Below are 47,088 nucleotides of genomic sequence, written 5' to 3'. Positions count from 1 at the left end.
CGCACCGAGGCAACGAGGTGTGAGCCCGCGAGCACTAACAGTCCGAGCCACCACTCATCAGGCGATCCGACTGATCGCCCCGAATCGATCGGAGAGAGTGTGACACGAGACTCGCAACTGTGACAGTATATTGCAGTCCCGGTCTACTGTCGTGGTTGACGGGGATCGAGACGGCCAGGATGTCGCGGTAATGACGGGTTCAGGCGGAAGCTGGATTGCGCGCGTTCAATGGTTTGGAACCACGCAGTCGTCACCACCGACGAGTCGGTCGCTCTCTTCGTGAGAAGAGAGAGGCGGTTCGAGTCCGCCAGTCGGCGTTGGGGCGGCCAAAGCGGCAGGGAGACACCCGTACCCATCCCGAACACGGAAGTTAAGTCTGCCAGCGTAGGGGGAAGTACTGGAGTGCGCGAGCCTCTGGGAACGCTCCGTCGCCGCCCATCCACTCGTACTGAACGCTCACGGGACAACAGGTCCCGTGGGCGGTTTTCATTTCGAACGCGCACTCGCCAGCGGCAGCGCCGTCGTACGGTGGGCGGGGGATACGAAGCCGACGCGGTCCGGGTTATCGCCGATAGACGGTTAATCGGGTTAAATCGGGCTAAATCGACCGGAAGACGGGCTGAGGGAGTTCCCGGTTTATGAGGGTGACCTCGCAACGGGGGAGTGTAATGAACCGCAGCAGAACGCTCACGGTCGCCGTGGTCGTCGCGCTCGTCGGGATGCTGGCGATCCCGATGGCCGCGACCGCAGCGACCGACCTCGCGGTCGACGTGGAACAGGATCCCGACACGGGCGAGGCAGTGGTCACAGTCGTAGACAACGGGACCGCAGTCGAGAACGCGACGGTGACGGTTGCCTCGGCATCTAACTACACCGGAAACGGGACCTACGGGACCGACGCAAACGGGACCGTCGTCCTCCCCGAACCGACGGAGACGGTATCGGTGACGGTGAACGCGAGTGGCGACAACGTCACCGCGAGCACGCAGACGGAGCTCGTCCCGCGTGAGGACTCGCTGGACGTCACAGCCAACCAGTCGGCCGACGGGTCGACGACGGTGACCGTCACCCGGTACGACGAGCCGGTCGAGAACGCCTCGGTTGCGGTCGACGCGGACGACGCGATCGGCGGGAACTACACGACCGACGGGAACGGCACCGTCACCCTCGAACAGCCCGCGGACGACCTGGACGCCACCATCGTGGCGACCGAGGGCAACCGTTCGGCGGAGACCGTGGTGGCGCTGTCAGGGGCGGATCTGGACGTGACCGCCGACCAGCGTGACGACGGTGTCGTCGTGACGGCCACCGACGGCGGCGAGGCCGTCGAGAACGCGACCGTCGAGGTGGAGAGCAACGACAGTTACGCGGGGACGGGAACGTACGCGACCGATGGCGACGGCGAGGTCGCGCTCCCGCTCCCGACCGCGAACGTCACGATCGAAGTGACTGCGACCGACGGCAACGAGTCCGCAACGACCACCGCCGACCTGACAGTCGACTTCGTCAACCCGCAGGAGCCGTTCGGGCTGGCGGTGTCGCAGTTCGTGAGCGCGCTCCAGAACGTCGCGGTCGACGGGCCGCCGGGACAGGTCATCTCCGAGTTCGTGACGAGCAACAACCCCGGGAACGCCGACGAGGCGCCCGGTCAGTCGGGTGAGGCACCTGGTCAGTCCGACGAGGCTCCGGGTAACTCCGGCGACGCGCCCGGCCAGTCGGGTGGGGCTCCGGGCAACTCCGGCGACGCTCCCGGGCAGTCCGACGACGCGGACGACGAGGACGATGACGGTCCCGGCGCGGCGAACGGCAACGCCCCCGACGACGCGGGCCCCGACTCCGAGGCGGAAAGTGAAGACGACGAAGAGAGCGACGACGAAACCGAAACGGAAGCCACCGAAGCCGACGACGAGGACGACGCCGACGATGACGACGAGGATGCGGACGACAATGGCGACAGCGGCTCCGACGACGCGCCCGGCAACTCCGGGAACGCGCCCGGTCGGAGCTGACGGCCGAGCCGTCGCGGAAGCGTCCGAGGTCCGATCGAGACGGTTCTCATTTTTCTGATCCGGGAGTCACATTCTCCCGATACCGGGCGAGTCGCTCGGGCGAGACCCCGGAGCGCGCGGCGACGGTTTCGGGCTCGACGTCGAACCGCCGGCAGGCGGCGACCGCCCCGACGGCAACCAACTCGGTCCGTGCCCCGACGTCCCGGCCGCCGGGCGACCACGCGCCTGGGTCGATGTCCGTGGTCCGAACCGACCCGAGCGCGTCGACCGCGACGGTGCTGAGGAGGGCTGCACCGAGCACGTGAGTCGGTCGGTCCCGCTCCGTCGGTCGCTCGCGGTCCGGATCGTCGTGCTCGGGTGGTCCGACCGCGTCGCTTCGGGCAGCCGATCGACCACGGTCCAGCGCCCCCGCGAGCGCGAAGTACCGGCGGGCGTCGTCGCCGCCGAGGAGGGCCCGTTCGATCGCGCCGTCGATCACGGCGTCGAGAGCGTCGGTCACGACTCCGCCGCGCCCGCCCGAAACTCAGCATCGACGACGGTCCCGTCGGGCGTGAGTGTGATCCGGCCGAGCGTCACGGTCTCGCCGACCTCAGCCGTCGCACCGAGTTCACGGAGCGTCGCCGACCGATCGAGCCGTTCCCAGACCGCCCGCTCGACCACGCGCTGGAACGCCTCCGGGTCCGTCCACCCGGAGTCGATGTCGGAGGGGACGTGGACGACGAACTGGAACTCGTCGTCGGTGACGTGGATGCCGACGCCGAAGGTGTCGCCCGCAGCCGTGCCGTCCCCGTTCGGTTCGGTGCCGTCTCCGGCGTCCGGCGGATCGGGACCCCGGTCCCCGTTCGATCCGGTCATACGGACGCTGGAGCCCCGCCGGTCAAATATCCGTCGGGAGGCCGGCCGAACGCTCTTGAGACGGGGCCTCGAACCCCGGACCGTGACCTACGACGACACGCCGATCGGGAAGTTCCTCGACGCGGTCGCCTCCGAGCGGGTGGTACCTGCGGGCGGTACTGCCGCCGCGATCACCGGCGCCACCGGTGCCGCCCTGTGTGAGATGGTGTGCGTCCACACGACGGCCGCCGCGGACGGTCCGTCGGCGGGCGGCGAGTCCGAGGCCGGTCCCGGTGAGACGTCGTTGTCGGGGCTGCGAACGGGACTCCGTCGCCGGCGGAAGAAACTGCTCGCACTCGGGGGGCAGGACGCCGCGGTGGTCGAGGAGGTGTTCGGCGACGGGGAAGCGCCGTCGACTAGACTCCGGCGTCGGGCGGCCGGGATCCCGCTTGCGGTCGCCGAGGCGGCAGTGGCGGTGCTGACCGACGCCGAGACGGCTCACCGCCGGGGCACTCCCGGGGTGGCTGCGGACGCGAAGACCGGTGCGTATCTCGCCGACGCCGCGGTCCGCGCGTCGGTTGAGACGGTCCGGATCAACGCGGCTGCGCTCCCGAACCGGCCGTTCGCGTCAGACCTCGAAGGCCGTGCGGCGACCGTCGAGGAATCGGCCGACCCGGTCCGTCGCCGGCTGCTCGGCGGGAACTGATCGCCGTCGCAGGCGTCGGCCCCGTCGCCGCCAACGGAGCCCGTTCGTCGGTGGACGGTCGCAGGGAGATCCTACGCCGGAAGGAAGGTCTTTGTACGATCGTTCCCGTGTCACAGGGCAACGACGCCGGCCTGACCGTTCGCTCCCGCTTCGCGCCGCCGTTCTGCGGTCCCCCGAACGTGACTCGGAGGGCCCGTTGCGGTTCGTTCACGACCGGGAACGACGAACTCAAATGATACGACGGTACACTGAGGACGCCGACCCACCGTGACCCGACGCCGCCGGGGAGCCCCCGGACGGGCGCTCGGGCGACCACCCCGAAGCGGGACCGACCACGAGGTGTGCGCCCGATGGACGGACGGGTCACCATCCTTGGATCACCCCCTTTGGGAGTCGCTACAGGACCAGTTGATCGACATCTGGAGCGACCTGGAGAGGACGCACCCACGACATCGAGGAGCCGCTGGTCGACTCCCGGAACTCCTCACAGAGGTCCTGTGACGTCACGCGGAGCACGACGTGGTCGGCGGCGAACACCGACGCCAGTTCGGCACCCCTTCGACAGCCCGGCTGGGTTCCGCCCCACCGCCGACGGCTGCGAGAATCGTCATACGACTCAGTCCCGTCGGCAGCTATAGTAGCGTTTGCAACTGGATGCACATCCGATCGCACGACAGCATTCGATCGAGTGAGCAGAGACTTGCAAACGCTACTATACTTACCGGCCATCGCCGGAGACGGGGTCGGCGATGACCGGCAATTGACTACAATAATCCGTATCAGGTCGCCAGTTCGGATTCGACGAGGTCGACCGCGTTCCGGACCGCGCCGACCGAACTCAGGTGGCCGGCGCCCACTGCCGCCTTCATCGCACGCGCCGCTTTACCGGTCACGACTTCGGGGCCGAGCTGGGCTACGGTCCCGTCGCCGACCGTCACGATCCACCCTGGCACGTCGAAACGGTAGGGGTCGAGTCGGGGTCGGAACCCCCGGGCCTCCTCGAGGTCGTGTTCGACGAGCCGCGAGAGGTTCGACGCCACCGTCCGGGCTTCCCGGATCGCGGCCGACGCCGACGCCGGGACAGGTTCCCCGTCCGCGTCGACCGCGCGCGCGGCGTCGCCGACCACGAACGTCCGGTCGTCGAGCCGGAGGTCGTCGCGGACCAGGGGTCGGTCGCCACCCATCGCTTCCGTGCCGGTGATCCCGCCCGTCCAGACGAACACGTCGGCCGCGATGGTCCCCTGGTCGGTCTCGACCGCATCGGCGGTGGCCCGTTCGACCGTCGTGTCGGTCGAGACCGTCACGTCCCGAGACTCCAGTTCCTCGCGGACCGCCCGTCGGAAGTGTTCCGGGAAGTTCGGGGCGACGTGGGGGAGCTGTTCGAGCAGCGTCACGTCGGCGTCGACGCCCTCTTCGCGGGCCAGCGCCGCGAGTTCGCCCGCGGTCTGGACGCCCGAGAGCCCCGCGCCGCCGACCACGACGTCGACGGATCCGGCGGACGCGTCAGCCACGCTTTCCACCCCGTCGGCGTCGACCCCGGCCGCCGACAGGAACGCCGCCCGGATGGCGAGCGCGTCGTCGACCGAGGCGAGCGGCAGGCCGAACTCGGCGACGCCCGGGATCCCGTACTCGGCGGTGACCGACCCCAGACAGACCGCGGCGTAGTCGTAGGAGAGCTCGGAGCCGTCCGCCAGGTGGACCGTTCGGGCGTCACGACCCAGCCCGGCCACCCGCTCGGTCCGGACGGTCGCGCGGTCGAACAGTTCCGGAAGCGGGACCCGAATCGCGTCGGCGACCGCAGGGCGGCGGATGACCCGGTGGACCTCGTGTTTGACAAGGTGGGTCTCGGACTCGTCGACCACTACGACTTCGACGTCGTCGGGAAGCGTCGATTCCAGCCGGCGAGCGAGCGTCACGCCGGCGTAGCCGGCGCCGAGGATTGCGATTCGCATACGTTCGATTGGAGCCGGAGGGACATATGACGACCGGACCGTGGCGACCGTGGGTCGCGTCGCCCGGGGCCGCCGCCCGGGACGCTGCCGTTCAGAACAGCGACTCGGCCTCGGGGCGGACCGCCGCGGGGCCGCCGACCTCCCAGACGTCGGTGTCGACGCCGACCGCGGCGACGGCGTCCTCGACGGCGTCGACGTGGGGTGCGGTGGTGTTGACGTAGACGCTTGCACCCGTGTCCGTCGAGAAGTACGCTGGGATCCCCTCCTCGCGGAGCTCCCGAACCGCGTTGAACACCGCGACGGTGTCGGGCTGCCAGTAGACCCACCCCGCGGGCCCGGTCATCGTCGTGGCCGCGAGCGAGAGGGAGTCGTGTTCCGCAAGCTCGAAGGCCCGCTCGAAGTCGGCGTCGTAGAGGGCGTCGCGGGCGGCGTCGATCTGGTGGTGGATGTGCGCCAGCCTGGCCCGGAACATATGGCTCTCGGCGGCCTCGCGGTGGGCCTCCTCGGTCTCCTTGTAGGCGGGCACGTGGGCGGCGACGATCCGGAGGTCGTCCTCCAGGTCGGTCTCGATCCGCTCCGACCGGCAGTCGGTGTCGTTCATCCCGGAGTGGAGATGGGAGAACGCCCCGGTGACCGCCCGTGCGGCCGACGCCGACCCACGGCGGGCGATGGTCGAGATCTCCGGACGCGAGAGGTCGAGCCCCGCAGCCGTCGACAGCGCCGTCGCGGCCGCCGCAAACCCCGACGCCGAGGATCCGAACCCGATGTTCGTCGGGAAGGAGTTCTCCGACTCCAGGCGGACCGCGTGCTCGATTTCCGCCCGTTCGCGGACGTGATCGACGACCGAATCGATGCGCTCGGCCTCGCGCCCCTCGACGCGTTCGCCGCCGATGACGTAGACGTCCTCGCCGGCGTCGGGCTGGAACTCGACGGTGGTTTTCGTCCGACTCGGGGCCGTGCAGACGCTGATACTGTCGTGGTACGGGAGCCGGAGTTCCTCGTCGTGCATCCCGTGGTACTTGACCAGCCCCTGGATCGGGTGGGCGGTCGCGGTCGCCTTCATACCTCTACGGGCACGTGGCGGCCGATTAAACGTCCCGGTCGCGCCCTGTCGGCGGCGCCCGGCGTACCCGGCCATATCGTCGACGTTCAGGAAGTGGTTGAGTCGCATAAACGCTGTAGTAGCGTTTGCAAGTCTTCGCTCGCTCGATCGCACGACGGCGTGCGATCGGATGTGCAACCAGTTGCAAACGCTACTGTAGGACCGCACCGAACAGGACGAGCCCCAAGCGGAACGCGAGCCCGGCCGCTCCGGCGTCCAACTGAGTACCGTCGTGGGGACGTTTGACATCATCCCGTCGCTCGGTCACGGGAAGTATGCAGATGACGGGTTCCGGACACCGGCGATACCCGGTAACGTCGGCATAACGGAACAGCAGGGTGTTACAACTCGGTAGGTGTTTCGGCAGGCGATCGAATACCGGATCAAAAGTCGTTTCTGCCTCATAGATCAGATCTACATCCCGTCAATTCCGGCTCGAAAACCCTGCGGTAGTTTGTTTTGGTTTACAATAGCTTATATACGGTCCGTCCGTGATTTTGCTGAGACCGAACCCACGCCGGCGGTCACTCTCCCCGCCACTCGGCCCTTCCACAACCAATGAAACGCACGCTGCTCGTCGTTCTCGTCGTCGGATCGCTTCTCGTCAGCGCCGTTCCCGCTGTCGCGCTCACTTCCAACCCGGACCTCCGGACGGTCACACCCGAACCGAACCTCGCGCCCGGCGGGATCAACGAAGTATCCTTTCAGTTATTGAACGACCCCGACGGCCCCGACGACGACACGCGCACCGCGACGAACGTCCGGATCAAACCGCGGGATACCGGCCGGATCGACGTCGAAACCGGGGAACTCTACGTTTCCGAACTTCCCGACGGGGACCCTGCTGACCTCTCGCTGAAGCTGAACGTCCCGGCGAACCTCGCAAGCGGCACCTACCGGATCCCGCTGGATCTCACCTACGAGTACGACAACGGCGCGGGGTCGGCGACCGAACGGAAGGTGACCCGCTACGTCGAGGTCAGAGTCGAGTCGGGGCCGCGGTTCACGGTCGTCGATACCAACTCCACGGCAACCGTAGACGGCAGGGGGACCTTGGAGCTCACGATGCGGAACGTCGGCGACACCGCCGCCCGCGATTCGACGCTGACGCTTTCGACGTCAAGCCCGGACGTGTCGCTGGGAGCAAGCGAGTCGAGCACCCGGTTCGTCTCCGAGTGGGAGCGCGGCGAGAACCGGACGTTCACGTTCGACGCGGCCCTGAGCGACGCGGCCACTGCGGGTAACTACTCGCTTTCCGCGCGGGTCGACTTCGAGAAGCCAAGCGGGACGGTCGGCGAGACCCCCTCGCTTTCGGTCCCGCTTGAGGCCCACCCGGAGATGACGTTCGCGGTCTCGGAGCTGCGGAGCACCCTCTCCATCGGCGGCTCCGACACGCTGTCGGGGACGATCACGAACACCGGGCCGATGACCGCGCACAACGCGGTCGTCGAGTTCAACGATACGCCGACCGCCAGCGCGGTCGGCGGGGGGTACGCCGTCGGGTCGCTCGCGCCCGGGGAGTCGGCCGAGTTCAGCTTCAGGGTGAACGTCGCCGAAAACGTCGACGCCGGGCCGAAGCAGTTCGGCATCCGAACGGCCTTCCGGAACGGGAACGGCGACCAGCTTCGTAGCGACGTCGTGGACATCCGCCTCCAGGTCGGGGCGAACGACCCCGGCTTCGAGATCCGGGGCGTCGAAAGCACGCTCCGGGTCGGCGAGGAAGGAACGCTCGAGGGCCGGATCGTGAACGCGCGCGACGACCGCGTTCGTCACGCGGTCGTCAGATTCGAGGACCCCGGCCCGACGGTCACCCCGATCGAGAACACGGTCGCGATCGGCGACCTCGACCCCGGCGAGGCCGCGAACTTCTCGTTCGACGTCGAGGTGACGAGCAGCTCCGACGCCGGGCCGCGGCAGTTCGACCTCTCGGTCTCCTATCGCGACCGGGACAACGCCGCGCGGGCGTCGGGGGCCATCCCCACGCGGGTGCCGGTCGGGCCGGGGACCGCCGAGTTCGACGTCGACCCCGTTGACGGGAACCTGAGCGCCGGCTCCGGCGGGGAGTTCCGGGTCACCGTGACCAACACCCGGGAGTACACGGTCTCGGACCTCTCGGCCAAGATCTACACCGACTCGCCGCTGTCGACCTCCGACGACGAGGCGTTCGTCGACGAACTCGAACCGGGCGAGTCGACGACGATCACCTTCCAGCTGAGCGCCGCCGGCGGCGCCACCGAGAAGACCTACCCGGTGCAGATGGACTTCCAGTACGACGACGAGGCGGGCGATACGATCATCTCCGACACCTACCAGGTGCCCGTCGACGTCACTACCGGCTCCGGGGGGCTCCCGATCACGCTGCTCCTGCTGGTGGTGCTCCTGCTCGGCGGCGCGGCCGGCGGCGTGTTCTACTACCGTCGGCGGGAGTGACCCGTGCGGTTGGACTTCCAGCGGTTCGTCGACTGGGCCGACGACAACATCGTCAACCGTCCCGGCACGGTGATCGTCGCCTTCCTCATCGTGACGCTCGTGTTCACCGCGGGCCTGGGTGGGGTCTCCACCGAGTCGGGAACCCAGCAGTTCGCCGAGGACATCCCCGCGGCGAACGCAAACGAACGCGTCGAAAACGAGTTCCTCCCGGCGTTCGACGACGACCCCGGGAGCACGTCGCTGATCCAGCGGGACCCCAACGTGCTCTCGAAGGACTCGCTGCTCGCGATGTTGCGGGCCCAGCGGGCGCTGGAGGAGCGCGACGATATGTACGTCTCGGGGACGTCGTCGGCGGCAGGTACCGTCGCGCGGACCATCGATCCCGAGGCGACCACGCTGGAGCAGCAGATCACGACGCTCGAACGCGCGACGCCTACGACCGTCCGACAGGCGGTCCGGGAGAACGCCGACAACCCGGAGTTCACCGGGACCGTGAGCAACGACTTCAACGAACGGGACGCGTCGGCGTCGGCGACGATCGGCGCGGTCCAGCACGACCTCCCCGGCGGCGTGGGCGGCGGCTCCGCCGGGCAGTCGGGTAGTAGCCCGCTCACGCCGATTCAGACGCAGGCCCAGCGGGTGATCGGCGCGGAGATCGACGCCGACATCACCGTCTTCGGCAGCGGCATCGTCGCCGACGAGTTCGGCACGGTCATCTCCGATTCGCTTTTGATCGTGACTCCCGCGGCGGTGCTTCTCATCTTCGGCTTTCTGGTCGTCGCCTACCGCGACCTCCTGGATCTGATCCTCGGCGTCGTCTCCCTGGGGATGGCGTCGGTCTGGACCTTCGGGTTCCTGGGACTGGCGGGCATCCCGTTCAACCAGATCATGATCTCGATCCCGCCGCTTCTGCTCGCGGTCGGGATCGACTTCGGGATCCACGCGGTCAATCGCTACCGCGAGGACCGCGCGACCGGCCTCGGCGTCGGCGACGCGATGCAGGTCGCGACCGACCAGCTGCTCGTCGCCTTCTTCATCGTGACCGGCACGACGGTGATCGGGTTTCTGGCGAATCTCGCCTCCGAACTCCCCCCGATCCGGGACTTCGGGATCGTCGCCGCCGTCGGGATCGTGTTCACGTTCCTGATCTTCGGTATCTTCCTGCCCGCCGCGAAGGTGTGGGTCGACCGCCGTCGGGACTCGTGGCCGATCCCGACGTTCAGCCAGCGGCCGCTCGGCGAGGAGGGATCGGCGCTGGGTGAAGCGCTCTCGATAGGGGTCGGTATCGCGAACCGGGCGCCAGTGGTGCTGCTCGTTTTCGCGTTGGTGTTCAGCGCCGGCGCCGCCGGGTACGCCACCGGCGTCGACACCTCCTTCTCCCAGGAGGACTTCCTGCCGCCGGAGGAGGTGCCGGCGCTGCTGAAGGCGCTGCCGGAGCCGTTCGCGCCGAGCGACTACGACGCGGTGGCGACGATCAACTTCCTCGACGACAAGTTCACGTCCTCGCAGGGGGGATCCGTCACGATATACTTGGAGGGGCGGATGGAGAACGACGCCGCCTTAGAACGGATCTACCGGGCGGGCGAGGACCCGCCCGAGGAGTTCGTGACCGACGGGAACCGTCGTGCGGCGTCGACGAGCATCGTGACGATCATCAAAGACCGCGCCGCGGAGGATCCCGAGTTCGCCGCTCTCGTCGAGCGGAACGACCGGAACGACAACGGGGTGCCCGACGACAACCTTCCGACGATCTACCGAGAGCTCGAGGCGTCCCCGGCGGGCGACCGCGCCTCGAAGTATCTGGCCGACGACCGGCGGAGTGCCCGGGTCGTCTACACCACCTCCGCAGACGCCTCCGATCGGGAAGTCACCGCCGCGGGCCACGAGGTCGCGGACCGATTCCGAGTCGAGGCGACCCCGACGGGCGAGACTGTCGTCTTTCAGGCGGTTTCGGACCTGATCTTCCAGTCCGCGATCACCAGCCTCGCGCTCGCGCTGAGTGCGACGGTGGTGTTTCTGGTGGTGATCTACTGGATCCTCGAAGGGTTGCCCTCGCTCGGCATCGCCAACCTCGCGCCGATCGTCGTGGCGGTCGCGTCGGTCGCGGGCACGATGCGGCTGTTGGACATCCCGTTCAACGCCTTCACCGCCACCATCCTCTCGCTCACGATCGGGCTGGGGATCGACTACTCGGTCCACGTCGTCCACCGATTCATCGACGAGCGGCGCGAGCGAGGGCTGATTCCCGCACTCAGCCGGACCGTGATCGGCACGGGCGGGGCGCTGCTCGGGAGTATGGCCACGACAGCGTTCGGGATCGGCGTCCTCGTGCTCGCGGTCCTCTCGGTGCTTGGGCAGTTCGGGATCCTGACTGCGATGTCGATCGTCTACTCCTTCCTGGCGTCGCTGCTCGTGCTTCCCTCGACGCTCGTGATCTGGGATCGGCTGGTGAACGACGATCCCGAGGCGCCGATGGGGTACCCCTCGGAGTCCGCCGAGGAGGGTGCCGATTCGGGCGGGGACGGTGCCACTGGCGCCGCGGCGTGACGTGGGAGTCTTCGCCGGCGATCCTACCACCGGACGCGGAACCCCGACTCGCCCTCGGGCTCCTCGTAGCTCACCTCGACGTCCTCGACGGTCGCCATCGCGCTCCCGATGTGGCACCACTCGATCAGCCCCTCCACTGCGGATTCGGGACCCTCGAAGACCGCCTCCACACGGCCGTCGTCGAGGTTCCGAACCCACCCGTCGACACCGCGGTTCTCGGCGGCCTCCCTCGTCGACGCGCGGTACCGGACGCCCTGGACGTTGCCGCTGACGAACACGTGTGCTCGGACTCGGTCGTCGGTCATCGTGACTGGATACGGGAGGGAGCCCCAAATAGCGTGTGCCGGCTGCGATCACACTGCTCAAGGAAGGATAACTCGCCCGATCGTTCAGGACGGACGAACGCCAGATCACATCCATTCGGTAACTATACCGGTCGTCAGAAGGTTAGATAGTTTTCCAGAGTTGAGTTTCGACGTCGAGTGTGCGAGTGTACCCCCGGCGACGAAAATGACAGATTCAGATCACTCGTTTAACCTCGTGTAAGATACACAGCGCGCATCGGTCACTCGCCTTTTTCAACGCCGGTGATTTCGAACCGGGCCCCGCCCTGTTCGCTTTCAGTCACCGTCACCTCCCACCCATGCGCGTTAGCGACCTGTTCGACGATCCGCAGGCCAAATCCGGTCCCCCCTTCGGTAGTCGAGTATCCCGCCTCGAACGCTTCCTCACGATCAGATTCAGGGATGCCTGATCCCGTGTCCGCGACATAGAACCCGTCGTCCATCTCGCCAACGGAGACTGTCACATTGTCACCACCGTGTTCGATGGCGTTCCGGTAGAGGTTCTCGAACAGCTGCCGAAGCCGGCTCCGGTCAGCTTCAACGGCACACGACGTATCGGTTTCGAGTGTTGCCCGTTCCGTCTTCACCGTTTGCCAACTGTTCGTGGCTGCGTTCGTGAGTCCAATCTGTTCGGCCTCATCGACTCGCTCACCCTCTCGTGTCAGTGTCAGCAGGTCTTCGATGAGCGCGTCCATCCGGTCAAGGGCCTGTGCAAGGTCATCGATATGGTCGCTCTTACACTCGTCCCGAAGCAGCTCCAACCGTCCGTCGGCCACTCGGAGCGGATTCCGCAAATCGTGGCTGACGATGCTTGTGAACTCCTCTAACCGCTCGTTTTGCCTCTCCAGTTCCCGCCTACGCTCAACTTGCTCCGTCACGTTCTGTGCCAGCGCGAGTCCGTAAGCAGTTCTCCCGTCACCGGTTTCAACGGGGACTGTCCGGTTCCGATAAACGCTCTCTCCGAGCGTTTGCGTAAACGTATTGCTGTTTCCATTCAGCGCCTCGGTGAAGTAGTGGGTGAGTTCTTCGGCGAGTTCGGTCGGAAAGACGTCGTGTGGCGTTGTTGATTCGACCTCGTTAGGCGAGAGGCCGACTTTACTGAGTTCCCTTCCACGAGCCCGTTCGTATCGCATATTCTCGTCGAACAGGAAGACCGCACCGTTAGGTATGTTCTCAGATAGCGTTTGGTACTGCCGTTTCAGTTCCAGTATCTCTCGGATTCGCCTTTTTCTTCCGGTAATATCCTGAATAGCCCCGCGAATCCTGACGAGTTCTCCATCCACCGTCTGTGGCTGCCCGCGTACAGATACCCACCGTGTCTCCCCGTCTGTGGGCTGAAGACGCAACTCTGAGTCGGATGTGTCGACAGTTTCGCTCGGATTCGTAAACGCTTCCCGGATTTCGTCCCGGTCATCCGGATGATACAGTTCCAAAATAGCCTCGTCGTCTATAGACGCATCTTGCGAGAGATCATAGATTTCGTAGACTTGCTCGGTCCAACTGGTTTGATTCTCTTGAACGTCGTACTCCCATGCGCCTACCTTGGCGAGTTCTTGCGCTTTGCTGAACAGGTCGTTTTGTCGTTCTAACTTCTCTCGTTGTTGCTGTGCTTCGGTATCGTCATAGAACGAGACCACCAGTTGGGTGATTTCACCGTTTAACTCGATGGGTGTGACCCTGCCCGGTCTGACGGCCTGTCCGTCCGGAAAATCGAGAGTGAGGGAGTATTTGACGGATTCACGACACTCGACACACTTCCGATATGCCCCACAGACCTTTTTGCCATTTTCCGTGCCAAGAGCCTCACTTGGGGTACTTCCGACGATTTCTTCCCGGTCTCGGCCGATGAGTTCAAGTGCTCGCGGATTACACCGTTGATACCGGAACCCATCCCGCTCGACATCAACCAGCAGGAGACCAGTCAACGCACCCTCGAATACGGTAACGTACTCTTCTTTCGTTTCGCGGAGTCGGATCTCAGACCGATACTGTGAGACAGCGTTCTCAATGCGATTGGCGAGTAGTTCGTACTGTTCGGACCCGGACTGTTTTTGAATGTAATCGGTCGCATCCGCCCTGAGCGCGTCACCGGCGACCTCCTCACTGCCCTTACCGGTGAACAGTATGAACGGTAGATCGGGGTGCTCGTCACGGAGCGCGCGAAGTAACTCAATCCCGTCTCTGCCAGGCATATTGTAATCCGAGACCACGCAATCAGGCGGCCGGTCATAGATTCGTTTTAGTCCTTCGTCGGCGTTGGTCGCCGTTTCGACAGTGAACCGATCGTCCTCGCGTTTAAGAAACGTCTTGACCAGGTCCGCGAAATCCGGGTCGTCATCAATGTGAAGAACATGAATCCCCTGTTGTGAGGTGTGTGGCATAGTATCGTATTGCGTGACCACAATGAAAAAGCACGCGACGAGATCAGGATTTGAATTTGCTCCCGCGGGTACCGGACGGTTGGCCCGGAGTTGAAGGGAACGAACACCCCTGTTGCTGACTTTACCCTCTGAACGAAACGTGAAAACGAAGCGCCGATCGGTACAGCCACTTGCTGCACCGCGAGCGAACGAAGTGAGCGAGCGGGCCGAGGAACCCTCGACGGAGCGGCGAAGCCGCGACTGAGAGGGTGACGCCGGATTTTGGCCGAGCTTTTGCAAGCGAGTGAGCGAAGCGAACGAGCGCAGCAAAAGGTCGGTGGTGTTTATGCCTCCGGGCCGGGGCAGGGGGAGTATGGAGCTGTTCGGAACCGCGGGGATCCGCGGGTCGGTACGGGAACGGCTGACGCCGGAGTTCGCGCTGTCCGTCGGGCGGGCGGTCGGCGCGGGCGTCGTCGAGGAGGCGTCCGGCGACGGGGCGAGCGACCGCCCCGCGACGGTCGTGGTCGGGCGGGACGGCCGCACCACCGGCGAAGCGCTCGCGGCCGCGGTCGAGGCAGGGGTCGAGTCCGCCGGCGCCGACGTGCGACGGGCGGGCGTCCTCCCGACGCCGGCGCTCGCGTACGCCTCTCAAGGCCGGTACGGGGTGATGCTCACCGCCTCACACAACCCGCCGACCGACAACGGGATCAAGGTCTTCGTCGACGGCCGGGAGTACGACCGCGACCGCGAGGCGGCGGTCGAGGCCCGGGTGACCGACGGGGTACCGTCTGTGGCGTGGAACGAGTGGGGGAGTTCCGAGACGGTGTCGCCGCTCGCGGGCTATCGCCGGGCCGTCGTCGAGTACGCCCGCGGCCACGGCGAGTCCGCCGACGGCCTCGACGTCGTGGTTGACTGCGGCACCGGGATGGGAGCGCTCGGGACCCCACAGGTACTCCGGGAACTCGGCGCGCGGGTGGTCACGCTCAACGGTCAGGTCGACGGCTTCTTCCCCGGCCGTGCGTCGAAGCCGACCCCCGAGACGTTGGGGGATCTCCGGGCGTTCCTTTCGGGCTCGGAGTTCGACCTCGGGATCGCCCACGACGGCGACGCCGACCGGATCGTCGTCCTGGATGGAGCGGGGGAGATACTCCACGAGGACACCGTCGTGGCGATCCTCGCGGAACACTTCGTCAGGGTCGCGACCGCGTCGGATCCGGTTGTCGTGACCACGCCGAACGCGTCGGGGCGGATCGACGAGCGGGTCGCGGCGGCGGGCGGGCGGGTCGAGCGTGTGCGACTGGGAGCGCTCCACGAGGGGATCGCCGCGGCGCGCGCCGATGGAGGCGACGTGGTCTTCGCCGCGGAACCCTGGAAGCACATCCACCCCGACCACGGCGGGTGGATCGACGGCGCGGCCTCCGCGGCGGTGCTGACCCGGCTCGTCGCTGCCGCGGGGCTCGACGGCCTCCGCGCTCCAGTTACCGAGCGCCCCTACCGGAAGGTCAGCGTCGAGTGCCCCGACGACCTGAAGAACGAGGTGATGAGGCGCCTGGAGTCGTCGCTCCCCGCGGCGTGCCCCGACGCCGAGGTCGACACCGAGTACGGCGTCCGCGTGGGGTTCCCTGACGGGTCGTGGACGCTGGTCCGCCCGTCCGGGACCGAGCCGTACGTTCGGGTGTATGCCGAGGCCGACGACGTCGACGCCCTGATCGACGAGGTGACAGACGTCGTCGCCGACGCCGTCGCCGCCGCGGGCGGGTGAGGGAACCGGCGCACCGCGAGTCCGCCATTACCCACGGTCGGACGGTGGAGCGACCGACTCGTCGGGTGTCCGTCCAGTTATCCGGATCCGGACTCCGAGGCCGTGGGACGGAAGCGACGAATTTATGCACACCTCGCTATCCATTGTTTCGTAGGTGCTCACAGCTATGGATAGGCGTACGTTCCTGAAGGCGACCGGCGTGGCGGGGATCGCCGGTCTCGCGGGGTGTAGCGGCGGGCCGTCCGGTGGATCCGACGACACGGAGACGGAGACGGAAACCGACTCCGGGGGATCCACCGACGACGGGATGGAGGAAACGACCGCGGCCGAGACCACCGAGAGCGGTCCGGCGGCCCACATCGGGATGGTCTACGCGACCGGCGGCCTCGGCGACGGGTCGTTCAACGACCAGGCCCAGAGCGGCGTGATCCAGGCCCAAGAGGACTTCAACATCGCGTACAACGAAGCACAGCCCGACGAGGTCGCGGAGTTCAGCAGCTTCCAGCAGCAGTTCGCCCAGTCGACGGATCCGAACTACGATCTAGTCTGCTGTATCGGGTTCCTCCAGGCCGACTCCCTCACGGAGAACGCCGAGTCCTACCCCGACCAGAACTTTATGATCGTCGACTCGGTGGTCGACGCACCCAACGTCGCGAGCTACACGTTCAAGGAACACGAGGGCTCGTACCTCGCGGGGCTGATGGCCAGCCTGCTCACGACGCAGGACTTCTCGGCCGGGGCGGGCTCGACCGCGGGCGACTCCACGAACGTCGGCTTCGTCGGCGGCGTCGAGTCCGACCTGATCAAGCGGTTCCAGGCCGGCTACGAGGCGGGCGTGTCCGCCGGCAGCGACGACGTCGACGTCAGCACGAGCTACACGGGGAGTTTCAACGACCCGGCCGCGGGTCGGGAGGCGGCGGCCGCGATGTACAACAGCGGCGCCGACATCGTCTATCACGCCGCGGGCAACACCGGCACGGGCGTGTTCCAGGCCGCACAGGAGGCCGGAAAGTTCGCGATCGGCGTCGACCGCGCGCAGTCGATCACGCGTCCGTCGTACAGCGACGTCATTCTCGGGAGTATGGTCAAGCGGGTCGACACGCCGGTGTACAACTCGATCGAGGCCGTACTCAACGGTAACTTCCCAGGCGGCACCGCCGTCTCGCTGGGGCTCGCCGAGGACGGCGTCGACCTCGTCTACGGCGACTCGCTCGGGTCGGAGATCCCCGACGACGTCGCAAGCGAGGTTTCGACCGCCCGCGAGGACATCATCAACGGCGACATTTCGGTCCCGACGTCGCCGTAGTCGGTCCGACGCGGTGCCGCACGCGTCGGTCGGCACCCAAACCTATTCGTTTATGACCACACCAGAGGGTAACAGACGTATGTCCAAGGCCGTCCGCCTCGAGGGAATCACGAAGCGGTTCCCGGGCGTGGTCGCGAACGACGACGTCGACTTCGAGGTCGAAGAAGGAACCGTCCACGCGCTGCTGGGGGAGAACGGCGCCGGGAAGACGACGCTGATGAACGTCCTCTACGGGCTGTACGGGCCCACCTCGGGACGGGTCGTCGTCGACGGAGAAAAGCGGGAGTTCGACTCCCCGCGGGACGCCATCGACGCCGGCATCGGGATGATCCACCAGCACTTCATGCTCGTGGATCCGATGACGGTCACCGAGAACATCACACTCGGCAACGAGCCGCGGAAGTGGGGCGGGCTGGCGGTCGACCGGAAGGGAGCCAGGGAGGCCGTCGTCGAGTTGGCGGACCGCTACGGCTTCGACGTCGACCCCGACGCCCGGATCGAGGACGTCTCCGTCGGCGAACAGCAGCGCGTCGAGATTCTCAAGGCGCTGTACCGCGGCGCCGATACCCTGATCCTCGACGAACCCACGGCGGTGTTGACCCCCCAGGAGATCGAGGAGCTGTTCGGGGTGCTCGAGGAGCTGACCGCCCAAGGCAAGACGATCATCTTCATCACCCACAAGCTGGGGGAGGCGATGGCGGCCGCAGACGAGATCTCGGTCCTCCGCGACGGTCGGAAGGTCGGGACCGTCGACGCATCGGACACCACCCGCGAGGGACTGGCGGAACTGATGGTCGGCCGGGAGGTGCTGCTCGACGTCGACCGCCCGCCCGCCGACACCGGCGACGTGGTGGCGTCGGTCTCCGATCTGGTCGTCGACGACGATCGCGGCGTCCGAGCCGTCGACGATGTCTCCTTCGAGCTCCGTGCGGGGGAGATCCTCGGGATCGCCGGGGTCGACGGCAACGGCCAATCGGAGCTCATCGAGGCCCTCACCGGACTCCGCCCGCCGGACGCCGGGACGGTCCGGCTCCTGGGCGAGGACGTGACCGACGACTCCCGCCGCCGCCGGATCGAGGCGGGGATGGCGTACATCCCGGAGGACAGACAGGAGCGCGGGGTGGTGATGGACTTCGACCTCGTGGAGAACGCGCTGTTGGGCAGCCAACACTCCCCGGAACTGGGGCCCCGAGGTCGGATCGACTGGCCGGAGACGAGGACCCACGCCGAGACGATCATCGACGAGTACGACGTACGAACCCCCGGCGCCGCGACCCCCGCGAAGTCGCTGTCGGGCGGAAACCAGCAGAAGTTCATCGTGGGCCGGGAGTTCGAGCGCGACCCCGAACTCGTGGTGGCGTCGCACCCGACCCGCGGGGTCGACGTCGGGTCGATCGAGTTCATCCACGAGCGGTTGCTGGAACTCCGGGAGGCGGGGGTTGCGGTTCTCCTGATCTCCTCGAAACTTGAGGAGGTCCAAGGGCTCTCCGACCGGCTGGCGGTGATGTACGAGGGCGATTTCGTCGACGTGGTCGATCCGCGGGCGACGACCGAATCCGAGCTCGGACTGCTGATGGCCGGCCAGCAGCCGGAGGCCGCAGACGGGGCCGACGCCGGAACTCCGACGGAAGCCGACGAGGAGGCCCCCGTCGACGCCGACGCAGCCGCGGGCGGTGAGCGGGCGTGAGCGCGGCCGACCGCGTGCGCCGGCTCCTCGAACGCCTGGTGGCGGCGTCGGCGGTCGAGCGGATTCTCATCAGCTCCGCGGCGCTCCTGCTGTCGATCCTGCTGGGTGCAGTCCTGGTGTTGGTCGCGGGTCGGATGACCACGTGCGCGCCGAGCAGCGCGGTCTACTACTTCGGGACGGGCTTCTGTTACGATCCCGTACTGGTGTTCGACCGCCTGTTCCTCGGCGCGCTCGGCGAGCCGTTCAGCGGCGGGTGGTCGCCGGCGGGACAGTTCTCGGTCACGCTCCGGGAGACCACGCTCCTGATCTTCACCGGGCTGTCGGTCGCGCTTGCGTTCCGCGCGGGCATCTTCAACATCGGGACACAAGGCCAGATGGCGGTCGGCGGGCTCGCCACCGCAGTCCTCGTGCTCCGGGGTGCGGACGTCGTCTCGGGGGTCGCCGGCACCATCGTCCTGATCCCGTTCGGGATCGTCGTCGGGGCGGTCTTCGGCGGGCTCTACGGGTCGATCCCCGGGCTTCTGAAGGCGTACGCCGACGCCAACGAGGTGATCACGACGATTATGCTCAACTTCATCGCCACGGGGGTAACGCTGTACCTCGTCGGCGGCGCGTTCAAGGACCCCGAGAGCGCGGCGAACCAGACGGTGCCGCTCCCGGAGTTCGCCCAGTTTCCCACCGTCCTCTTCGGTGGCCGCCAGGATTTCTCGCTCGTCGCGCTCGCCTGTGGGGTGCTCGCGATCGGGGGGCTCTACTACCTGCTCGAACACACGGCGTTCGGCTACGACATCCGGACCAGCGGGCTCCAGCCCGAGGCCGCGGAGTACGGCGGCGTGGACGCAAAGCGGACGGTCGTCGCGAGTCTGACACTGTCGGGAGCCTTCGGTGGCGTCGCTGGCGCGATGTACGTGATGATGGTTCTCGGGAAGTTCCAATCGGGGCTGCCCGCCTACGGGTTCGACGGCATCACCGTCTCCATTCTCGCGGGCAACAACCCGGTGGGAGTGGCGTTCGCGGCGCTGCTGTTCGGCGTTCTGAAGAGCGGCACCACGATCGTCCAGTTCGCCACCGACGTTCCACCGCAGCTCGTCGGCGTGCTTCGCGGGCTGATAATCCTGTTCGTAGCGATGCCGGAGTTCTTCCGAATCGTGGGTCGGCGCGTGATCGACCCGGGAGCTGAGCCCGTCGCAACCGACGGCGGTCACGCGGGAGGGTCCGACGATGAGTGACGCCGGCGAAACGGGGGCGAGTACCGACGCTCCGACCGCCGACGAGGGGCCGGTGGCGTCGCGATCGACCAGAGAACTGACCGCGTGGGCGGTGATCGGAACGTTGGTCGCGTTGCTTCTCGGCGGCGCAGCGTTCCCCGATTCACTCCTGGGGATCCTCGCGAACGTCATCACCGACAAGGACACCCTCGCGGCGGCGCTCCGGCTGTCGGTTCCGATCGCCTTCGCCGCCCTCGGCGGGATCTTCTCGGAGAAGGCGGGGATCATCAACATCGGCCTGGAAGGGCTGCTCATCATCTCGGCGTTCACCGCGATCTACGTGACGGACGTCACCGGCGGGATCTGGATCGGGTTCGGCGGCGGCGTGATTGCGAGTACCCTGTTGGCGCTGCTCTTTGCCGTCGTCACGATCGAGTTCCGCGCCGACCAGATCATCGCGGGGTTGGCGGTGTGGCTCATCGCCTTGGGGCTTGCGCCCTTCGTCTCGCAGGTCATCTACAACGGTCCAAACACCCCGACCGTGGCGACGACGGGATCGATCTCCGTCCCGGTGCTATCTGGGATCCCGTTCTTCGGCGCGCTGTTTTCGGCGTCGCCGTCGGTGTATCTGCTCTTCGTCGCGGTGGCGGCGTCGTGGTACGTCTTCGAGCGAACCGCCTTCGGCCGGTGGATCCGCGCGAGCGGCGAGAACCCGAAGGCGCTCGACACCGCCGGTGTCAACGTCTCGCGGGTTCGGTATGCCGGCGTCCTCATCTCGGGCGTCCTCGCCGGGATGGGCGGGTCGGCGCTGTCGCTGGATCTCGGACAGTTCACCGGCAACGGGCCGACGATGGTCAACGGGAAGGGGTTCATCGCCATCGTGGCGTACCTGTTCGGCAACTACAACCCGATCGGGGCGTTCCTGGCGACGATGCTGTTTGCGGGGCTCGACGCGATCCAGACGGTGCTCCAACTCAAGGGGATCGGCCTGCCCAGACAGCTCATCCGGATCATCCCGTTCGTCGTCGTGATCATCGTGCTCGCGCTGGTCGGCCGGACGCGACTGCCCGAGGCCGCCGGCGAGCACTACGAGTCCGGCGAGGAGTAGCGGGGTCGACGACCTCTCCCCCCCAGCCGACGGCCGTTCGGCCCGCCGAGCGGCCGCGCCGTCGGCGCTCGGTCCGAGCGACCTCCGGCCGACGTCCCCCCGGGCCGCCGGCCACAACGAATAAACCACTTAGTAATACTACTGGGTTGTATGTCGTTCAGCGGATTCAGCGACGCCACCGACGCGGAGGTAACGAACGCGATCGCGGAGTCCTGGAGCGAGGAGTTCCTCGAGTTCACCGACACGGAGGTCATCGTCGTCGGCGGGGGGCCCTCCGGGCTGGTCGCCGCGAAGGAACTGGCCGAGCGCGGGATCGAGGTGATGATCGTCGAGAAGAACAACTACCTCGGCGGAGGCTTCTGGCTCGGCGGCTTCCTGATGAACAAGGTGACGGTTCGCGAGCCCGCAGACGCGGTGCTCGACGAACTCGGGGTGCCCTACGAGGAGTCCGACACCGAGGGGCTCCACCTCGCCGACGGCCCCCACGCCTGCTCCGCGCTGATCGCCGCCGCCTGCGACGCCGGCGCGAAGGTGCAGAACATGACCGAGTTCACCGACGTCGTCGTCCGCGACGGCCACCGCGTCGCCGGGATCGTGATGAACTGGTCGCCCGTCCACGCGCTGCCGCGCGAACTCACCTGCGTCGACCCGATCGCCGTCGAGTCCGATCTCGTCGTCGACGCGACGGGACACGACGCGGTCGTGGTCTCCAAACTCCAGGAGCGCGGCGCGATCGACGCCCCCGGGATCGACCACGCCGAGACCCACGCCACGGGGATGGATTCCACCGGGGACGACGAGTACGGCGCTCCCGGCCACGACTCCCCCGGCCACGACTCGATGTGGGCGGCCGACAGCGAGGACAAGGTGGTCGAACGCACCGGCAAGGTCCACGACGGGCTGCTCACCGCCGGGCTCTCGACGGCGACGACCCACGGCCTGACCCGGATGGGGCCGACGTTCGGCGCGATGCTGCTCTCGGGCAAGCGCGCCGCGCAGGTCGCACTCGACGAGCTCGGAGCGACCGCGCCGGTCGTCGACCTCCCGGGCGACGCCCCCGCCTCCGCCGACGACTGATGGCGTTCAGCGACCGACTCCTCGAAGGGGTCGAGGCGGCGATGGCCGCACAGAAGGACCACCCGTTCGTCCGGGAACTCGCCGCCGGCACGCTCGACCCGGCGGCGTTCCGGCGGTGGCTCACCCAGGACTACCACTACCTGCTCGACTACGCCCGCACGGTCGCCACCGCGGCGGCGAAGGCGACCGACGAGGCGCGGATGCGACGGCTGCTCGGGATCGCACGGTCGGTGACGGACCACGAACTCGACCGCCACCGGGAGCTCGCCGCCGACCACGGACTCACCCCCGAGGACCTCCGCGCCGCGGAGAAGACGCCGACCTGCGTCGCCTACACCAACTTCCTGGTGCGGACGGCCTCGACGGGGTCGCTGCCGGAGATCGTCGCGGCGGTGTACCCGTGCGGCCGGGGGTACCTGGACGTCGCCGAGCGTATGGCGACACTCTCGGAGGGCGACCACCGCTACACCCCGTTCATCGAGACCTACACCGACGATACCTTCCGGGAGTCGGTGTCGTGGCTCCGGGAGCTGGTCGACCGCTGTGCCGAGGCCAACCCTGGAGCGCGCGCGTCGATGCGGGAGGCGTTCGAGACGGGCGTACGGCTGGAACACCGGTTCTGGGAGATGGCGTACGCCGGGGAGTCGTGGGGGGTGTCGCCAGGATGACCGGGGGCGACGCCGACGCGCGCCGGCGGCCCGCGCCCGTATCGCCTCCGGTCGCGCTCACGATCGCGGGCAGCGACTCCGGGGGCGGGGCCGGCGTCCAGGCCGACGTCCGGACGATGGCGGCCCACGACGCGTTCCCGACGAGCGTCGTCACGGGCGTCACGGCCCAGCACACCCGCGGCGTCGAGCGCTCGACGGTCCTCGACCCCGCCGACGTGCGCGCACAGTACGACGCCGTGACCGACGACTTCGCGGTCGGCGCCGCGAAGACCGGGATGCTCGGCACGGCCGCGGTCGTCCGAACCGTCACCGAGTGCGTCGACGGCCGGTCGTTCCCGCTGGTCGTGGATCCGGTGATGGTCGCGACCGCCGGCGACCGGCTGCTGAGCCCCGCGGGCGAACGGGCGTACACGGATCTCGTCGCCGAGGCGACGCTCGTCACGCCCAACCACGACGAGGCCGCCGTCCTCGTCGAACGCGGGACCGGCGAGGACCGGGCGCCGACCCCCCGCGAGGCCGGCCGGTGGCTGGTCGACCGGGGGGCCGAGGCGGCGCTCGTGACCGGCGGCCACGGCGACGGCGACACCGTCAGGGATCTGCTCGTCACCGACGAGGAGGTCCGGGAGTTCACGCATCCGCGGGTCGACTCCGGCGCGACACACGGGTCGGGGTGCTCGCTGTCGGCGGCGATCGCGGCCGGCCTGGCTCGCGGCGCCGGCCTGGAACCGGCGGTCGAGCGCGCGGTCGCGTTCGCCGAGCGCGCGGTCCGGTATCCGCTCGACGTCGGCGAGGGACCGGGAGCGGTCAACCCGCTCGTCGACCGGCGGAACGCGGCTCGCGAGCGGGCGACCCTCGACGCCGTCCGCGGCCTCGTCGACCGGTTCGTCGACCTTGACGTGCGCCCGCTGCTCGCGGAGGTCGGCATAAACGTCGTCGGCGCGACGCCGCACGCCGAGACGGTCGACGACGTGGCCGCGGTTGAGGGGCGGATCACCCGCACCCTGGACGGCGTGGCGCCGAACTCGGGGGTCCGGTTCGGGGCGTCGAGCCACCTCGCGCGGTTCCTGCTCGCGGCCCGCGAACACGAGCCGAACCTCCGATTTGCGACCAACTGCAAGCTCACACCCGACGCCGAACGCGGGCTGGATCGTCTCGACGCCCCCGTCGCGTGGTTCGATCGGTCCGCCGAACCCGAGGCGGCGTCCACGATGGAGTGGGCCGCCGGCCGGAGCTTCGGGCGGGGCGACGAGCCGCCGCGTGCGGTCGCCGACCGGGGGGCGGTCGGGAAGGAGCCGATGATCCGCGTGGTGGGTGCGACCCCCGACGCGGTCGCCGGGACGGTCGAGCACCTGCTCGGAGCGGTCGAGGTCGGCGACTCGTAACCCGGCCGGCGCTTGCGGATCCGCCCGACATAAAGAGTTTTTACCGCGCGGGCGGGAGTCGTGACGATGAGTACCTCCCACGAGTACGACGTCGTCGTCGTCGGCGCGGGGACGGCCGGGTGTTACGCCGCGGCCGCCGCCGCGGGCGAGGGCCTCGACGTCGCCGTCGTCGAGCGCAAGACAGCCGAGGAAGCCGGCCACATCGCCTGCGGCGACGCGCTGAAGGGGGCCGACGCGTTCCCCGAGGTGATCCCGAAATCCCGGATCGAGAGCGCGTTCACGAACACCGGCGTCGACCACGGCCGCTTCGAGATCCCGCAGGAAGACACCGTCCTCGACATCCCCGTCCCCGGGGAACTGGCGGTCATCGACCGGTGGGAGTTCGGCCGCCTCCTGATCGAGGCCGCCGAGGACGCGGGCGCGGCGTTCCACTACGACACGGTCGTCCAGGACGTGACGCAGGACGACGACGGCACCGTGACCGGAATCCGTGGGAAGCGGCGGGGCGACGTCGCCGAGTACGCCGCCGACGTCGTCGTCGACGGCGCGGGCGCGCTGTCGATCCTCCAGGACAAAACCGACTTTTCGGGCACGCACTTCGATACGAACGTCTCGTACTCGCAGTTCTGTTCGGCCTACCGGGAGATCGTCGAAGTCCCCGAACCGGTGGAGTGGGACGACGCCTTGGTGTTCAAACCGACCGAGCGTGCGGCGGGTTACCTCTGGTACTTCCCGCGGACCGAGACGACGATCAACGCCGGCTTGGGCTTTCAGATGAACGAGGAGCCGATGCAGCTGGTCGACGACCTCAGGCGGGACCTCGAAACCCGACCGGAGTTCGACGGCGCCACCGTGACCGACAAGCTGGGCGCTGCGCTGCCGACCCGCCGCCCCTACGACTCGGCGGTCGCGCCGGGGTTCATCGCCGCCGGCGACGCCGCGGGCCACGTCAACCCGACCACCGGTGGCGGGATCGCGGGCGCCGCCTACGCGGGCACCTACGCCGGCGAGCAGGCGGTGAACGCGGTCACCGAGGGCGACGTGGGCGAGTCGGCGCTGTGGCGGTACAACGAGCGGGTGATGGACCACTTCGGGGCGCGGTACGCCGGGCTCGACGTCTACAACGTGCTCTCGACTGCGATCGACGTCGACAACCTGATGGGGCTTCTGGCGTCGCTGCCGGGGGAGAAGCTGGCGGAGGCGCTGTACTCCGGCAGCACCTCGTTCGGACCGGCGTTGCTGGCGAAGACCGTCCGCGATTCCTTCGGCTACTGGAGTCAGATCGTGGAGTTCTACCGGACCAAGAACCTCGCCGACGAACTGATGGAGCATTACGGCCGGTATCCGGGCCGCCCCGAGGCGGTCTCGGTCTGGCAGTCGGAGCGTGACAGGCTGATGGAGGGGATCTACGACGTCACCGGCGCGGAACCGAAGTACTGAGTCGACGCGGCGTTTACCGATACCCGACCGTGACAGCCGCGGACAGCTATCCCCGCGCCCGGCTACCGGCGAAGCCGGACGGTTGTCGCGCCCCCGCGATCGTCGAGTTCGACCAGGCCGTCCTCGGAGAGATCGGAAACGAGCTCCCGGAGCCATCCCCGGCCGTACTCCCCATCCGGGGCGTAGTCCACCCTGATTCGCGGGCCGAGGTCGTCCAAGGGGAGTTCGTCGTACTCCGTCAGCGTCGAGATCACCCGGCCGCGGAACTGCCGACGGCTCCCCTCGAAGCTCGGCTGTGTAGGCACGTCCGGCGCAGTGAAGTCACCGGTCCGGTACGCGTGACACCACTCCCGCCAGGGGCAACTTTCTTCGTCGCACCGCGGGGTCTTCTGACAGGCGACGCCCCCCAGTTCCATAATGGCGTTGTTCCACACCCGGGATTGACCGTCGGGCATCAGCGCGCTCGCCGCGGCCTCGAACGCGGCGTCGTCGTCTGGGACGTCGAACGCGCGGTACAGCACCCGTTTGACGTTCGTGTCGACGACTGCGTCGCCGTTGTCGAACGCGAACGACGCCACCGCGTTGGCGGTGTAGGGTCCGACACCCATCAGCTCCGAGAGGCCCTCCGGATCCCGCGGCCACTCCCCGGCGTCGACGCCGTCGACCGCACCTCCGACGACCTGCCCGGCCGCCTCGTGGAGGTACTTCGCACGGTTGTTGTATCCCAGCGAGTGGTCGGTCCAGAAGGAGACCACCGCCGCGCGGTCGGCGGCCGCAAGCGCCTCGACGGAGGGCCAGCGGTCGAGGAAGTCGCGCCAGGCGTCGACGACCCGGTCGAGCTGCGTCTGCTGGCTCATCACCTCCGAGACGAGGATCTCGTATGGATCCGCGGTCTCCCGCCACGGGAAGGCACGGTGGTCGGCCTCGTACCAGGCCACCAGGGCGTCGCGGACGGCAGCGGGATCGTCGAACTCCGGGGCGTCGCCGTCGGTCATCGGCCGGCGGTTGGACCCCTCGGGATTTGGGGGTTCTGGTCGATCCCGAGGCGAAACCCGTTTGCCGCCGCCGGCCGAGATGCGGATATGAGCTTAGAGGAGCTAACGGATCGGGTCGAGTCGACGTACGCCGACATCGACGCCGAGCAGTCAGTGTCGCTTGATCGGGAGACGCGCCACGAACTCGCGATGCTCTCGGCCGCCTTCGGGACCGAGGACACCGACGAGCTGCTCCGGCGGGCGGTCCACCTGCTGTTTCAGACCACCGTCGACCGCGGGACGCTCGATTTCCACCTCCGGCAGGAACATGACGTGACCTACGACGAGTACCTCTCAGGGATGACCTACGAGGAGATGACCGGCCAGGACCAGTACCCGCAGCGTGACGACGAGCGCCGGTACCAGATGTGAGCGCCGCGGCTGTCGATCTCCTCGGGTCCTGCGGGGGTCCAACTGCGGCCTTCGACACGCGAGAGCCGTCGGTCACTCACCGCCGAGCCCCGCACCTCCGCCGGAGAGCATTCGGCCGGCGAGGTCGTCGATCTCGGCTTGGATGGCCGCCAGTTCCTCGATTTCGGTGTCGTTGTATGCGCGCTTGCTCAGGTGGGTGTACTCGGGGACGATCCGGTGGGCCGCCATCGAGCGCTCGGCGAGACGACGCTCCGGGCCGGTCCCGCGGTACTCCGGGAGGCGGAGTTCCGAGACCACCGCCTTCGACAGGCTTGCCTTCCCTTCCGAGGCCATCCCCTCGATCGACCGCTGGTAGGGGGCCGAGTTGAGCAGCCCGCAGAGGAAGTGTGCCTCGTACTCGTCGTCCGTCGGGACGAACATACAGTGATCGCCCGGAACGACCGGCTTCTCGCCGAGGTCCGGGTCCTCGACGGCCGAGACGACCGCGAAGTGCGGTTTGAACCCCAGCCGACACCAGACGACCTTGTACGCCGACCAGGTGTACGGCCCCAGCCCGAACAGGTTGTAGAACGGCCCGCCGTCGAGCCAGGTCGACGACCGCGATTCGAGTCGCTCCCTGTTGCGTTCGAGGTACGCGTACGTGTCTGGGTGGGCCGCCCGCAGTTCGGCCGCGTTGTCCTGCCCGGCAGTCCGCATCGGGACCAGCTGCAGGTCGTAGCCGAACAGGCCGTATTTGACAACGTGCTTCGATCGGAGATACGGGTAGACGTGGTCGTGGTCCAGCTCCCCGAGTTGCGCCCGATCGACGGTGAACACCTCGGCGGCGTCGTCCTTCACGCCGTGTCGGATCTCGTGGCTGCACTCGCCGTGTGCGCGCCGTTCGGCGTCGGTCCCGATCCACGAGGAGCCGGGATCGGCGTCGTCTACCGGGACCAGCCCGACCCGCTCGCGGGCTAACGTTCCACGCATCGCCCCGCCCGTCGCGAACGACGGTGCGTCCCCGGACCGAGACCACCGATCCATCGGGATCGGAAACGACGGCTCACTGTCGGCCCCGATGGTGTACACGGCGGCGTTCACCGCAACGTCGTCGCCGAACGGCCGGAGCCCCCCGAAGTCGTGAACGTGCCGGACACTCACCGGCCGGTCGCCCACCTGCCCGCGGCGCAACACCCGACCGGCCGGGCCCGTGCGGATGTCCCGCTTGAGAACGAAACTGGCGTCGCCGCCGTCGTCGAGATACCGGTCGATCCAGGCCCAGACGAACGGGACCGACACGTCGTCGTTGGCGTGGCCGAGTATGGCCTCCGTGCCGGGGTGAGGAAGGAGGTTGAGCCGGTCGACGTGGGTCTCCCGCCAGGCCTCACGGACCGACTCCTGGAGGGCGCCCCACGTGAGCCACGGCGGGTTCCCGACCAGGTGATCGACCGTGAGGTCGACCGTTCGGGCCCGGAAACTGATCGACTCCTCGCGCGTCATCCCGAGCGAGTCAGCGAGGAACACCGGAACCTCGATTCCGTCCGGGGAACTCGATCCGATGGCGGGCCGGAGCGCGTGGAGGTACGAAAGCTTCGCCATCTTGACCGCGATGGGGTCTAAGTCGATCCCGTACACCGTGCTCGTGATGGCGTCGACTCGGGCATCGGGCTGAAGATCCTCCTCAAGCGCTGCCAGTTTCGCGTCGACGGCGGCCGCGAGGAAGACGCCCGAGCCACAGCCCGGATCCAGCACCGTCTCCGACGCGGCGTCATCGACGTCGAGTTCGCCGACCGCGACGTCGGCGACTCCACGGGGGGTGTAGTACGACCCCAGCAGTCGACGGAGCGGGGTCGACACGACGCTCCCGTGGAGCTCCCGAAGGAGGCCAGCAACCGACTCGGGGTGAATCGGGTCGACGCGGTCGACCGCCTCTCCCAGCGGGCGTCCGGGAACCGCCCTTTCGACCGCCGCGTGGAGCGTGTGGAGCTCGAAGGGCAGGACGTCGGTGTTTTCGGCCGCAGACCGGTTTCGGAGCTCGACGCCGACGCGGCGTTCGTACCGGTCGATGAGCCGGTCGACGACGAAGTCGACGTAGAGGGCATCGACGAAGAGGGAGTCGACGCCGGCGTCCAGTTGCCCGAAGACGTCCCCGTGGCTCTCGACGACGAGCGACTCCCACGCCGCCATCGCCGCCCGGAGGTCGTCGTTCGACGACAGTTCCGACGACGCGGCCGCGGTGTAGCGGGCGTGGCAGCGGCTGTCGGTTCCGAGGACGTCGCCGAAGGATGGACCGCCGGACATACTGTGTCTGCTGTTGGCGAGTTCTTCCGCGGTTTCGCACATAAGTGTTCGCGGCGGGGTCGAAACGGCGTCGCGGGGAGTCCGGCCGACGCCCTCGCGAGTAACGGAGTTTATTTTCCCGCGCCGCCGACACCGGGTATGGACACCGACGAGGTCGAACGGCGGATCGAGGCCGGAATCCCCGACGCGGAGGCGAGCGTCACGCTCCCGCGGGTTCCCGATGAGGACCACGAGGACGCCCACTTCGCCGCGGTCGTGGTCTCGACTGCCTTCGAGGGGAAGTCGCTGGTGGAACAGCACCAGATGGTGTACGACGCCCTCGGCGACGCGATGACCGACGACATCCACGCCCTGGAGATGAAGACCTACACGCCCGAGGAGTACGAGGGATAGGAGTCGGGCGGGCGGATCGTCGAGGTCGACGCGGGGGCCGAACCGACGGGTTTTACGCGGGGTCGTGCCGTGTCCCCGGACATGTCCGACGACGACTACCGGATCGAGCGGGACAGCCTCGGCGAGGTCGAGGTACCGACCGACGCCTACTGGGGCGCCCAGACCCAGCGGGCGGTCGAGAACTTCCCCATCTCGGGGATTTCCTTCGGCCGCCGGTTCGTCCGGGCGCTCGGGATCGTCAAGAGAGCCGCGGCGTCAGCCAACCGCGATCTCGGCCTCCTGGACGACGAGGTCGCCGACGCCATCGTCGACGCCGCCGACGAGGTGATCGCCGGCGACCACGACGACCAGTTCCCGGTCGACGTGTTCCAAACCGGATCGGGCACCTCCTCGAACATGAACGCGAACGAGGTCATCGCCAACCGCGCGGCCGAGATCCTCGGGGCGTCCGTCGGCGACCGGGTCGTCCACCCCAACGATCACGTCAACTACGGGCAGTCCTCCAACGACGTGATCCCGACCGCGATGCACGTCTCGGCGCTCGAAGCCGTCCACAAGGACCTCGTTCCGGCCCTGGGGACGCTCCGCGAGGAACTCGCCGAAAAGGAAACCGAGTTCGACGGCGTCGTCAAGACCGGCCGCACCCACCTCCAGGACGCCACCCCCGTCCGACTCGGACAGGAGTTCGGCGCCTACCGCACCCAGGTCGAGAAGGGGATCACCCGCGTCGAGAACGTCACCGATGATCTCGCGGAACTCGCTCTCGGGGGGACCGCAGTGGGCACCGGCCTCAACACCCACCCCGAGTTCCCCGAACGGGCCGCGGAGTACATCTCCGAGGAAACTGGCCTGGATTTCGGACCCGCCGACAGCCACTTCGAGGCGCAGGCGGCCCACGACGCGATGAGCGAGGCCCACGGCGCGTTGCGGACGGTCGCGGGCTCGCTGAACAAGATCGCGAACGATCTCCGGCTGCTCGCGTCGGGGCCGCGCAACGGCCTCGGCGAGATCGAACAGCCCGAGAACCAGCCCGGGAGTTCGATCATGCCGGGGAAGATCAACCCCGTCGTCGCGGAGGCGGTGAACCAGGTCCACAAGCAGGTGGTCGGCAACGACGCCGCGGTCGCGGCCGGGGCCGCAGAGGGGCAGATCGACCTGAACCTCTACAAGCCGGTCATCGCTCACAACGTCCTCCAGTCGGCCGAACTCCTCTCGAACGCGGCCGAGACCTTCGGCGAGCGGTTCGTGGCGAAACTGGAGGCCAACGAGGACGTCTGCGGGCAGCAGGTCGAACGCTCGATGGCGCTCGCCACCGCGCTGAACCCAACGATCGGCTACGACAAGGCCAGCGAGGTCGCGAAGACGGCGCTGAAGGAGGGCAAAACGATCCGTGAGGTCGTCGTCGCCAAGGGGTACCTCACCGAAGCCGAGGCCGACGAGGTGCTGGATCCCGAGTCGATGACCCACCGAGGCATCCTCGGCGGGGAGTAGCCGCCGAATCGAGCCGGCAAAAAACCGGTACGTTGATACTGACTTCCGTCGAATCTGTAGGTATGCAGGAAGTTCAACAGTCCCGCGAGCGCGGTCGAGACCTCCTCGAGTGCCGACGTTGCGGGGCGCGGTTCCCGGAGGGCCGGGCGACGACGGACGGCTGGCACTACGCCTGCCCCGAGTGCGACGAGGGACAGGGCATCGGCGACGGACTCCGGCGGGTATAGTCACACCGACGCCGGGGCCACAGGTGTCGCCGGCGCCGTCGCGGACTGAACCATTTTTTATTCCGGGGGTACCCACTCCTCAGTAATGACCGACTTCGACTACGACGACCTCGGCCTCGTCGCGGGGCTCGAGATCCACCAGCAGCTCGACACCGCAACGAAGCTGTTCTGTCGGTGCCCGACTTCGGAACGCGACCCCGGCGAGGCGGTCCGCTCGTTCACGCGGTACCTCCACCCCACGCGGAGCGAACTCGGCGAACTCGACGACGCCGCCGTCGAGGAGAGCCGCGTCGACCGCGAGTTCGAGTATCTCGCCTACGACACCACCTGCCTGGTCGAGGAGGACGAGGAGCCGCCCCACCGGCTCGACACCGAGGCCCGAGAAGTCGCCCTCCAGATCGCGGACCTCCTGGAGATGGAGCCGGTGGGGCAGGCCCACGTGATGCGGAAACTCGTCATCGACGGCTCCAACACCTCCGGCTTCCAGCGGACGGCGCTCGTCGCCCAGGACGGCGAGATCGAAACGAGCGAGGGCGCGGTCGGCGTCGAGGACCTCCTGCTCGAAGAGGAGTCCGCCCAGCGGGTCGAGAAACGGGCCGGCGGCGTCACCTACTCCCTGGATCGGCTGGGCGTTCCACTGGTCGAGATCGGGACCAGTCCCGACATCGACTCCCCCCAACAGGCGCGGGAGGCCGCCGAGACCATCGGGATGTTGCTCCGGTCGACGGGGTCGGTCAAGCGTGGCCTCGGGACGATCCGTCAGGACGTGAACGTCTCGATCGCCGAGGGCGCCCGCGTCGAGATCAAGGGCGTCCAGGCGCTCGACGACATCGACGACATCGTCCGCCGGGAGGTCGGCCGGCAGGTCGAACTGCTCTCGATCCGCGAGGAGTTGGTCGAACGCGACGCCTCGGTCGGGGAAACCCGGGACGTCTCGGAGGTGTTCGACGGCACCGATTCCGGCGTGATCGGCGGCGCCCTCGGGGACGGAGGCTCCGTGACCGCGGTCCCGCTCTACGGCTTCGACGGCCTGGTCGGCCGGGAGATCCAGCCCGACCGCCGTCTCGGCACCGAACTCTCCGATCACGCAAAGCGCAACGGGGCCGGCGGGATCTTCCACACCGACGAACTCCCCGCCTACGGCGTGACCGACGCGGAGGTCGAGGCCCTGCGCGAGGCGGTCGGCGCCGGCGGGGACGACGCGGTCGCGATCGTCGCCGCCGACACCGAAACCGCCGACCTCGCGATCGAGGCGGTCGCAGAGCGCGCCGCAACCGCTCTTGAGGGCGTTCCGGAGGAGACCCGCGGCGCCAACGACGACGGGACAACCAGATACCTGCGGCCGCTGCCCGGCGCGGCGCGGATGTACCCCGAAACCGACGTCCCGCCGGTCGAACTCGACCCCTCCGACGTCGAGACCCCCGAACTCCTCACCGAGAAGGTCGACCGGTACCAGTCGGAACTCGGTCTCGGTTCGGGGCTCGCAGAACAGGTCGCCTACGGCCGTCGGATGCCGCTGTTCGAGCGGGCGGTCGACGCCGGCATCGACGCGACGTTCGCGGCTGGCGTCCTGGAATCGACGCTGACGGAACTCCGCCGGGACGACGTCGCGGTCGGGAACCTGACAGACGACCACCTGCTCGAAGTGATGCGGCTGGTCGAGGATGGCGACCTGGCGAAGGAGGGCGTCGAGGAGGTGCTCTCGACGGTCGCCGCGGACCCGACCCTCTCGGCGGAGGCGGCCGTCGAGGAGGCCGGCCTCTCGGGGGTGTCGGAATCGGACGTCCGCGACGCCGTCAGCGAGGTCGTCGACCGCAACGAAGAGCAGGTCGAAGCCGAGGGGATGGGGGCGTTCTCCGCGCTGATGGGCGAGGCGATGGGCGCGCTTCGCGGGAAGGCCGACGGCGAAACCGTCAGCGACGTGCTCCGCGAGGAGATCCAAAAGCGGGCGTGACGCGGGTGAGGGGGCGACCCGATCAGGCCCCGGGGACGCCGAAGGCGCCGATTCCGAGCCCCAGAACCGAGTTCACCACGACCAGGAGCAGCAGCGCCGAAATCCAGGCGCCGACGCCGATGATCGCCGCCTTCGTCCACCCGCCGGGATACCGCCAGTTGATGACGCCGACCCACACGACGAGGGCGATCACGGGGCCGAAAAGCGGGATCCACGAGGTGAGCGCCCACGCGACCGCCCCGAGGATCGCGGTGATCACCGCCCGCCTGTAGTCGTCGACCTCGACGACGACGCGGGCGCTGATGTGGATCGCGAGGCCGCCGACAAGCAGCGCGATCACGAACGAGATCACCCCGCCGACGAGTGGGACTACCATACCCCCACACGGGCGACCAGCGATTTATACCTGCTGTCAGCCCGCGCCGACAATCAGGTCGAGGGGTCGTCGCCGTCGGTCGCCCCGTCGACGTGGTCGCCGAACGACCGGTCGCCGATGAGGTCGTTCGCCCGGCGGAAGATCCCCGTGAGCGTCGTGATCTCCCGCTCCGTGGGATGCGCCCGGCCGATCAGCCGGCGCATCATCACCCGCGTCTTCTCGCGTTTGTGCTCCCGACTCTCGACCGACCGGTGGAAGGTCTCGAAGAACTCATAAAAGCGGTCGATCGCGGCCTCGTCGGCGCGTTCGCGCTCGACGTCCGGCAGTTGGGTCTCCTCGACCGTCAGCGTCCGGAGTTCGTACAGGAGGATCGTCGCCGCCTGCCCGAGGTTCAACACCGGATACTCCGCGCTCGCGGGGATCGAACACACCTCGTCGAGCCGGGCGAGTTCCTCGTTGTCGAGGCCGGTCCCCTCCCGGCCGAACACGAGCGCGGTCCGCGTGTCGACGGTTTCCAGGCTCTCCCGGACCTCGACGGGCGTCTTGAACGGAAAGCGGACGTGTCGGCGGCTGTCGTCGTTAGTGATCGCGGTCGTGCCGATCGTGTGGTAGTTTTCGACGACCTCCTCGAAGGTCACCGCCTCGGCGTTCGGGAGCACGTCCTCGCGGGCGTGGCCGGCGAACCCGTAGGCCTCGCCGTCCTCGTGGAGTTCGGGCGGGTTGACGAGCTTCAGGTCCGAGAGCCCGAAGTTCTTCATCGCGCGGGCGATGGTCCCGACGTTGCCGGGGGTTTCGGGGTCGACGACGACGACGATCGGGTCGTGGGTGCGCCCGGTCCCCGCAAGGCGTTCGGTATCGCCATTCTCCGAGCCGACTGTCGGATCGTCGTCGGCCATCAGCCCGTTGGGTACTCCCGACCGAGATCGAGGGCGTCGACGTCGTCCTCGTCGTCGACGGTCGTGATCTCACCCGTCCGGAGGTCGATCCGCTTCCGCTCGCCGTCGTGGGTCTCGTTGAGGCGACGGTTGATCTCCTCGGGGTCCGGCGGGTCGGGCAGTCCCGCGGGGTCGGTGTCGACGTGGTCGAGGCCGCCGTACCCCTCCGGCGCGCGGTTCCCCGCCGCGAACCACTCGTGGAACTCGTCGCGGAACGTCTCGGTTCCAGCCGCGTCGGCGCCGCCGGCCTCCCGGAACCAGTAGAGAAAGTCCGCCTCGTGGTCGGGACACAGGAGCACCTCCTCCATCGGTTCGCCGTAGACGATCCCGGCCTGGTTGCACCGCTTTTTGTCGGCCTCGCCGTAGACGAGATAGCAGGCGTCGCAGGGTTTGCCCTGGAGGTAGGTCAGCCGGACGAGCCGCTGTCGGGTGTCGCCGTCCAGTTCGTCGAGCGACCGGAACTCCCCGTCGTCGGTGAACACCGCCGACTCGTCGAAGCGCCACCCGCGGAGCCCGATACTCACTTTCGACATTACCTGACCGTAGCCGGTCGTCGGATAAAAGCGGCGTGACTCGGCGGTTCGGACGTTCGCGATCCTCCCCGTACGGAACGTGCGGCTTTTCATTCTCCCCCGAGAAGGTCGCGTATGGATCCGAAGCGGGAGCTCACGAGCGTCGATCTGGCTGCCCTCGTCACCGAGTTGAACCGGTACGAGGGCGCGAAGGTCGACAAGGTCTACCTCTACGGCGACGATCTGCTCCGCTTCAAGATGCGGGACTTCGACCGCGGCCGGGTGGAACTGCTGGTCGAGGTCGGCGACACGAAGCGCGCCCACGTCTCCGACCCCGACCGCGTTCCCGACGCGCCCGGACGGCCGCCGAACTTCGCGAAGATGCTGCGGAACCGCCTTTCGGGCGCCGACTTCGCGGGCGTCGAGCAGTTCGAGTTCGACCGGATCCTCACCTTCTCCTTCGAGCGCGGCGACGAGGACACCCGGGTGGTCGCGGAGCTGTTCGGGCAGGGCAACGTCGCGGTCCTCGACGAGACCGGCGAGGTCGTCCGGAGCCTCGAAACCGTCCGGCTCAAGTCCCGTACGATCGCGCCGGGTGCGCAGTACGAGTTCCCCGCCTCCCGGGTGAACCCGCTCTCGGTGAGCTACGACGCGTTCGCCCGCCGGATGAACGACTCCGACACCGACGTGGTGCGGACGCTGGCGACCCAGTTGAACCTGGGCGGCCTCTACGCCGAGGAGGTCTGCACCCGGGCCGGCGTCGAGAAGACCACGCCGATCGCGGAGGCGGGCGACGAGGAGTACCGTCCGCTCCACGGCGCCCTCGAGGACCTCCGGACCCGACTCCGCGCCGGCGAGTTCGACCCGCGCGTCTACGAGGACGACGGCGCGGTCGTCGACGCGACACCGTTCCCGCTGGAGGAACACGAACGCGAGGGGCTCGACAGCGAGGCCGCCGACTCGTTCAACCAGGCGGTCGACGAGTACTTCGACCGGCTGGAACGGACTGCCGACGACGATTCCGCCGAGGAGGCGGCGAGTCCCCGGCCGGACTTCGAGGCGGAGATCGCAAAACAGAAGCGCATCATCGACCAGCAGGAAGGCGCGATCGAGGAGTTCGAGGAGCAGGCCGAGGCCGAACGCCGCCGCGCGGAGCTCCTGTATGCGAACTACGACCTCGTCGACGAGGTGCTCTCGACCGTGCGGGACGCACGAGCGGAGGACGTGTCGTGGGACGAGATCCGCGAGACGCTCGCTCGGGGCGCCGAGCGGGGGATCCCCGCCGCGGAGGCTGTCGTCGACGTCGACGGCGCCGAGGGGACCGTCACAGTCGAACTCGACGACACCGAGGTCACCGTCGACGTCGATACCGGCGTCGAGAAGAACGCCGACCGCCTCTACACGGAGGCAAAGCGGATCGAGGACAAAAAGCAGGGGGCGCTGGAGGCCATCGAGAACACCCGCGAGGAACTGGAAGCGGTCAAACGGCGTCGCGACGCGTGGGAAGCCGACGAGGACCCCGAACCCGACGGCGACGACGAGGACGTCGACCGCGAGTGGCTCTCGATGGAGTCGATCCCGATCAGGAGTTCCGAGGAGTGGTACGAGCGGTTCCGGTGGTTCCACTCCTCCGACGGCTTCCTCGTGATCGGCGGCCGCAACGCCGACCAGAACGAGGAGATCGTCACGAAGTACCTCGACAAACACGACCGCTTCTTTCACACGCAGGCCCACGGCGGCCCGGTGACGGTGGTGAAGGCCTCCGGGCCCTCCGAGCCAGCAGCGCCCGTCGACTTCCCCGAAACGACGCTTTCGGAGGCCGCGCAGTTCGCGGTCTCCTATTCTTCGACCTGGAAGGAGGGGCGGTTCGCCGGCGAGGCCTACGCCGTGACCCCCGATCAGGTGTCGAAGACGCCCGAGTCGGGGGAGTACATCGAGAAGGGGTCGTTCGTCATCCGCGGCGACCGGACGTACTACCGGGACGTCGAAAGCGAGGTCGCGGTCGGCGTGCAGTGTGAGGGCGAGACCCGGGTAGTCGGCGGCCCCCCGTCGGCGATCGAAGACCGCGTTGCGACCGCCGTCCGCCTCCGCCCCGGACGGTACGCGCAGAACGACGCCGCCAAGATGATCTACCGGGAGTTCAAGAACCGCTTCGCCGACCAGTCGTTCCTGCGGAAGGTCGCGAGCCCAGACCGGATCCAGGAGTTCCTCCCGGCCGGCGGCAGCGAGATCGTCGAGGAGTGACCACCGGCGAGTAACTGGACTATACTTATGTCTCGTCGGCGCCGTAAGACGCACAGAGCAGGTCATTCGGCCGCGCAGCGAGTCGGACGCACGCGGGGGCCGGCACCGCTCGATCGCTATGATAGAGGATGCACTCCACTACCCCCGGGACGACGACGACTGGACGAGAACAGTACTGATCGGCGGTATCCTGAGCCTTCTGGGTGCGCTCGTCGTGCCGACCATCCTTGTTTTGGGCTACCTCGTCCGGGTCTTGGAGCGCACGATGCACGGCGACGAACACCCCCCGGCGTTCGACGAGTGGGGCGATATGCTCGTCGACGGGGTGAAAGCGTTCGCGATAACGCTCGCCTACGGTCTCGTCCCCGCCGTGCTGGCGGTGGTCGTCGTGGCGGGATCGATCCTCCCGTTCACGGTCGTCGAGGGGCCGGGAGCCGCCGGAACGGCCGCAGGCGGTCTCGGGCTCGTGGTCCTGCTCGTCGGCGGCTTGCTGGCTCTCGTGACGGCCCTAGTGGCCGCCTACGTCGTGCCTGCAGCGATCGCGGCGCTGGCGGAGACCGGCGAGGTTACCGCCGGCTTCTCGGTCTCCAGGCTCCGTCCGGCGCTTCTCTCCGGCACCTACGCGATCGCGTGGCTGTGGGCGTTCGCCGTCGTGGTCGGCGCGGGACTGCTCACGGGTGCGCTGAACGCGATCCCGATCATCGGCTTCGTGATCGGCGGGTTCGTCGGGTTCTACGCCGCCGTCTCCGCCTACTACATCGTCGGTCGCGCGTGGGGGGATCACCGGGGACTCGAACCCGCAGAACCCGGTGAGACGCCGGTGGAGGGGTCGACGGTCTGATCGGCATCGGCTGGGGAGCCGGAAATAGTATCAGCCGCTCGTCAAAATCGCCGTCTCACTCTTGGGTAGAACTACTTACCGGAAGCGAGTTGGTTTGAACGATGCTTTCCGACGCTCTCCGCTATCCGCTGGACGGCGAAAGCTGGGTCCGCACGATCCTCATCGGCGGCCTTCTGACCGTCCTTTCGGTGCTGGTACTGCCGTGGTTCTTCCTGCAGGGGTATTACGTGCGCGTCCTACGCGGCGTCACGAACGGTGATCCCGATCTACCGCAGTTCGACGACTGGGTGGAACTGCTGATCGACGGGGTGAAACTGTTCGTCCTGAACGTCTTCGTAGTGATCGTCCTCCTCGCCGTGCAGATCGCCGTCGCGGTCCTGCTGGGCGCGGGATCGCTCCTCGCCGGCGATCCCTCCGGGGTGGATCCCGGTGCGGCGAGCGGCCGGTTGGGGCTTCTCGGGATAGTCGTCTTCGCCGTTGCCGTTCTCCTGCTCAGCTACGTCGTCCCCGCGATGTTCGCGAACTTTGCCCGCGAGGATTCGCTCGTGGCGGCGTTCGATCTGTCGACGGTGCTCTCGGGTGCGCTGACCCGTGAATACCTGATCGCGTGGGTGCTCGTGATCGCTGTCAGCCTCGTTTTGGGGACCATCGCGAGCGTTCTGACCCTCCTGCTCGTCGGAATCTTCGGCCTGTTCTACGTCCAGATCGCGACCTACTACCTGTTCGGTCGCGGCTTCGCGGCGGGACTCGACGCCGACGGCGCGGAATACTGATGGCTCCGTCGGTTCGACCCCCCGGCTACTGAGCCGATAGGTTGCCCCCCAACCACCCGGTCGCAGAGTGCGGTTCGCTGGTGACAACCGCGCTGGACGCCGCCGGATCTTTATATTGAGTCCCGGAAAACGAGGCACGAGTGACCGAGTTGTCAGCTCTGGCGACCGGGCTCGTCGGTGCAGCGTTCGTCAGCGCCGTGATCGGAGGCGCGCTCGCGCTTCTCGCGTGGCGCCGTAGCGACACGGCAGCCGCCCGCCCGTTTCTGTGGTTCGTGCTGTTTCAGTCGGCTTGGTCGACGGCAACGGCGCTGACTTGGCTCAGCCCGACGTTCAACGCGGCGCTGGCGTTCAAAACGCTCTCGTACGTCTTCGCGCTCGGATCGCTCGTCTCGTGGGTGGTCTTCGTGGTGGCCTACACGCGGCGGGACGAGCGCTTCCGGGGGTGGCCTCGAACGCTGTTTCTCGGGTGGAACGCGATCTACGTCCTGCTCGTTCTCACGAACCCGGTGACCGAGCTTCTGCTCGCCGATCCTCGTCCGGCGTCGTTCCAGGGACTGATGTTGGTCGAGTGGACTCCGACGGATCTCTTCACCGCGAATCTTCTCGTCATCTACGGCGCCGTCCTCGTGACGTATTGGCTGCTGATACGCTTTGCGCGACGGGCGGTCGGCGGCCAGGGTCGCCAAGCGCTCGCCGTCCTCGGCGGCGATCTGGCGTTCGTCGGCATCAACGTCGCATACTACGTCGGCGGCTACAGCCTCCATCCGTCGCTCGATCCTTCGCCGATCTTCTTCACCGTCACCGTCGTCGTCGTCGGGAGCGCGCTCTTCGCGTACGACTTCCTCGACTACGAGCCGCTGGTGACGGACCTGCTACTGGAGGAGATGAACGACCCGATCATCGTCCGCGACGACGTTCGGGGACCGATCGCGCTCAACGACGCCGCTGCTCGTCTCGTCCCTGAGGGAGCGGAGACGCTCTCGGACGTCGCTCCCGCGCTAGCGAATGCGGTGGACGGAGCGAAGAGTACCGTCTCCCTTGACCTCGACGGGGAACAACGGACCTTCGATATCGGCGTCTCGCCGATCCGCACCCGCGACGAGCAGAAACGCGGCGACCTGCTCGTGCTCCGGGACGTCACCCAACAGCAGCGACGCCAACGGGAACTCGAACGGCAGACGGAGCGGCTCGATCAGTTCGCCAGCGTCGTCAGCCACGATCTCCGAAACCCGCTCAGCGTCGCGAGCGGGCGGCTGGAACTCGCCCGCGAGGAGTACGAAAGCGACCACCTCGACCGGAGTGCGGACGCGCTCGACCGGATGGAGACGCTCATCGACGACCTGCTGACGCTGGCACGGCAGGGCGAGGCGGTCAGGGATCCGGAGCCCGTCGAACTCGCAGAGCTCGTCGATGCCTGTTGGCGGACGGTTGCCACCGGCGAGGCGACGTTGCGGACCGACGTCAGCCTGACTGTCCGGGCCGATCGATCCCGGCTCCGACAGGTACTCGAGAACCTGTTCCGAAACGCGATCGACCACGGAGGGCCCGAGGTGACAGTTACCGTCGGCGAACTCCCCGACGGAAACGGGTTCTACGTCGCCGACGACGGCCCCGGCGTCCCCGAGGCGGACCACGAGCGGATATTCGAGAGCGGCTATTCGCCCGACGAGGAGGGGACCGGATTCGGACTCAGGATCGTCGCCGAGATCGTCGAGGCCCACGGGTGGGACGTCGACGTGAGCGAGAACGAGAACGGCGGCGCACGGTTCCGCATCGACGTCGCCGGGCGCGCAGTAAAACAGCCGGCGGAGTAAGTGGTCAACCCCGGACATCGCCGAGGACCGGTCCGTCCCCCTCGCTTTCCGGGGAACTCAGGACGGCGGATCCCCACGTGACGGGACGAGAGGCCGAATAGCAGCACCTTTCCCGGCCGCCCGCCGACTCGTGGGTATGCGAATTTCGGACCGCGGTCGCGGCGAGGAGGGCCGCGAGCGCATCACCCTCGTCCCCGAGAACGTCGACGACCTGTGGCACCTCTCGCACGTCTTAGAGGACGGCGACCGGGTTTCCGGCGACACCACCCGGCGGATCCAGCGGGACGACGAGAACCTCCGGGACACCGGCGGGGAGCGCGAACACCTCTTCGTCACGATCGGCGTCGACGACGTGGAGTTCGCCCGCTTCGCCAACCGCCTGCGGGTCGGCGGCGAGATCATCGGCTGCTCCCGTGAGGACCAACTCGGCCGTCACCACACGCTGAACGTCGAGCCCCACGACGAGGTGACGATCGAAAAGCGGTTCAAACCCGACCAGATCGACCGGATCGAGGCGGCCGAGGAGGCCGCCGAGAACGCCGACGTCGCGATCGCGACCGTCGAGGAGGGCGAAGCGCACGTCCACACCGTCGCCCAGTACGGTACCGAGGAGCGGTTCTCGTTCACCGCACCCACCGGGAAGGGGGAGTACGCCCGGCCGCGTTCGGAACTCTTCGAGGAACTCGCCGCGGCGCTCGCACGGATGGACGTCGACGCCGTCATTCTCGCGGGGCCGGGGTTCACCAAGCAGGACGCCTGCGACTACATCGGGGAAAATCACCCCGAGGTCGCCGGGAAGCTCACCGTCGTCGACACCGCAGGCGTCGGCGACCGGGGCGTCCACGAGGTGCTGAAACGCGGTGCGGTCGACGAAATCCAGACCCGGACCCGGATCTCGACGGAGGCCGAACTCATCGACGAACTGATGGAGCGGATCGCGACGGGCGAGACGGTCGCCTACGGGATCGAGGAGGTCGCCGAAGCCGCGGAGTTCGGCGCCGTCGAGGAGCTACTGATCGTCGACGACCGGCTGCGCCGGGAACGGCAGGGCGACGGCGACTGGGACCTCGACGTCAACGAGGTAGTGGAGTCGGTCGAACAGCAGGGCGGAGAAGTGACGGTGTTCTCCGGGGAGTTCGACCCGGGGCGGCAGTTGAAGAACCTCGGCGGGATCGCGGCGCTGTTGCGGTACCGGATCCAGTAACTGCCCCGGCCGGACCCGGAGTCCCGGTTTTTAATGTGCGGACCGGAAACCCATCGGTGTGACCCACCGACACTCGAACGGGCGCACCGCCGGGAGTCCCGCAAACGGCACGGGCGGGAGATCGGAGCGGGAACGACCGACCGTGAGACGACCCGCCGGGAGCCGTGGATGGTAAACGTCGCCCTCTCGGCCGGTCGGGTGCTCGTCGCGCTGTTCCTGGTGGTCTTGAACGGCTTCTTCGTGGCCTCGGAGTTCGCCTTCGTCCGCGTTCGCTCCACGTCGGTCGAGCAGTTGGCCGCGGAGGGTCGCGCGGGCTCGGCCGCCCTCCAGGACGTGATGGGGAACCTCGACGACTACCTCGCGGCGACGCAACTCGGCATAACGATCGCGTCGCTCGGGCTCGGATGGATCGGCGAGCCCGCGGTGGCGGCGCTGATCGAGCCGGTGTTGGCGTCGGTGCTTCCGGCGTCGCTGATCCACCTCGTCGCGTTCGCGATCGGGTTCGGATTCATCACGTTCCTCCACGTCGTCTTCGGCGAACTCGCGCCGAAGACGATCGCCATCGCCGACGCCGGCCGGGTGTCGCTGTTGCTCGCGCCGCCGATGAAAGCGTCGTACTACCTGCTGTACCCCGGGATCGTCGTGTTCAACGGCGCCGCCAACGGGTTCACGCGGGCCATCGGTGTCCCGCCGGCCTCGGAGACCGACGAGACGATGGAGGAACGGGAGCTCCGCCGCGTGCTCGCACGCTCCGGGGACGCGGGCCACGTCGACGAGAGCGAGGTCGAGATGATCGAGCGCGTGTTCGACCTCGACGACACGGTGGTCCGCGAGGTGATGGTGCCCCGGCCCGACGTGGTGAGCGTCTCCGCCGACGCGTCGCTGTCCGAACTGCGTGCGACGGTCCTCGACGCCAACCACACCCGGTATCCGGTTGTCGCGGCCGACGACCCGGACCGCGTCGTCGGGTTCGTCGACGCGAAGGACGTGTTGCGTGCGATGGACGCGGAGTCGGAGCCTGCGACCGCGGGCGACCTCGCACGCGACGTCGTCGTCGTGCCGGAGACGACGGCGATCGACGACCTGCTCGTGCAGTTCCGGGACGAGCGCCGGCAGATGGCCGCCGTCATCGACGAGTGGGGGGCCTTCGAGGGCATCGCGACCGTCGAAGACGTCGTCGAGGCCGTCGTGGGCGACCTCCGCGACGGGTTCGACGCCGACGCCGGGGAGCACTCGATCCGGGCACGCGCCGGCGGCGTCTACGACGCCGACGGCTCGGTCACGCTGTCGGTCGTCAACGGAACCCTGGGTACTGACTTCGAGGGCGACGGGTTCGAGACGCTCGGTGGGCTGGTGTTGGACCGCCTGAACAGCGCCCCGACAGTGGGTGACGCCGTCCGGGCGGACGGCTTCGACATCGAGGTGCGGAGCGTCGACGGGGCACGGATCTCGACGCTGCGGATCGAACGCGTGGACGACGACGAGGTGCCGGCGGAGTCGAGTGCGCCGGACGGATAATCCCCGGCCGTCGACGGCCCCTCCCCCAGTTTCCGGCGACCGCGTCGCTCCGGCGAAAGCCCAGTCAGCGATGGTCGACCCGCCGCGCTCTCCGTTCGTGTCACGCCACGCTCGCCGGACGCTACCCCGTGATCCGCCCCGGGTTGCCGTTCGAGCGGACAGGTTCAATTCCCCGTGGCCCGAACGCCGTCTGTGGGGCAGGAAACGCTAACCGGCGCGGATATCTCGGGGCTTCGCGCGGAGTACGAGCGAAAGGTCCACGGTGCGTTGCCGGCGCAGGCGCGGGCCGGCGGCGACTGGCCGATCCGGGCCGATCGCTGCTTCGCCCGCGTCGTGCTCGATACGTTGTTCCAGGACGTCTGGTACGAACACGTTGCGGGCCGGCCTGCCTACGAACACCTCTCGGTGGAGGAGTTGACAGCCGCGATCGAAATCGCCGACCGGATGCTCGAAGGCGGCAGGCCGGTCGTCGCGGAACTCGACCGGCAGTCGCTCGCCCGGCGCAACGAACGGTAGCCGCCCCCGGGCGCTGTGGGTGTGACACTCGGTGGTAATCCGCCTCCTCGACGAGGCCGGCGGCACCGGCGGCCGACGGCCCCATCGGCGTCTCCTGCGGGCCAGCGGCGTCGATTACCGCCGTGTCGGCCGGATGGCTTTCTACCGGGGCAAAGCCTCTCCGGCGCGGCCGTCCCGTCGTCACCGGGTTCGGGCTCGTCGAACGGCGGCCCCTCCGGACTGATACTGTCGGCTATAACTACGTGAAGATCTTCCACACCCCCCGGGGTGTCGAACTCCGTCACGCGACTATAGCCGGCAGTATGAGGTGTGCCGCGCGTGACGCTGTCGGGACCGGCGGGCGGACGCGTCACCGACGCCGGACGGGGAGCACGGTGAGCCTGCGAGGACTGGGGTCCCCGCGGTCGGGTCACGCCGACCAGACGCTTCGCAGCAGTAGCCGGGAGTCCGTCCCCGGAGTCGTGACGTAGCCCGATGCCGGGCTGGAACAGCGCCCGGACAGCATCCGGGAATAGCCGCGACCGATCCCCTCTGTAGCGTATCCGAGACGACCAAACAATTATGAACAACCGTTCCTGTTACACTAATAATAGGATGCACGACGACGGAATGGCGTCGCATCCGGACGAGTACTGGGAGATTCGGCGGGAACTGACGCCGTCGCCGAATCCGCCGGTCGTTGCCGACGGCGACCAGCGGCTCGCAGTACTGATCGACCTTTCGGAGTCACGGGTGGCGTCGCGCTACCGCCGGTTGCGCGATCGGCTGTCGGAGTTTCGGTGCCTGAAGCCGACGCCGACAGACGAACTCCACCTCACGGTCAAGTTATTCGACCACACCCCGACCGCCGCAACTCGGGGGGGCTCGTCGTCCGTCTCACCGACACGGATCGCCGACGCCGTCACCGGAATCGTCGAGGACTGCGGGCCGTTCAGGATCGACTTCCCGCGGCTGAACCTCTTTCCCGATACGGTCTATGCGGAGGTCGACGACGGGGGAAGACTCGCGGATCTGAACCGGGCGCTGTGTGAACTGCCGTGGACGACCACCAGCGACCGTGACGCCCGGCAGTTCATCCCGCATCTCACGCTCGGGTACTTCACCGGCGACGAGGGGTACGACCGGCTGATCGATTTTCTCGAAGCGCACCGCGATCCGGAGTTGCCGCCGATGACCGTCGCGGGGATTTCCATCGTGGCGTACGACCTCACCTCGAACTGGGGGTCGGCGGCGACGACGCTCCGGACGTATCCGTTGTGACGGAACCGCGGGCCGCGAGTCCGCGCCCGTTGTCGGGTGAACCCTCGGCGTCCGCCGTCGGACGAGCCAACAGCCCCGATTCATACTGTCGGCTATAACTACGTGAAGATTTCCCACACCCCGGGGTGTCGAAATCCGTCACGCGACGATAGCCGACAGTATCAGACGTTGCCCACGATGTCGGCGTCGGTCGGCCCTTGGCCGTCGAACGCGGCGATCGTTTCGTCGAGCCGCGCCGGATCGTCGGCCCCCAGTAGCGGGCGGTCGGCGGTCGAGCAGGCGGCCGCACACCCGATGCGGTCGCAGACCAGGTCGACGGTAGCTTCGGCCATCCGGCGGTACGTGGTGAGTTTCCCCCCGACGATGCTCACCATATTCTCGACGTCGTCGTCGGCGTGATCAAGCCGGACGAAGCCTCTGGAGATCCCCCGGCCGCCGCGGGCAGTCTCCTCGGGGGCGTACAGCGGTCGGAGCCCCCACCACGACCGCAGGATCGGCGCCTCCGCAACCGGCGGAAGCAGTTTCGCACACTCCTCGATCGAGACGTCGATCTCCCAGTCCGCGGTCTCGTAGTCGTCCGGGTCCGCAACGGGGACACTCGTGGTTCCGAGGACCGCCTCCGAGGGATGTGGGATGACGATGTCGCCGTCGTCCGGTCGGCGACACCGGTTCAGTACCGGTCCGAGGCCGTCGTATTCGACGGACACCATCACGCCCCGCGTCGGCGCCATCTCCACCGACAGCCCCGCCAGTTCGGCGACGCGACCGGCCCACGCGCCGGCGGCGTTGACCACGAACTCCGGGCTCACGGTCGTCTCCGCAGTGCCGCCGAGCCGGACTTGGGTAACTGCCCCGTTCCGGACTTCGATCGACTCTACGGGGGCGTGTGGCCGGATCTCCGCGCCGTGAGCGCTGGCGTCGATCGCGTTCGCCGCGATCAGCCGCGAGGGGTACACCACCCCGTCGGGGACCTGCATCGCGTGTTCGACCTCCGTCGGTAGCTCGGGCACGATTTCACGCGCCTCCGGCGGCGAGAGCGTCTCGACCGGGATTCCGACCGACCGACACGCCGTCCGTTTCTCCTCGAAGTACGAGGCGTCGTCGCCGGACAGGCTGACGAACAGCCCACCGGTGTCCGCGATACACGCGCCGGCGATCCGTTTGAGAACCCGTGCCTCGGCGAGACACTCGGCAGCTCCCTCGGGGTCCGATTCCGCATACCGGGCGCCGCTGTGTAGCAGGCCGTGTGAGCGGCCGGATGCACCGCTGCAGAGACCGTCGCGGTCGACGACCGTCGCCCGTACGCCACGGAGTGCGAGGTCGCGGGCGACGCCCACGCCGGTCGCACCGCCACCGATCACGAGGACTTCGGGATCACGCACAGGTTACGTCGAGGGGCCGACGAGGCTTGATTCTGTCCGT

The 47,088-nt window shown here is 67.9% G+C and carries 39 protein-coding genes and 1 rRNA gene; 27 read left to right on the top strand and 13 right to left on the bottom strand.

The features are described from left to right. Window positions 1–318 precede the first annotated feature (318 nt). Both rrf and H5V44_RS08455 read left to right on the top strand, forming a co-directional pair. Window positions 319–440 (top strand): 5S ribosomal RNA (gene rrf, locus H5V44_RS08460). 228 nt (window positions 441–668) lie between these two features. Beyond that, window positions 669–2,009 (top strand): hypothetical protein, encoded by a 1,341-nt coding sequence (locus tag H5V44_RS08455; protein ID WP_246403820.1) that lies wholly within the window; start codon window positions 669–671, stop codon window positions 2,007–2,009. A gap of 46 nt (window positions 2,010–2,055) precedes the next feature. Here H5V44_RS08455 and H5V44_RS08450 read toward each other — a convergent pair whose 3' ends face one another. Next, window positions 2,056–2,508, bottom strand: a complete 453-nt coding sequence (locus H5V44_RS08450) for a hypothetical protein (protein ID WP_185192663.1) — start codon at window positions 2,506–2,508, stop codon at window positions 2,056–2,058. Continuing rightward, window positions 2,505–2,864 (bottom strand): hypothetical protein, encoded by a 360-nt coding sequence (locus tag H5V44_RS08445; RefSeq protein WP_221625620.1) that lies wholly within the window; start codon window positions 2,862–2,864, stop codon window positions 2,505–2,507. The genes H5V44_RS08450 and H5V44_RS08445 overlap by 4 nt, the downstream gene beginning before the upstream one ends. 82 nt (window positions 2,865–2,946) lie before the next feature. Here H5V44_RS08445 and H5V44_RS08440 point away from each other — a divergent pair, with 82 nt between their 5' ends. Further along, the gene (locus tag H5V44_RS08440) at window positions 2,947–3,549 is read left to right on the top strand and encodes a cyclodeaminase/cyclohydrolase family protein (RefSeq protein ID WP_185192662.1); all 603 of its coding nucleotides are present in this window, start codon (window positions 2,947–2,949) and stop codon (window positions 3,547–3,549) included. Between the two features lie 396 nt (window positions 3,550–3,945). On the opposite strand, the gene H5V44_RS08435 is transcribed toward H5V44_RS08440, so the two are convergent. The 3 genes from H5V44_RS08435 to mvaD all read right to left on the bottom strand — a co-directional run bounded on the left by H5V44_RS08435 (window position 3,946) and on the right by mvaD (window position 6,564). Continuing rightward, window positions 3,946–4,086, bottom strand: coding sequence for a hypothetical protein (locus H5V44_RS08435; protein WP_185192661.1), 141 nt, complete (start codon window positions 4,084–4,086; stop codon window positions 3,946–3,948). Window positions 4,087–4,328: 242 nt separating this feature from the next. Beyond that, the gene (locus H5V44_RS08430; protein ID WP_185192660.1) at window positions 4,329–5,501 is read right to left on the bottom strand and encodes an NAD(P)/FAD-dependent oxidoreductase; all 1,173 of its coding nucleotides are present in this window, start codon (window positions 5,499–5,501) and stop codon (window positions 4,329–4,331) included. A 91-nt stretch (window positions 5,502–5,592) separates the two neighbouring features. Next, window positions 5,593–6,564 carry a phosphomevalonate decarboxylase MvaD gene (gene mvaD / locus H5V44_RS08425; RefSeq protein ID WP_185192659.1) on the bottom strand — a complete coding sequence of 324 codons (972 nt, stop codon included), beginning with the start codon at window positions 6,562–6,564 and terminating at the stop codon, window positions 5,593–5,595. 597 nt (window positions 6,565–7,161) lie between these two features. Between mvaD and H5V44_RS08420 the strand changes: the two genes are divergently transcribed. Next, on the top strand, window positions 7,162–9,033 hold the full coding sequence (locus H5V44_RS08420) for a COG1361 S-layer family protein (protein WP_185192658.1): 1,872 nt from the start codon (window positions 7,162–7,164) through the stop codon (window positions 9,031–9,033). Window positions 9,034–9,042: 9 nt separating this feature from the next. Then, window positions 9,043–11,580, top strand: a complete 2,538-nt coding sequence (locus tag H5V44_RS08415; protein ID WP_185192697.1) for an efflux RND transporter permease subunit — start codon at window positions 9,043–9,045, stop codon at window positions 11,578–11,580. A gap of 23 nt (window positions 11,581–11,603) precedes the next feature. Here H5V44_RS08415 and H5V44_RS08410 read toward each other — a convergent pair whose 3' ends face one another. Beyond that, window positions 11,604–11,885, bottom strand: coding sequence for an acylphosphatase (locus H5V44_RS08410; RefSeq protein ID WP_185192657.1), 282 nt, complete (start codon window positions 11,883–11,885; stop codon window positions 11,604–11,606). 260 nt (window positions 11,886–12,145) lie between these two features. Further along, entirely contained in the window at window positions 12,146–14,305 is a 2,160-nt protein-coding gene (locus tag H5V44_RS08405) for a response regulator (RefSeq protein ID WP_185192656.1), read from the bottom strand. 352 nt (window positions 14,306–14,657) lie between these two features. On the opposite strand from H5V44_RS08405, the gene H5V44_RS08400 reads away from it, so the two are divergent. The 9 genes from H5V44_RS08400 to H5V44_RS08360 all read left to right on the top strand — a co-directional run bounded on the left by H5V44_RS08400 (window position 14,658) and on the right by H5V44_RS08360 (window position 25,922). After that, window positions 14,658–16,046 carry a phosphomannomutase gene (locus H5V44_RS08400; protein WP_185192655.1) on the top strand — a complete coding sequence of 463 codons (1,389 nt, stop codon included), beginning with the start codon at window positions 14,658–14,660 and terminating at the stop codon, window positions 16,044–16,046. A 166-nt stretch (window positions 16,047–16,212) separates the two neighbouring features. Next, window positions 16,213–17,352 (top strand): BMP family lipoprotein, encoded by a 1,140-nt coding sequence (locus H5V44_RS08395; protein ID WP_185192654.1) that lies wholly within the window; start codon window positions 16,213–16,215, stop codon window positions 17,350–17,352. Between the two features lie 79 nt (window positions 17,353–17,431). After that, entirely contained in the window at window positions 17,432–19,039 is a 1,608-nt protein-coding gene (locus H5V44_RS08390) for an ABC transporter ATP-binding protein (RefSeq protein WP_185192653.1), read from the top strand. Continuing rightward, window positions 19,036–20,268: an ABC transporter permease subunit gene (locus tag H5V44_RS08385; RefSeq protein ID WP_185192652.1), complete on the top strand. Its 1,233-nt coding sequence runs from the start codon at window positions 19,036–19,038 to the stop codon at window positions 20,266–20,268. The genes H5V44_RS08390 and H5V44_RS08385 overlap by 4 nt, the downstream gene beginning before the upstream one ends. Continuing rightward, window positions 20,261–21,355: an ABC transporter permease gene (locus tag H5V44_RS08380; RefSeq protein ID WP_185192651.1), complete on the top strand. Its 1,095-nt coding sequence runs from the start codon at window positions 20,261–20,263 to the stop codon at window positions 21,353–21,355. The genes H5V44_RS08385 and H5V44_RS08380 overlap by 8 nt, the downstream gene beginning before the upstream one ends. A 150-nt stretch (window positions 21,356–21,505) precedes the next feature. Beyond that, window positions 21,506–22,432 (top strand): sulfide-dependent adenosine diphosphate thiazole synthase, encoded by a 927-nt coding sequence (locus tag H5V44_RS08375; RefSeq protein ID WP_185192650.1) that lies wholly within the window; start codon window positions 21,506–21,508, stop codon window positions 22,430–22,432. After that, the gene (tenA, locus tag H5V44_RS08370; protein WP_185192649.1) at window positions 22,432–23,100 is read left to right on the top strand and encodes a thiaminase II; all 669 of its coding nucleotides are present in this window, start codon (window positions 22,432–22,434) and stop codon (window positions 23,098–23,100) included. Before H5V44_RS08375 ends, tenA begins: the two co-directional genes overlap by 1 nt. Further along, complete coding sequence (thiD, locus tag H5V44_RS17975; RefSeq protein ID WP_185192648.1) at window positions 23,097–24,482, top strand: bifunctional hydroxymethylpyrimidine kinase/phosphomethylpyrimidine kinase; 1,386 nt, start codon at window positions 23,097–23,099, stop codon at window positions 24,480–24,482. Before tenA ends, thiD begins: the two co-directional genes overlap by 4 nt. A 66-nt stretch (window positions 24,483–24,548) precedes the next feature. Then, on the top strand, window positions 24,549–25,922 hold the full coding sequence (locus H5V44_RS08360) for a geranylgeranyl reductase family protein (protein WP_185192647.1): 1,374 nt from the start codon (window positions 24,549–24,551) through the stop codon (window positions 25,920–25,922). Window positions 25,923–25,984: 62 nt separating this feature from the next. Here the strand turns inward: H5V44_RS08360 and H5V44_RS08355 are convergent, their stop codons facing one another. Further along, window positions 25,985–26,917: an A/G-specific adenine glycosylase gene (locus H5V44_RS08355; RefSeq protein WP_185192646.1), complete on the bottom strand. Its 933-nt coding sequence runs from the start codon at window positions 26,915–26,917 to the stop codon at window positions 25,985–25,987. An 87-nt stretch (window positions 26,918–27,004) separates the two neighbouring features. Here H5V44_RS08355 and H5V44_RS08350 point away from each other — a divergent pair, with 87 nt between their 5' ends. Next, entirely contained in the window at window positions 27,005–27,328 is a 324-nt protein-coding gene (locus H5V44_RS08350) for a hypothetical protein (protein WP_185192645.1), read from the top strand. Window positions 27,329–27,400: 72 nt separating this feature from the next. Here H5V44_RS08350 and H5V44_RS08345 read toward each other — a convergent pair whose 3' ends face one another. Next, window positions 27,401–29,608: an N-6 DNA methylase gene (locus tag H5V44_RS08345; RefSeq protein WP_185192644.1), complete on the bottom strand. Its 2,208-nt coding sequence runs from the start codon at window positions 29,606–29,608 to the stop codon at window positions 27,401–27,403. 138 nt (window positions 29,609–29,746) lie between these two features. On the opposite strand from H5V44_RS08345, the gene H5V44_RS08340 reads away from it, so the two are divergent. The 4 genes from H5V44_RS08340 to gatE all read left to right on the top strand — a co-directional run bounded on the left by H5V44_RS08340 (window position 29,747) and on the right by gatE (window position 33,673). After that, complete coding sequence (locus H5V44_RS08340) at window positions 29,747–30,001, top strand: BolA family protein (RefSeq protein WP_185192643.1); 255 nt, start codon at window positions 29,747–29,749, stop codon at window positions 29,999–30,001. 81 nt (window positions 30,002–30,082) lie between these two features. Continuing rightward, on the top strand, window positions 30,083–31,492 hold the full coding sequence (locus tag H5V44_RS08335) for a class II fumarate hydratase (protein WP_185192642.1): 1,410 nt from the start codon (window positions 30,083–30,085) through the stop codon (window positions 31,490–31,492). A gap of 62 nt (window positions 31,493–31,554) precedes the next feature. Further along, window positions 31,555–31,719, top strand: a complete 165-nt coding sequence (locus H5V44_RS08330) for an HVO_2901 family zinc finger protein (RefSeq protein WP_185192641.1) — start codon at window positions 31,555–31,557, stop codon at window positions 31,717–31,719. Window positions 31,720–31,804: 85 nt separating this feature from the next. Then, window positions 31,805–33,673 carry a Glu-tRNA(Gln) amidotransferase subunit GatE gene (gene gatE / locus H5V44_RS08325; RefSeq protein ID WP_185192640.1) on the top strand — a complete coding sequence of 623 codons (1,869 nt, stop codon included), beginning with the start codon at window positions 31,805–31,807 and terminating at the stop codon, window positions 33,671–33,673. 22 nt (window positions 33,674–33,695) lie between these two features. On the opposite strand, the gene H5V44_RS08320 is transcribed toward gatE, so the two are convergent. Genes H5V44_RS08320 through H5V44_RS08310 form a run of 3 tightly spaced genes read right to left on the bottom strand, consistent with a single transcriptional unit; the run spans window position 33,696 to window position 35,517 of the window. Beyond that, the gene (locus H5V44_RS08320; protein WP_185192639.1) at window positions 33,696–34,049 is read right to left on the bottom strand and encodes a hypothetical protein; all 354 of its coding nucleotides are present in this window, start codon (window positions 34,047–34,049) and stop codon (window positions 33,696–33,698) included. A gap of 53 nt (window positions 34,050–34,102) precedes the next feature. Continuing rightward, entirely contained in the window at window positions 34,103–34,945 is an 843-nt protein-coding gene (locus H5V44_RS08315; RefSeq protein WP_185192638.1) for an RNA methyltransferase, read from the bottom strand. Next, window positions 34,945–35,517 carry a hypothetical protein gene (locus H5V44_RS08310; RefSeq protein WP_185192637.1) on the bottom strand — a complete coding sequence of 191 codons (573 nt, stop codon included), beginning with the start codon at window positions 35,515–35,517 and terminating at the stop codon, window positions 34,945–34,947. Before H5V44_RS08310 ends, H5V44_RS08315 begins: the two co-directional genes overlap by 1 nt. A 114-nt stretch (window positions 35,518–35,631) precedes the next feature. Between H5V44_RS08310 and rqcH the strand changes: the two genes are divergently transcribed. From rqcH to H5V44_RS08270, 8 genes are all read left to right on the top strand, one after another. Beyond that, on the top strand, window positions 35,632–37,740 hold the full coding sequence (gene rqcH, locus H5V44_RS08305) for a ribosome rescue protein RqcH (protein WP_185192636.1): 2,109 nt from the start codon (window positions 35,632–35,634) through the stop codon (window positions 37,738–37,740). Between the two features lie 118 nt (window positions 37,741–37,858). Continuing rightward, window positions 37,859–38,581 (top strand): DUF4013 domain-containing protein, encoded by a 723-nt coding sequence (locus H5V44_RS08300; RefSeq protein WP_185192635.1) that lies wholly within the window; start codon window positions 37,859–37,861, stop codon window positions 38,579–38,581. 101 nt (window positions 38,582–38,682) lie between these two features. Next, entirely contained in the window at window positions 38,683–39,354 is a 672-nt protein-coding gene (locus H5V44_RS08295; RefSeq protein ID WP_185192634.1) for a DUF4013 domain-containing protein, read from the top strand. A gap of 140 nt (window positions 39,355–39,494) precedes the next feature. Further along, window positions 39,495–41,168 (top strand): histidine kinase N-terminal 7TM domain-containing protein, encoded by a 1,674-nt coding sequence (locus tag H5V44_RS08290; RefSeq protein WP_185192633.1) that lies wholly within the window; start codon window positions 39,495–39,497, stop codon window positions 41,166–41,168. 136 nt (window positions 41,169–41,304) lie between these two features. Beyond that, window positions 41,305–42,372 carry an mRNA surveillance protein pelota gene (locus H5V44_RS08285; protein ID WP_185192632.1) on the top strand — a complete coding sequence of 356 codons (1,068 nt, stop codon included), beginning with the start codon at window positions 41,305–41,307 and terminating at the stop codon, window positions 42,370–42,372. A gap of 168 nt (window positions 42,373–42,540) precedes the next feature. Next, window positions 42,541–43,890 carry a hemolysin family protein gene (locus tag H5V44_RS08280; protein WP_185192631.1) on the top strand — a complete coding sequence of 450 codons (1,350 nt, stop codon included), beginning with the start codon at window positions 42,541–42,543 and terminating at the stop codon, window positions 43,888–43,890. Window positions 43,891–44,082: 192 nt separating this feature from the next. Further along, window positions 44,083–44,406, top strand: coding sequence for a hypothetical protein (locus tag H5V44_RS08275; RefSeq protein ID WP_185192630.1), 324 nt, complete (start codon window positions 44,083–44,085; stop codon window positions 44,404–44,406). Window positions 44,407–45,000: 594 nt separating this feature from the next. Then, window positions 45,001–45,666 carry a 2'-5' RNA ligase family protein gene (locus H5V44_RS08270; protein WP_185192629.1) on the top strand — a complete coding sequence of 222 codons (666 nt, stop codon included), beginning with the start codon at window positions 45,001–45,003 and terminating at the stop codon, window positions 45,664–45,666. Window positions 45,667–45,827: 161 nt separating this feature from the next. On the opposite strand, the gene H5V44_RS08265 is transcribed toward H5V44_RS08270, so the two are convergent. Then, window positions 45,828–47,048 (bottom strand): FAD-dependent oxidoreductase, encoded by a 1,221-nt coding sequence (locus H5V44_RS08265; protein ID WP_185192628.1) that lies wholly within the window; start codon window positions 47,046–47,048, stop codon window positions 45,828–45,830. Between the last annotated feature and the right edge of the window lie 40 nt (window positions 47,049–47,088).

Source organism: Halobellus ruber (assembly GCF_014212355.1).
Lineage (GTDB): Archaea > Halobacteriota > Halobacteria > Halobacteriales > Haloferacaceae > Haloquadratum > Haloquadratum rubrum.
Note: the sequence above shows the minus strand (reverse complement) of the source record. Positions and strands in the feature narration are given on the sequence as shown.

What these genes read in the sequence shown, in the direction of transcription:
- H5V44_RS08455 (WP_246403820.1), top strand. Translation starts at nt 669, where the DNA reads ATGAACCGCAGCAGAACGCTCACGGTCGCCGTGGTCGTCGCGCTCGTC.
- H5V44_RS08410 (WP_185192657.1), bottom strand. Translation starts at nt 11,885, where the DNA reads ATGACCGACGACCGAGTCCGAGCACACGTGTTCGTCAGCGGCAACGTC.
- H5V44_RS08280 (WP_185192631.1), top strand. Translation starts at nt 42,541, where the DNA reads ATGGTAAACGTCGCCCTCTCGGCCGGTCGGGTGCTCGTCGCGCTGTTC.
- H5V44_RS08300 (WP_185192635.1), top strand. Translation starts at nt 37,859, where the DNA reads ATGATAGAGGATGCACTCCACTACCCCCGGGACGACGACGACTGGACG.
- H5V44_RS08335 (WP_185192642.1), top strand. Translation starts at nt 30,083, where the DNA reads ATGTCCGACGACGACTACCGGATCGAGCGGGACAGCCTCGGCGAGGTC.
- H5V44_RS08350 (WP_185192645.1), top strand. Translation starts at nt 27,005, where the DNA reads ATGAGCTTAGAGGAGCTAACGGATCGGGTCGAGTCGACGTACGCCGAC.
- H5V44_RS08345 (WP_185192644.1), bottom strand. Translation starts at nt 29,608, where the DNA reads ATGTCCGGCGGTCCATCCTTCGGCGACGTCCTCGGAACCGACAGCCGC.
- H5V44_RS08320 (WP_185192639.1), bottom strand. Translation starts at nt 34,049, where the DNA reads ATGGTAGTCCCACTCGTCGGCGGGGTGATCTCGTTCGTGATCGCGCTG.
- H5V44_RS08400 (WP_185192655.1), top strand. Translation starts at nt 14,658, where the DNA reads ATGGAGCTGTTCGGAACCGCGGGGATCCGCGGGTCGGTACGGGAACGG.
- H5V44_RS08445 (WP_221625620.1), bottom strand. Translation starts at nt 2,864, where the DNA reads ATGACCGGATCGAACGGGGACCGGGGTCCCGATCCGCCGGACGCCGGA.
- H5V44_RS08360 (WP_185192647.1), top strand. Translation starts at nt 24,549, where the DNA reads ATGAGTACCTCCCACGAGTACGACGTCGTCGTCGTCGGCGCGGGGACG.
- H5V44_RS08430 (WP_185192660.1), bottom strand. Translation starts at nt 5,501, where the DNA reads ATGCGAATCGCAATCCTCGGCGCCGGCTACGCCGGCGTGACGCTCGCT.
- H5V44_RS08310 (WP_185192637.1), bottom strand. Translation starts at nt 35,517, where the DNA reads ATGTCGAAAGTGAGTATCGGGCTCCGCGGGTGGCGCTTCGACGAGTCG.
- H5V44_RS08330 (WP_185192641.1), top strand. Translation starts at nt 31,555, where the DNA reads ATGCAGGAAGTTCAACAGTCCCGCGAGCGCGGTCGAGACCTCCTCGAG.
- H5V44_RS08285 (WP_185192632.1), top strand. Translation starts at nt 41,305, where the DNA reads ATGCGAATTTCGGACCGCGGTCGCGGCGAGGAGGGCCGCGAGCGCATC.
- H5V44_RS08390 (WP_185192653.1), top strand. Translation starts at nt 17,432, where the DNA reads ATGTCCAAGGCCGTCCGCCTCGAGGGAATCACGAAGCGGTTCCCGGGC.
- H5V44_RS08340 (WP_185192643.1), top strand. Translation starts at nt 29,747, where the DNA reads ATGGACACCGACGAGGTCGAACGGCGGATCGAGGCCGGAATCCCCGAC.
- H5V44_RS08395 (WP_185192654.1), top strand. Translation starts at nt 16,213, where the DNA reads ATGGATAGGCGTACGTTCCTGAAGGCGACCGGCGTGGCGGGGATCGCC.
- H5V44_RS08375 (WP_185192650.1), top strand. Translation starts at nt 21,506, where the DNA reads ATGTCGTTCAGCGGATTCAGCGACGCCACCGACGCGGAGGTAACGAAC.
- H5V44_RS08270 (WP_185192629.1), top strand. Translation starts at nt 45,001, where the DNA reads ATGCACGACGACGGAATGGCGTCGCATCCGGACGAGTACTGGGAGATT.
- H5V44_RS08315 (WP_185192638.1), bottom strand. Translation starts at nt 34,945, where the DNA reads ATGGCCGACGACGATCCGACAGTCGGCTCGGAGAATGGCGATACCGAA.
- gatE (WP_185192640.1), top strand. Translation starts at nt 31,805, where the DNA reads ATGACCGACTTCGACTACGACGACCTCGGCCTCGTCGCGGGGCTCGAG.
- H5V44_RS08420 (WP_185192658.1), top strand. Translation starts at nt 7,162, where the DNA reads ATGAAACGCACGCTGCTCGTCGTTCTCGTCGTCGGATCGCTTCTCGTC.
- H5V44_RS08355 (WP_185192646.1), bottom strand. Translation starts at nt 26,917, where the DNA reads ATGACCGACGGCGACGCCCCGGAGTTCGACGATCCCGCTGCCGTCCGC.
- H5V44_RS08380 (WP_185192651.1), top strand. Translation starts at nt 20,261, where the DNA reads ATGAGTGACGCCGGCGAAACGGGGGCGAGTACCGACGCTCCGACCGCC.
- thiD (WP_185192648.1), top strand. Translation starts at nt 23,097, where the DNA reads ATGACCGGGGGCGACGCCGACGCGCGCCGGCGGCCCGCGCCCGTATCG.
- rqcH (WP_185192636.1), top strand. Translation starts at nt 35,632, where the DNA reads ATGGATCCGAAGCGGGAGCTCACGAGCGTCGATCTGGCTGCCCTCGTC.
- H5V44_RS08405 (WP_185192656.1), bottom strand. Translation starts at nt 14,305, where the DNA reads ATGCCACACACCTCACAACAGGGGATTCATGTTCTTCACATTGATGAC.
- H5V44_RS08295 (WP_185192634.1), top strand. Translation starts at nt 38,683, where the DNA reads ATGCTTTCCGACGCTCTCCGCTATCCGCTGGACGGCGAAAGCTGGGTC.
- tenA (WP_185192649.1), top strand. Translation starts at nt 22,432, where the DNA reads ATGGCGTTCAGCGACCGACTCCTCGAAGGGGTCGAGGCGGCGATGGCC.
- mvaD (WP_185192659.1), bottom strand. Translation starts at nt 6,564, where the DNA reads ATGAAGGCGACCGCGACCGCCCACCCGATCCAGGGGCTGGTCAAGTAC.